50 protein-coding genes and 1 pseudogene (2 of these 51 running past the window's edge) are annotated in these 57,671 nt (G+C 61.0%); 25 read left to right on the top strand and 26 right to left on the bottom strand.

Going from position 1 to position 57,671, the window contains the following annotated elements:
- Both ACM530_RS23840 and ACM530_RS23835 read left to right on the top strand, forming a co-directional pair.
- On the top strand, positions 1-1,140 hold the end of the coding sequence (locus ACM530_RS23840; protein ID WP_416363312.1) for an AAA family ATPase. Its footprint begins 2,499 nt before the window's first position; the window shows 1,140 of its 3,639 coding nt (coding positions 2,500-3,639); its start codon lies off the left edge, out of view; its stop codon occupies positions 1,138-1,140.
- Entirely contained in the window at positions 1,137-1,730 is a 594-nt protein-coding gene (locus ACM530_RS23835; protein ID WP_416363311.1) for a glutathione S-transferase, read from the top strand. Before ACM530_RS23840 ends, ACM530_RS23835 begins: the two co-directional genes overlap by 4 nt.
- Positions 1,731-1,856: 126 nt before the next feature.
- Here ACM530_RS23835 and ACM530_RS23830 read toward each other — a convergent pair whose 3' ends face one another.
- From ACM530_RS23830 to ACM530_RS23820, 3 genes are all read right to left on the bottom strand, one after another.
- The gene (locus ACM530_RS23830; RefSeq protein WP_145166200.1) at positions 1,857-2,036 is read right to left on the bottom strand and encodes a hypothetical protein; all 180 of its coding nucleotides are present in this window, start codon (positions 2,034-2,036) and stop codon (positions 1,857-1,859) included.
- A gap of 156 nt (positions 2,037-2,192) precedes the next feature.
- The gene (locus tag ACM530_RS23825) at positions 2,193-3,368 is read right to left on the bottom strand and encodes a lactonase family protein (RefSeq protein ID WP_145166201.1); all 1,176 of its coding nucleotides are present in this window, start codon (positions 3,366-3,368) and stop codon (positions 2,193-2,195) included.
- The gene (locus tag ACM530_RS23820) at positions 3,355-3,642 is read right to left on the bottom strand and encodes a DUF5629 family protein (RefSeq protein ID WP_119735885.1); all 288 of its coding nucleotides are present in this window, start codon (positions 3,640-3,642) and stop codon (positions 3,355-3,357) included. The genes ACM530_RS23825 and ACM530_RS23820 overlap by 14 nt, the downstream gene beginning before the upstream one ends.
- Before the next feature lie 141 nt (positions 3,643-3,783).
- On the opposite strand from ACM530_RS23820, the gene ACM530_RS23815 reads away from it, so the two are divergent.
- Positions 3,784-8,694 (top strand): hypothetical protein, encoded by a 4,911-nt coding sequence (locus ACM530_RS23815; protein WP_416363310.1) that lies wholly within the window; start codon positions 3,784-3,786, stop codon positions 8,692-8,694.
- Positions 8,695-8,796: 102 nt separating this feature from the next.
- Here the strand turns inward: ACM530_RS23815 and ACM530_RS23810 are convergent, their stop codons facing one another.
- Positions 8,797-11,172 carry an efflux RND transporter permease subunit gene (locus tag ACM530_RS23810; protein ID WP_106580502.1) on the bottom strand — a complete coding sequence of 792 codons (2,376 nt, stop codon included), beginning with the start codon at positions 11,170-11,172 and terminating at the stop codon, positions 8,797-8,799.
- 18 nt (positions 11,173-11,190) lie between these two features.
- Positions 11,191-12,222, bottom strand: a complete 1,032-nt coding sequence (locus tag ACM530_RS23805; RefSeq protein WP_262206144.1) for a WD40/YVTN/BNR-like repeat-containing protein — start codon at positions 12,220-12,222, stop codon at positions 11,191-11,193.
- A gap of 300 nt (positions 12,223-12,522) precedes the next feature.
- Between ACM530_RS23805 and ACM530_RS23800 the strand changes: the two genes are divergently transcribed.
- Entirely contained in the window at positions 12,523-13,638 is a 1,116-nt protein-coding gene (locus ACM530_RS23800; RefSeq protein ID WP_416363309.1) for a Gfo/Idh/MocA family protein, read from the top strand.
- Between the two features lie 457 nt (positions 13,639-14,095).
- Here ACM530_RS23800 and ACM530_RS23795 read toward each other — a convergent pair whose 3' ends face one another.
- Positions 14,096-15,721 carry a methyl-accepting chemotaxis protein gene (locus tag ACM530_RS23795; RefSeq protein ID WP_416363308.1) on the bottom strand — a complete coding sequence of 542 codons (1,626 nt, stop codon included), beginning with the start codon at positions 15,719-15,721 and terminating at the stop codon, positions 14,096-14,098.
- Between the two features lie 232 nt (positions 15,722-15,953).
- On the opposite strand from ACM530_RS23795, the gene ACM530_RS23790 reads away from it, so the two are divergent.
- From ACM530_RS23790 to ACM530_RS23780, 3 genes are read left to right on the top strand one after another with little or no spacing between them, the layout of a single operon-like run.
- Positions 15,954-17,381, top strand: coding sequence for a nucleobase:cation symporter-2 family protein (locus ACM530_RS23790; protein ID WP_416363307.1), 1,428 nt, complete (start codon positions 15,954-15,956; stop codon positions 17,379-17,381).
- A gap of 12 nt (positions 17,382-17,393) precedes the next feature.
- A complete protein-coding gene (locus tag ACM530_RS23785; protein WP_145165691.1) occupies positions 17,394-17,855 on the top strand; it encodes an LEA type 2 family protein in 462 nt (153 codons plus the stop codon).
- On the top strand, positions 17,855-18,412 hold the full coding sequence (locus ACM530_RS23780) for a GNAT family N-acetyltransferase (RefSeq protein WP_416363306.1): 558 nt from the start codon (positions 17,855-17,857) through the stop codon (positions 18,410-18,412). The genes ACM530_RS23785 and ACM530_RS23780 overlap by 1 nt, the downstream gene beginning before the upstream one ends.
- 36 nt (positions 18,413-18,448) lie before the next feature.
- On the opposite strand, the gene ACM530_RS23775 is transcribed toward ACM530_RS23780, so the two are convergent.
- A complete protein-coding gene (locus ACM530_RS23775) occupies positions 18,449-19,375 on the bottom strand; it encodes a carbon-nitrogen hydrolase family protein (protein WP_145165693.1) in 927 nt (308 codons plus the stop codon).
- A gap of 82 nt (positions 19,376-19,457) precedes the next feature.
- Here ACM530_RS23775 and ACM530_RS23770 point away from each other — a divergent pair, with 82 nt between their 5' ends.
- The gene (locus tag ACM530_RS23770) at positions 19,458-20,387 is read left to right on the top strand and encodes a LysR substrate-binding domain-containing protein (RefSeq protein WP_416363305.1); all 930 of its coding nucleotides are present in this window, start codon (positions 19,458-19,460) and stop codon (positions 20,385-20,387) included.
- On the opposite strand, the gene ACM530_RS23765 is transcribed toward ACM530_RS23770, so the two are convergent.
- On the bottom strand, positions 20,359-20,613 hold the full coding sequence (locus ACM530_RS23765) for a hypothetical protein (RefSeq protein ID WP_003190904.1): 255 nt from the start codon (positions 20,611-20,613) through the stop codon (positions 20,359-20,361). The two genes, ACM530_RS23770 and ACM530_RS23765, sit on opposite strands and share 29 nt — an antisense overlap.
- Positions 20,614-20,776: 163 nt before the next feature.
- On the opposite strand from ACM530_RS23765, the gene ACM530_RS23760 reads away from it, so the two are divergent.
- Positions 20,777-21,097, top strand: a complete 321-nt coding sequence (locus ACM530_RS23760) for a DUF883 family protein (RefSeq protein WP_106579758.1) — start codon at positions 20,777-20,779, stop codon at positions 21,095-21,097.
- 50 nt (positions 21,098-21,147) lie between these two features.
- Here ACM530_RS23760 and ACM530_RS23755 read toward each other — a convergent pair whose 3' ends face one another.
- Positions 21,148-22,185, bottom strand: a complete 1,038-nt coding sequence (locus tag ACM530_RS23755; protein ID WP_404483098.1) for an Ldh family oxidoreductase — start codon at positions 22,183-22,185, stop codon at positions 21,148-21,150.
- A 169-nt stretch (positions 22,186-22,354) separates the two neighbouring features.
- Here ACM530_RS23755 and ACM530_RS23750 point away from each other — a divergent pair, with 169 nt between their 5' ends.
- On the top strand, positions 22,355-27,511 hold the full coding sequence (locus ACM530_RS23750) for a dermonecrotic toxin domain-containing protein (protein WP_416363304.1): 5,157 nt from the start codon (positions 22,355-22,357) through the stop codon (positions 27,509-27,511).
- A 19-nt stretch (positions 27,512-27,530) separates the two neighbouring features.
- Here ACM530_RS23750 and ACM530_RS23745 read toward each other — a convergent pair whose 3' ends face one another.
- Entirely contained in the window at positions 27,531-27,800 is a 270-nt protein-coding gene (locus tag ACM530_RS23745; RefSeq protein ID WP_106579755.1) for a PepSY domain-containing protein, read from the bottom strand.
- 154 nt (positions 27,801-27,954) lie between these two features.
- Here ACM530_RS23745 and ACM530_RS23740 point away from each other — a divergent pair, with 154 nt between their 5' ends.
- The 7 genes from ACM530_RS23740 (at position 27,955) to ACM530_RS23710 (ending at position 33,927) form a co-directional block, all read left to right on the top strand.
- Complete coding sequence (locus ACM530_RS23740; protein ID WP_242198330.1) at positions 27,955-28,950, top strand: FecR family protein; 996 nt, start codon at positions 27,955-27,957, stop codon at positions 28,948-28,950.
- A 315-nt stretch (positions 28,951-29,265) separates the two neighbouring features.
- Positions 29,266-29,718, top strand: coding sequence for a hypothetical protein (locus ACM530_RS23735; RefSeq protein ID WP_416363303.1), 453 nt, complete (start codon positions 29,266-29,268; stop codon positions 29,716-29,718).
- Complete coding sequence (locus ACM530_RS23730; RefSeq protein WP_404483101.1) at positions 29,715-30,278, top strand: adhesin; 564 nt, start codon at positions 29,715-29,717, stop codon at positions 30,276-30,278. Before ACM530_RS23735 ends, ACM530_RS23730 begins: the two co-directional genes overlap by 4 nt.
- A 66-nt stretch (positions 30,279-30,344) precedes the next feature.
- Entirely contained in the window at positions 30,345-31,040 is a 696-nt protein-coding gene (locus tag ACM530_RS23725) for a heme utilization protein (protein ID WP_145165700.1), read from the top strand.
- A gap of 62 nt (positions 31,041-31,102) precedes the next feature.
- The gene (locus ACM530_RS23720; protein WP_416363302.1) at positions 31,103-31,780 is read left to right on the top strand and encodes a C39 family peptidase; all 678 of its coding nucleotides are present in this window, start codon (positions 31,103-31,105) and stop codon (positions 31,778-31,780) included.
- A gap of 37 nt (positions 31,781-31,817) precedes the next feature.
- Positions 31,818-32,567, top strand: coding sequence for a hypothetical protein (locus ACM530_RS23715; RefSeq protein WP_242198334.1), 750 nt, complete (start codon positions 31,818-31,820; stop codon positions 32,565-32,567).
- A gap of 49 nt (positions 32,568-32,616) precedes the next feature.
- Complete coding sequence (locus ACM530_RS23710; protein ID WP_416363301.1) at positions 32,617-33,927, top strand: hypothetical protein; 1,311 nt, start codon at positions 32,617-32,619, stop codon at positions 33,925-33,927.
- Between the two features lie 61 nt (positions 33,928-33,988).
- On the opposite strand, the gene ACM530_RS23705 is transcribed toward ACM530_RS23710, so the two are convergent.
- Both ACM530_RS23705 and ACM530_RS23700 read right to left on the bottom strand, forming a co-directional pair.
- Positions 33,989-35,314: a sigma-54 dependent transcriptional regulator gene (locus ACM530_RS23705; RefSeq protein WP_145165704.1), complete on the bottom strand. Its 1,326-nt coding sequence runs from the start codon at positions 35,312-35,314 to the stop codon at positions 33,989-33,991.
- Positions 35,315-35,316: 2 nt separating this feature from the next.
- Positions 35,317-35,556, bottom strand: coding sequence for a hypothetical protein (locus tag ACM530_RS23700; RefSeq protein WP_416363300.1), 240 nt, complete (start codon positions 35,554-35,556; stop codon positions 35,317-35,319).
- A 101-nt stretch (positions 35,557-35,657) separates the two neighbouring features.
- On the opposite strand from ACM530_RS23700, the gene ACM530_RS23695 reads away from it, so the two are divergent.
- Positions 35,658-35,918, top strand: a complete 261-nt coding sequence (locus tag ACM530_RS23695) for a hypothetical protein (RefSeq protein ID WP_416363299.1) — start codon at positions 35,658-35,660, stop codon at positions 35,916-35,918.
- A gap of 85 nt (positions 35,919-36,003) precedes the next feature.
- Here ACM530_RS23695 and ACM530_RS23690 read toward each other — a convergent pair whose 3' ends face one another.
- Genes ACM530_RS23690 through gnd form a run of 3 tightly spaced genes read right to left on the bottom strand, consistent with a single transcriptional unit; the run spans position 36,004 to position 39,328 of the window.
- On the bottom strand, positions 36,004-36,828 hold the full coding sequence (locus tag ACM530_RS23690; RefSeq protein WP_262206108.1) for an HAD family hydrolase: 825 nt from the start codon (positions 36,826-36,828) through the stop codon (positions 36,004-36,006).
- Entirely contained in the window at positions 36,825-38,348 is a 1,524-nt protein-coding gene (gene zwf, locus ACM530_RS23685; protein ID WP_416363298.1) for a glucose-6-phosphate dehydrogenase, read from the bottom strand. Before zwf ends, ACM530_RS23690 begins: the two co-directional genes overlap by 4 nt.
- A complete protein-coding gene (gnd, locus tag ACM530_RS23680; protein WP_065906492.1) occupies positions 38,345-39,328 on the bottom strand; it encodes a phosphogluconate dehydrogenase (NAD(+)-dependent, decarboxylating) in 984 nt (327 codons plus the stop codon). The genes zwf and gnd overlap by 4 nt, the downstream gene beginning before the upstream one ends.
- Before the next feature lie 268 nt (positions 39,329-39,596).
- Between gnd and ACM530_RS23675 the strand changes: the two genes are divergently transcribed.
- The 4 genes from ACM530_RS23675 (at position 39,597) to ACM530_RS23660 (ending at position 44,397) form a co-directional block, all read left to right on the top strand.
- The gene (locus ACM530_RS23675) at positions 39,597-39,773 is read left to right on the top strand and encodes a DUF6026 family protein (RefSeq protein ID WP_404483104.1); all 177 of its coding nucleotides are present in this window, start codon (positions 39,597-39,599) and stop codon (positions 39,771-39,773) included.
- 151 nt (positions 39,774-39,924) lie between these two features.
- On the top strand, positions 39,925-41,667 hold the full coding sequence (locus ACM530_RS23670; protein ID WP_124417718.1) for a phosphoethanolamine transferase CptA: 1,743 nt from the start codon (positions 39,925-39,927) through the stop codon (positions 41,665-41,667).
- Between the two features lie 127 nt (positions 41,668-41,794).
- A complete protein-coding gene (locus ACM530_RS23665) occupies positions 41,795-44,032 on the top strand; it encodes a TonB-dependent siderophore receptor (protein WP_416363297.1) in 2,238 nt (745 codons plus the stop codon).
- Between the two features lie 143 nt (positions 44,033-44,175).
- On the top strand, positions 44,176-44,397 hold the full coding sequence (locus tag ACM530_RS23660) for a hypothetical protein (RefSeq protein WP_145165709.1): 222 nt from the start codon (positions 44,176-44,178) through the stop codon (positions 44,395-44,397).
- A gap of 101 nt (positions 44,398-44,498) precedes the next feature.
- Here ACM530_RS23660 and ACM530_RS23655 read toward each other — a convergent pair.
- The 4 genes and pseudogenes from ACM530_RS23655 to ACM530_RS23640 form a co-directional block, all read right to left on the bottom strand.
- A pseudogene (locus tag ACM530_RS23655) lies at positions 44,499-44,695 on the bottom strand (GNAT family N-acetyltransferase); the annotation flags it as partial.
- 93 nt (positions 44,696-44,788) lie between these two features.
- The gene (zapE, locus tag ACM530_RS23650; protein WP_416363296.1) at positions 44,789-45,895 is read right to left on the bottom strand and encodes a cell division protein ZapE; all 1,107 of its coding nucleotides are present in this window, start codon (positions 45,893-45,895) and stop codon (positions 44,789-44,791) included.
- Positions 45,896-45,910: 15 nt separating this feature from the next.
- A complete protein-coding gene (locus ACM530_RS23645) occupies positions 45,911-46,246 on the bottom strand; it encodes a nuclear transport factor 2 family protein (RefSeq protein WP_404483108.1) in 336 nt (111 codons plus the stop codon).
- A gap of 51 nt (positions 46,247-46,297) precedes the next feature.
- A complete protein-coding gene (locus ACM530_RS23640) occupies positions 46,298-47,014 on the bottom strand; it encodes a helix-turn-helix transcriptional regulator (protein WP_145165712.1) in 717 nt (238 codons plus the stop codon).
- A gap of 158 nt (positions 47,015-47,172) precedes the next feature.
- Here ACM530_RS23640 and ACM530_RS23635 point away from each other — a divergent pair, with 158 nt between their 5' ends.
- Positions 47,173-48,219 carry an aldo/keto reductase gene (locus tag ACM530_RS23635; RefSeq protein WP_416363295.1) on the top strand — a complete coding sequence of 349 codons (1,047 nt, stop codon included), beginning with the start codon at positions 47,173-47,175 and terminating at the stop codon, positions 48,217-48,219.
- A 49-nt stretch (positions 48,220-48,268) separates the two neighbouring features.
- On the opposite strand, the gene pepN is transcribed toward ACM530_RS23635, so the two are convergent.
- From pepN to ACM530_RS23605, 6 genes are read right to left on the bottom strand one after another with little or no spacing between them, the layout of a single operon-like run.
- Positions 48,269-50,926 carry an aminopeptidase N gene (pepN, locus tag ACM530_RS23630; RefSeq protein ID WP_416363294.1) on the bottom strand — a complete coding sequence of 886 codons (2,658 nt, stop codon included), beginning with the start codon at positions 50,924-50,926 and terminating at the stop codon, positions 48,269-48,271.
- Positions 50,927-50,939: 13 nt separating this feature from the next.
- Positions 50,940-51,770, bottom strand: coding sequence for a DUF2797 domain-containing protein (locus ACM530_RS23625; RefSeq protein WP_416363293.1), 831 nt, complete (start codon positions 51,768-51,770; stop codon positions 50,940-50,942).
- A complete protein-coding gene (locus ACM530_RS23620; RefSeq protein WP_017138108.1) occupies positions 51,767-52,027 on the bottom strand; it encodes a YeaC family protein in 261 nt (86 codons plus the stop codon). The genes ACM530_RS23625 and ACM530_RS23620 overlap by 4 nt, the downstream gene beginning before the upstream one ends.
- Positions 52,028-52,041: 14 nt before the next feature.
- Complete coding sequence (locus ACM530_RS23615) at positions 52,042-52,911, bottom strand: rhomboid family intramembrane serine protease (RefSeq protein WP_145165716.1); 870 nt, start codon at positions 52,909-52,911, stop codon at positions 52,042-52,044.
- Positions 52,908-53,882, bottom strand: a complete 975-nt coding sequence (locus tag ACM530_RS23610) for a metallophosphoesterase (protein ID WP_404488435.1) — start codon at positions 53,880-53,882, stop codon at positions 52,908-52,910. Before ACM530_RS23610 ends, ACM530_RS23615 begins: the two co-directional genes overlap by 4 nt.
- On the bottom strand, positions 53,879-54,769 hold the full coding sequence (locus ACM530_RS23605) for an NAD(+) kinase (protein WP_010210870.1): 891 nt from the start codon (positions 54,767-54,769) through the stop codon (positions 53,879-53,881). The genes ACM530_RS23610 and ACM530_RS23605 overlap by 4 nt, the downstream gene beginning before the upstream one ends.
- 145 nt (positions 54,770-54,914) lie before the next feature.
- On the opposite strand from ACM530_RS23605, the gene ACM530_RS23600 reads away from it, so the two are divergent.
- Positions 54,915-55,862 (top strand): DUF1853 family protein, encoded by a 948-nt coding sequence (locus ACM530_RS23600; protein ID WP_145165718.1) that lies wholly within the window; start codon positions 54,915-54,917, stop codon positions 55,860-55,862.
- On the opposite strand, the gene ACM530_RS23595 is transcribed toward ACM530_RS23600, so the two are convergent.
- Positions 55,855-57,474 carry a PvdJ/PvdD/PvdP-like protein gene (locus ACM530_RS23595; RefSeq protein ID WP_242198366.1) on the bottom strand — a complete coding sequence of 540 codons (1,620 nt, stop codon included), beginning with the start codon at positions 57,472-57,474 and terminating at the stop codon, positions 55,855-55,857. The two genes, ACM530_RS23600 and ACM530_RS23595, sit on opposite strands and share 8 nt — an antisense overlap.
- Before the next feature lie 142 nt (positions 57,475-57,616).
- Between ACM530_RS23595 and pvdM the strand changes: the two genes are divergently transcribed.
- Positions 57,617-57,671: the 5' end (the start) of a pyoverdine-tailoring dipeptidase-like protein PvdM gene (gene pvdM / locus ACM530_RS23590; RefSeq protein ID WP_242198368.1), read on the top strand. Its footprint extends 1,295 nt past the window's final position; 55 of the gene's 1,350 nt are visible here — the first part of the coding sequence; it begins with the start codon at positions 57,617-57,619; its stop codon lies beyond the right edge, outside the window.

The following is a 57,671-nucleotide window of genomic DNA, read 5'->3' as shown; positions in this document are numbered from 1 at the left end:
CAGCAGCAACTGGACGTCTTGCATCAGCACGTCACCGAGTTGTCCGCGCAGCGACAGGCCGCGCAGGAGCAACTCACGGCGCTGCTGGGCGATCACGCCAGCGCTGAACAGTGGCAGCAGCAACTGGACCAGGCGGTGGCGCAGGCACGTCAGCGCGAAACCGACGCCAATCAACAGCTGCAAGACCTGCGTAATGCGCTTATTCAACTGGCTGCCGACCTCAAGGCGCAGCAGGAACGCCAACAGGCACTGACTGCTGAGCAGCACAGCCTCGACGAGCGCCTGGGCGAATGGCGGGCGCTGCACCCCGAGCTGGATGACGCCGGGCTCGCGCGCTTGCTGGCGTTCGATGACAGCCAGATCAGCGCGCTGCGCCAGCAGGTGCAACACAGCGAAAAAGCCGTCGAACAAGCCAAGGTGCTGTTGCACGAACGCGAGCAACGCCTCGCCGAGCATCAGGCCTTGCACAACGGCAACCTGGACGCCGAGCAACTCGATGGCAGCCTGGCCACGCTCAACCAGCAATTGGCCGAGGGCGAAAAACACTGCGCCGAGTTGCGCGCGCGCCAGGCCGAAGACCAGCGCCGCCAGGACGCCAACCACGCGCTGGCCGAACAGATCACCCAGGCTTATGAAGAATGGCAACGCTGGGCGCGCCTGAATGCGCTGATCGGTTCGGCCACCGGCGACACGTTCCGCAAGATCGCCCAGGCCTACAACCTGGACTTGCTCGTGCATCACGCCAACGTGCAATTGCGCCAACTGGTGCGCCGCTACCGCCTCAAACGCGGTGGCAGCATGCTCGGGCTGTTGGTGATGGACACGGAAATGGGTGATGAACTGCGCTCGGTGCACTCGTTGTCCGGGGGCGAAACCTTCCTGGTGTCGCTGGCGCTGGCGTTGGGCCTGGCGTCGATGGCGTCCAGCACGTTGAAGATCGAGTCGCTGTTTATCGACGAAGGTTTTGGCAGCCTTGATCCGGAGTCGCTGCAATTGGCGATGGACGCCCTGGACGGTCTGCAGGCCCAGGGCCGCAAGGTGGCGGTGATTTCCCACGTACAGGAAATGCACGAGCGCATCCCGGTGCAGATCCAGGTCAAGCGTCAGGGCAATGGCTTGAGCACGCTGGAGGTCAAGTGAGCGAGGCGCTGCTGTATTCGTTCCGGCGCTGCCCGTATGCGATGCGCGCGCGCATGGCGTTGCGCTACGCGGGCGTGCCCGTGCAGATCGTCGAGGTGAGTCTGAAAGCCAAGCCGGCCGACATGCTCGCGCTGTCGCCCAAGGGCACGGTGCCGGTGCTGAGTGTGGACGGCCGGGTGATTGAGGAAAGCCTGGAGATCATGCATTGGGCCCTGGCGCAGCACGACCCTGATGACTGGTTGCTCAACGGCGACCCGCGGGTGCTGGCACTGATCGCCGAGAACGACCAGGCCTTCAAACATCACTTGAATCGATACAAGTACGCCGAGCGCTATCCGGAGCAGCCGATGGAACATTATCGGGCCGAGGGTGAGGTGTTTTTGCACAAGCTGGAAGGTTTGCTGGCGGGGAATGAATACTTGTTGGCCGACCATTTGAGCCTGGCCGATGTGGCACTGGCGCCGTTTGTGCGTCAGTTCGCGCATGTGGATCGCGAGTGGTTTGCCGGCACCGAGTATCACCGGTTGCAGGCCTGGCTACAGCGTTTTCTGGAATCACCGCTGTTTGCAGCGGTAATGGCAAAACCCTGAACCCAACACAATCACCTGTGGGCGCTGGCTTGCCTGCGATACCGACAACTCGGTGCAACTGATACACCGAGTTGCTTTCATCGCAGGCAAGCCAGCGCCCACAGGTGACCGTCGCTCAGCTCACGCTCAGTGCTGGGTCTTGTGATCCAGTGCGGCGTAGAAGTTGGCGCTTTGCTGCAGGTATTTCTGGGTGTAGGCGCTGGTGCTGGATTTTTTGCCGGAAACTTCCACGCTGGCGGCGGCAGGCAATGCCACGGTGGCGGAAACAGCGGAAGCGGCGATGATGGAGAAGAGGTTCAAGTTCATGTCGGTAACCCTTGTGTTCGTTGGTTTAGGTGGCCGGTAGAGGCCTTGGAACCCAACTTACGCCCGAGGGCTGAACCTTGGTAATGTTTTGAAACAGTAGCCGCTATTAATAGAATTAATACACCGAGTCAGGCCCCGCATGGCGGGGCCTGTGGCTTATTGACGCACCAGAAACTTCAGGTCACTGGGCGCATCGATCGGCAATTTCTGCACGGTTTTACCCAGCAGGCCGGTCTTGGGGTCGCGTTCGACGACCACGATTTCGTTGCTTTTCTGGTTGGCGATCAGCAAAAACTTGCCGCTCGGGTCCAGGCTGAACTCGCGCGGGTGGTCGCCTTCCACAGAGCGGCGCTGCAGTTCCTTGAGGTGCGCGGTGGCCGGGTCGATGCTGAACACCAGCATCTGGTTGGCGGTGCCGCGGTTGCTCACGTACAGGAATTTGCCGTCGCTGGAGGCGTGCAGCGCCGCGCCGGCCTTGTCGGCCACCGGCTGCCCGCCAGCAAAGTCCACCAGTTGAGTCTGGCTGAGCTTGCCGTCGTTGTAATCGAACACGGCAACCTGGGCGCTCATCTCGGTGGTCAGCCAGGCATGCTTGCCATCCGCGCTGAACAGCAAGTGACGCGGGCCGCTGCCCGGTGGCATTGGCACGGCGGCAGGGTTGGCCGGGGTCAGCGGCAGTTCAGGGTTGGCCTTGGGGTCGTAGTGGTAGGCAAACACCTTGTCGGCCCCCAGGTCCTGAACAAACACGTATTTGCCGTCCGGCGATGACACCACCGAATGCACATGGTTGGAGGCCTGACGCTCCGGGTTTACCCGGCTGGACGGATGCCCGCTCAGTTGCACCGGCGCCGACAGCTTGCCAGCGGCGTCAACCGGTAGCACCGCGAGGCTGCCACCCGGATCTTCGAGTACCGAATAGTTGGCAACGAACAGGTAACGTCCATCAGCGGCGAGGCTGGAATGGGTGGGTTCATTGCCCAGGCTCTGCACCTGGTTGATCAGGGTCAACTGATGGTTCTGCGGGTCAATGCTGTAGCTGCTGACGCGGCCAACCGGGTCTTTCTGGCCCGGGCCGTTCTCGTTGACCACGAACAAATGCTTCTGGTCTTTGGAGATCGTCAGCCACGACGGGTTGGCTGCCTTCGCGGCCAGTACCGGCTTGCCGCTGAATTGGCCGGTACGGCTGTCAAACTGCAGGCGGTAGATACCCTCGCTGGTACCGGCGGTATAGCTGCCCACCAGCAGTTCATAGGTGTCTGCCGGTGCGGCTTGCACCGACATGGCACCGACACTGCCCGCCATCAGCAGGGGCCAGAATTTACGCATCATCATCCGCTTCATCCTCGTCGTTATTGTTGCCGGTGAAAGCGCTCATGCAGATCAGGCGGTGCTCGCCCGAATCACCGGTAAGGGTCCAGCTTTGCAAGGTGTCATCGAAGGTGGCGGCCTGTACCTGCTCCAGGCTGAAACGCCAGCGTTTTTCAGCACGGCCGTCCATGGCGGTGATCAGCAAGGCCTGTTCATCAAAGGTGAAATCAAAGGCATGCAGCCCGTCGATTTCAAGCATGTCGGAAGTCTTCAGGACGGCAGGCAAATTATCGGTCATCACAGTCTTTCATCAGGTTCAAAGCGCTAATGATAGGCCAGTTTGCTGCCCGCACCTAAAGCCATAACGGGCTACGGCCTCCGGGCGACGCAGCGCATTACTTTGCAAGGGCGCGTTTTGCTCCCCTGTAAAGGAATACCCATGACAGACCCGAACACCGTCCCTGCTGCACACCCGGCCCGACAAGCGGTTGAAGCCCGGTTTCTCACTCGCCCGACACTGCGCTCCGTCACCGCGCAGTTGCTGGCCGACCATTTGAAGGAAAAATACCCGCCGCTGAGCTATCCGCTTGCGGACCTGCGCCTGGCCATACCCCGTGACGGCGGCGGACGCAGCCTGTTCCCGCTGCTGGAGGTGGCGCTCAGTCACCTGGCCGATGGCAGCTTTCCCGATGTGTCCATGCGCTACGGCCTGGACTGTTACCTGGGCGACGCCACGGGTACCCGGCTGACCTTTGAGGCCAATGGCCGGCACGACTACGATCTGGCAGTGATCGAAGCCGTTATCAGAGAATTGCCGCTGATTCTGAGCATCGCCTTTCAAGACGCCCTGGCTGCCTACTGGAGCCAGGACACGGATGCCGGCGGCAGCCGCTGGCAGTGGCTGGCCCACGTGCTGCAAGGCGCGCTGCTCGACTCGGCCATTCGCCAGCCAGGGAACCTGGCACGACAGCTCGATACGCTCGTCACACTGGCCCGATACCCCGACCGCCGTACGCGCGCCCAGCGCCCTTGGCCGCAGAAGGCCGTGCGTGCCTATACCCTGGAAACCGTTCTGGAGCAGGCAGGCAGCCGACTCACCCTGCAAGCCAGCGATGTGCTGGTGGTCGCCCCTGCGCAGGTGTTGCTGTGCCGCGTATCGGGGCAGATCGAGGCGTACGCCGACCTCGATGCCTTCGGCCAGGCCTGGGGAATACACCTGCAGCAGCGTTTTCGCGCGCAGCGGATGACCTGGAAGCAGTACGAGCCCGACGGCAATATTTTCGAGGTACAAGCCGCGCTCATACTCGAGGGGCAACTGGACACTCTCGCGGCCATTGAGCTCCCGGCCGGGTCCAGCGTGCAGGCCCTGGAGCTGCGGTTTGCTGGCGCTACAAACCCGGCGCAGGTCTTCAGCCCCTCGACTACCACACCGCTGGCGACCCTGAATTCGATTCGCGCAGCGCTGCCCGCCTGGCTGCAGCACGCTGGCGCGGCCGAGCGCCTTGCCTACCGTGAGTGCCTGCTTGAACAGGCCGCAATCCGCCGCTTGACCCTTGGCGATTCAGATTTCGACAGCCTGGAAACCCTGCGCAGCTATGCAACCGAACATTTGAATCAGCAACTGTGCCTGGATCGCAGCGTCGCCCTGGGTGGCCGACGCGCCTGCGACGATGCCGCTCGGTCGAGCGGCTACCACGCCGACGATTTGCAACTGACCTTTCACGTGGCGGTGGGCACTCTGGCCGGCGGTTATGTCGAACCGGTGACCCTGAGCCTGGTCGATCTGGCCCTGAAAAACCTCTCGGGCGCGCCCAAAGGCCGCATGACACTCAGCCACCGCACCGGCCGGGTAATCGAACCCTGGCTGACAGCCGACGGCCTTCGCCAACTGGTCCAGCGTGTCGACATCGGCAACAATTACCCTCATTACCTGCGCCAGGCGCTGCTCAGCGATACCGAGGCCGCACAAAAACGCACACGACTGTTCGAACAGCAACGGCCGGTGCAGCTGAAAACCCAAGCGCTGGAGCACAAGCTAAAAGGCGAAGCAGGCCTGACATCGCGCGGCGTTCAGTGGGTGGAGGCCGTGCTGAACCCAGCCCCCACGGGGCGCCAGGTCGGCGGCGAAAGCCTCGTCATGCGGGTGCTGGCCTTGGTGCGCAAGCCCGGCGCCACGGCGGACGTGGTGCAAAACATGTTCATCATCGAGCCCCTCGATACGCAACGAGGCCCGCACCTGCTGTATCGGCCGGCCTATCGCGACTCGCTGCTGGAGTTTGCCAGTCGCGACAGCCTGCTGGCCGCCCTCGTACGGCCCGGCGCGTTGCAGGACAGCGTCTTGACCTGGTTGCCGGACTCGGCCAGGGCCATCTACAGCAACGGTGGGTTTACCCAGCCCCACTACGTGCGGGTCGGCCTGGGCTCGGAATTCGACCCGCTGCCACGCGTGCCTGAACCGGCGCAGTTAGCCGCCGCGGGCGACCAGAGCAGCGACGAAATCCTCCAGGCCCTGAACAATGGCAGCCTCATGGAGTACCTGTTTGGCTGCGAAACTCAGCAACTGCTGGCGCAGGCTGAGCGCGAGTCCACGTCCAATAGCGAGAGCCGCTGGGCGTTGATCCTGGAAGGTATGCAGCTGGGCTTCAACACCCTGCTGATGGCCGTGCGCGGACCACTGGCGGCAATCGGCTGGCTGATGCAACTGGTGCAGGGCCTCACGCACGATGTGCCAGCGCTGGAAAGTGACGACCCTCAGACGCGGGCGCTGGCGTGGGTCGATCTGCTGCAAAACATCGCCCTCCTGCTGGTGCATCAGGGCTCGCTGACGGCGGCGCCGGTACACCCTGCACGTGAGGAAGCCTTGCCCACGCAGCCGGCGTTGCGGCGAGCAGTTTTCGGCCCGGCAAACAGCCCGCCGGCGATCATTGAACGTGGCACGGTCGGCCTGCCTTCCGAACCGCCCGGCGGTGGCCGCACGCTACTGGATTTCGATCATTCGCTGGCCAGCGACGCTGCATCGGCAGCGCTGCTGGAAAAACTGCGGGCATTCAGCGTGCCCTGGCCGCAGCCCGCACCTGCACAGGTCCGCCTCGGGCGTCACCTGGGTTTGTACAACCTCAACGGGGTCTGGCATGCCTCGGTCGGTGGGTTGCTGTTCAGGGCCAGCATCGTTCCCGGTTTTGGCGACGTGTATATCGTGCACCCCGAAAAAATCGACCACCCCGGCATCAAGCTTTGCACCGATGGAAAAGGCCATTGGACACTGGACCGCGGCCTTAAGCTGGTGGGCGGTGGCCCCAAGCGGATGGCGGCCTTGCGCGAGGAAAACCAGCGTAGAAAAAACGAGCTGCTCGCACGCGCGCAGGCACTCGATACGCAAATAACCCCCTTGATGGCGCCCTTCCTGGCATCGATGGAGCGCATGTGGTCCGCCGCCACCGCCTTGAAAAACCAACGCAAAACCGTGCAATTGGTCTGGAATCTTCTGCAAAAAGCGCCGCCCGAGCGGCGGCCCGCCCTGGCGGTGCGGCATCAGCAGGAGACCCTGAACCACCAGCAACGACGCACCGAGTTTCAGATTCTGCTGCAGAACCTCGAAGACCAATTTGCCCAGTCCCTGCCCCCACGCCTGGAAATGGTCAAGGTGGGCCAGGAACTGGAAAAGGTCGGCGGCGCCGGCGTGCACGTGCTTGATCGGGCAAAAATCCTGGGGACCATCTGGAACCAGCAGTCGGCCATCCAGACGTTGTTGGTGGACCGGTTGAACGCCATGCGTTTTTCCAGCACGGGCGAGCCCATGGGGCAGATGGCGCGCAGGATGTTTGTCGACAACCTGCTGGGAGACACCGCCGTCTACAACGAATACATCCGCAACACGGTTGAATCGGCCAATATCCGCGAGCACATGGCCGAGGTCGCGGCGGCCATGGAGCATACGCTCGAACAACTGGAAGATGACTCGGTGGCGGGCCGTGTGATCCGCCAGGAATGCCTGACGTTGATCCAATACCCGCAGAATTTTTTCGCCAACAACCTGAGGCTCAGTGCGCTCAATTACCTCGCCGCCGCCACCCTGGCGACGGCCGACCGACGACTGCCACCCCTGGAGGAGTTTTACCTCAACCGCCTCGAACAGAGCGACCTGGCCCAAGCCCTGCAGTCTCATGTGGAAGTGCGCAGCGGTGCCGAGTACCCGCTGGCCGAGCAACGTAATGTGTATGAGACGGTCCTTGACCGGTACCGCCGTCATGAGGATGCGATTCGCGCCCTCAAAGCCCTTAACCCTGGACGCCTGCGCCCGGAGGCCGAACGCCTGCTGACTGGCCTTGAGTTTGCCCAGGCGCTTGCGCAAAGCGAACTTGAAGCGGTGGTACGCAAACAGGAAGAGCTGGACGTCGAGCTGCCCTTATCGAAAACCCTGCGTCCCAAAAACCCGGCCAAGCGCGTGTTCAAAACCCGCAAAAAAGCGTACTTCATCGGTGAGCTCAAGCCTGCCGATGCCCAGAACAGCCAGGAGCAGCTCACCCTCACCGACGCCTTGACCGGCGAAACCATTGCCTCGTTCAGCCGCCACGAAGACGGTTGGGCCAACACCGCCAAGGACCCAGTGGCTGCCCCGGCAGGCACAGCCCAAGGTCGCTCACTGGCAACCCTCAAAGGCCTGGCCCAGGCGCTGATCGAACAACGCAAAGGCATTGAACAGCTGATCACGGCCGAGCAGCAAAAACTCGACGCGCCGCTGACCCGTCAACATGTCGACCCGAGTGGCTGGAATGAATTGCTGATGGGCCACGCCGGAAAGCTCACGGCCTTGGCCGATGAGTTGGCACGCGACCATTTGGCGCAAAAGACCGCGGTGCAACGCCTGATCGATGAATACCGGGCACACGCCCGGGACATCGGCCGGCTGGCGCAGCGCGTGTGCAGTGAGGCGTACAAACGGCAATGGCCGACCCAGGAGAGCCTCAATTACCTGTGGGAACAAAAACAGATCGACATCAACCTGACCAGCCTGGCCGACCCGCAACGCCCGACCCTCAGCGGCGACTTCTTCACTGAGTACGCGGTGTACGACAAGGCCAAAAAACCGCCGGTGGTGTTGTGGTATGCGCACTTTCATTACGCCAATGCCGACGCCCTGCCCGCCGACTACACGCGGGCCCACCTGAAGCTGCCGGAACAGCGCAAGTACACACAGAAGGACCTGCTCAAGCAACATGTCCAGGCCGACCTTCATACCCGCACGGAACCCGGCGGCGAACCGCTGACCCACATTCTGTATGTGCTGATTACGCCGCCCGTGGATCAGTTGTTCCTGGCGATCGCGCCAATGCCACGGGCCCTGCGCTGACGCCGTGCCCTGAGCATTGCGCTGGGCCACTTCACAACCTGAGATGCCGTGTGGCAAGGGCGTTGCACCCTTGCCGCACGGCACTGCACGACGGTGTCGGGCTCAGTGTGCAAACAGCGAGTTGCCCTTCTGCCCCGCGAGTTTTTCAGGCTTGATCAGGAACCGTGCCAGCGCCGGCAGCAGCCACAGCGCACCGAACATGTTCCACAGCAGCATGAAGGTCAGCATCAGGCCCATGTCGGCCTGGAACTTGATGGCCGAGAAAATCCAGGTGCACACCCCGATAGCCAGGCACAAGCCGGTGAACAGCACGGCTTTGCCGGTCGACTTGAGGGTTTGGTAGTAGGCCTCTTGCAGTGGCAGGCCGGCGCGCAGGAAGCTTTCCAGACGGCTGTAGATGTAAATGCCGTAGTCCACGCCGATGCCCACGCCCAGCGCCACCACCGGCAGGGTCGCGACCTTGACGCCGATACCCATGAACGCCATCAACGCGTTGCCCAGCACCGAGGTCAGCACCAGCGGCAGCACGATGCACAGGGTGGCGGCCCACGAGCGGAAGGTGATCATGCACATGGTCGCCACGCACAGGTACACCAGGATGAGGATGGTCAGTTCCGACTCTTTGATCACCTCGTTGGTCGCCGCTTCGATCCCGGCGTTGCCGGCGGCGAGGATGAATTCCAGGCCGTCCTTGTTGTTTTCCTTGGCGAAGTCCTGCACCGCATGCACCGCGCGGTCGAGGGTTTCGGCCTTGTGGTCGTTGAGGAACACCAGCACCGGCGCGAGCGAGCAATTGTTGTTGTACAGGCCGTCGGCGCGGGCGATGGAGTTGTTCAGCACGTCGGGGTTGCGCGACAGGGTTTCCCATTTCAGGTTGCCCTCGTTCATGCCCTTGATCATCTGCTTGGACACGGTCACCAACGAGATCGCCGACTGCACGCCTTCGGTGTTCTGCATTTTCCACATCAACTGGTCGATGGGCGCCATGGCTTCATAGCGCGAGCAGCCTTCGGCACGGGTCTTGACCATTACCACCAGCACGTCGGAGCTGGTGGAGTAGTTGTTGATGATGAAGTTGTTGTCCTTGTTGTAGCGCGAGTCAGGGCGCAGTTCCGGTGCGCCCTGGTCGAGGTCGCCGATTTTCAGGTTCTGGCTGTACCAGAGGCCGCCACCGAAGGCGATCAGCGCCAGCAGGATGGACACCGGCGCGACTTTGGCGCTGGCGAATTTGGACAGCAGGCGCCAGAACGGGTGTTCGCGGTGCGCGTCCTTTTTGCTCTTGGCGATGGCGCGTTTACTGATGCCTACGTAGGAGATCGCCACCGGCAGCAGGATCAGGTTGGTGAACACGATCACCGCCACGCCAATGGAGGCGCCGATGGCCAGCTCGCGTATCACGCCGATGTCGATGATCAGCAAGGTGATAAAGCCCACCGCGTCGGCGAGAATCGCGATCATCCCCGGCAAAAACAATTGCCGGAACGTGCGTCGGGCGGCGGTCAGCGCGTTGTCCGCCTCACTGGATTGCAAGGCAATGCCGTTGATCTTCTGCACGCCGTGGGAAATACCGATGGCGAAGATCAGGAACGGCACCAGCATCGAATACGGGTCGAGGCCGAAACCGAAGAAGTGCATCAGGCCGAGCTGCCAGACCACCGCCACCAGCGTGGTGCTCAACACCGCGACGGTGCTGCGCAAGCAGTTGGTGAACCACAGCAGCAGAATCAGGGTGATGACGAATGCGATGCCGAAGAACATCACCACCATGACCAGGCCGTCGATCAGGTCGCCGACCTTCTTGGCAAACCCGACGATGTGAATCTTGACGTTGGGGTTTTGCGCTTCGAACTTGTCGCGGATCTTGTCTTCAAGTTCGTGGGAAAACTTGCGGTAGTCCAGGGCCAGCAACTTGCCCTGGTCCTGCGGGTCCGGGTAGGACTCCAGCAGCGGAATGTCGACAATGCTCGACTTGAAGTCGTTGGCCACCAGGCGCCCCACCTGGCCGGACTTGAGCACGTTGTTGCGCAACTGGTCGAGGCTTTCCGGCGAGCCGTTGTAGCTCTGCGGGATCACTTCGCCGCCGGCAAAACCTTCCTCGGTGACCTCGGTCCAGCGCACGCTGGGGCTCCACAGCGACTTGAGGCCCGAGCGGTCAACGCCGGAGATGTAGAACACCTCGTCGTTGATCTGGCGCAGGGTCTCCATGTACTCCTTCGTGAAGATGTCACCGTCCTTGGCCTCCACGGAGATGCGCACCGTATTGCCCAGGTTGGCCAGGTCGTTGCGGTGCTCCATCATCTTTTCGATGAAGGGGTGTTTGAGCGGGATCATCTTTTCAAAACTGGTGGAGGGGCGAATCAACGTCGCCTGCCAGAACAGAAAAATGCTCACCAGCAGGCAGATGACGATCACTGCCGGGCGATTGTTGAAGATCAGGCGCTCAAGAAAGGTCGCTTTATCGTTGTGATGACTGCTCATTGAAACCCCGCCTTCTTATTATTTTGAGAGCTCTGCACCGGCGGCGGAGGCCACACGCACGCCACCCTGCCCGACCAGAATCAAGTTGCCGTTGCCCGCCGCGGTGACCGCCGAGAGTGAAATGCGGTCCGGGCGATTGAACACCCTGAAGGTCTGCCCGTCGTCATGGCTGATCACCACGCTGCCACCGTTGCCGACCACCACCAGCGAACCGTCGTCGAGCAACGTGGCGCCGGACAAGCCGAATTCCAGGGCACCCCGCGCCGCGTTCAGCTCAACCTGTTCCCAGGTGCTGCCAAAATCTGTGGAGCGGTAGAGATTGCCGCGCAGGCCATAGGCCAACAGGGTGTGGGGTTGAGCGGTACTGATCACGCCAAACAGCGAGCCCTGATACGGGCCTTCGAGCTTTTCCCAGGTCTGGCCGTCGTCACTGGAGCGGAACATGCTGCCCTGCTCGCCGACGATAAACAGCCCGGCGTCCTTGATAGAGGCGATGGCGTTGAGGTGGAACTGGTCTTCGTTGTCGAGGCGGTCGCTGACGTCTTCCCAGGTTTTGCCGCCGTCGGTGGTTTCGATCAACGCACCGTAGGCGCCCACGGCCAGGCCGTGCTCGGCATCCTTGAACCAGATGTCGAGCAAGGGGGCTTCGCGTTTGAGGTCTTGGTATTGCTGGGTCCAGGTGGCGCCGCCATCGGCGCTTGCAAGAATCTGTGCGTCGTGGCCGACAGCCCAGCCGTGTTTTTCATCGATGAAAAACACCGCCGTGAGCAGTTGCCGAGTCGGCACTTGGGCTTGGGTCCAGGTGCTGCCCTGGTCATCGGAATAGAGGATGTGCCCGCGATCACCGACTGCCACCAGGCGGGAGCCGGCGTGCACCACGTCGATCATCAGGCCTTTGGCGGCCTTGGGGGATTGAATCGCAAATGCCGGCGGTGCGCCGGTTTCATCGGCTGCCAGCACGGGTGTCGACAACACCCCCAGCAGCGAGAGCGCTGTAGCCAGCATCGCAACCTTGCGTGCGACGCGCGGGCGGCAAACAACCCAACCCATGACAGGCTCACTCATAGACCTTTCTCCCGATTTATTATTGTTAGGTCGTCTTGCCTTGCCGGCCTCTGAAACCTGCAATCTAGAGCGCCTGAAGGAAGCAGGGGCCATCCTATCGGGCTTTCGAATCGTCTGACAATCGGCGCTACGTTATCTTTTGTTAACTGGCGGGCGATGACGATGGGCTGAATATGAGTGCATTAGCCAGGCTGATTAATGAATATTTATTCCATCTATTGAATTTAGAGAATATTTATTCCATTAATACACATCCTGAAAACAATAATCCAAAGGACCACCGCTATGCGTGAACTCGGAATCGGCCTGATCGGCACGGGCTTCATGGGGCGCGCCCATGCCTTGGCGTTCAACAATGCCCGCGCGGTATTCGAACTGCCGGTACACCTCAACCTGGCCGCCCTGGCCGATGCCGACACCGAACGCGCACAGCGTTGCGCGACCGCCTGGGGGTTTGCCCAGGCCCACGGCGACTGGCAGGCGCTGATCAATGACCCCAAGGTCGATGTCGTGGCCATCACCACGCCCAATCACTTGCATTACCCCATGGCCATTGCAGCGATTGCAGCGGGCAAGGCGGTGTATTGCGAAAAACCGCTGGCCGTCAGCCTGCCGCAGGCCGAGGCCATGCGCCGCGCCGCCAGTGAGGCCGGCGTGGTCACGCGGGTGGGCTACAACTACCAGCACAACCCGATGATCAGCCTGGCGCGGCAGATGATTGCCGATGGCGAGCTGGGCGAGATCATCAGTTTCCAGGGCGAGTTCAGCGAAGATTTCATGGCCGACCCGGCCTCACCGTGGTCGTGGCGCTGTGACGTGGCCCATGCCGGCGGCGCCCTGGCGGATTTGGGCAGTCATTTGCTGTCGATGGCGCGCCATCTGGTGGGTGAGGTGCACAGCGTGTGCGCCGACACCCAGACCGTCCATGCCCAACGCCCGCTCGTCCACGGCAGCAGTGACTGTAAACCCATCGCGGTGGACGATCAGGTGCACGCACTCTTGCGTTTTGCCAATGGCGCGCGCGGCACGGTGAGCAGCAGCTGGCTCAAACATGGTTACAAGAACCACCTGAGTTTTGAAATCAGCGGTACGCGAGGCACGCTGGCGTTCGATCAGGAGCGCTTGAATGAACTGCGGGTGTGTCGGCTCGGCCAGGACGGATTCCAACGGTTGCTGGCCGGCCCTGCCCTGCCCGGCTATGCCGCGTTCAGCCCGGCGGCCGGGCATCAACTGGGGTACAACGAGTTGAAGACGCTGGAAGTGCACGAATTGATCATGGCGCTGGCGGGGCAAGGCGCGGCGGGCACTGACTTTGAAGCGGCATGGGCGGTTGAGCAGTTGGCAACGGCGATTCGTGTGGCGGCCCGTGAAGAGCGTTGGGTTGTGGTGGGTGAGGTGTGAGCGCGGGGGCTTGGTTTGGCCGGGGGGTGTATATCAAGATCAAAAGCAGAGCACGGCGGCCTAGTAGCCGACCTGAGTGGTAGAAGCAAAAGCAAAGCCGAGGCGGCCTGACCTTGAAGGCTGAACTCAATCAAAGGTGGGAGCTGGCTTGCCTGCGATGGCATCAACTGGTTGTGCCTGATACACCGAGGTGCCTGCATCGCAGGCAAGCCAGCTCCCACAGAAAAGCAAAGCACTGCGGTACTGGCAGCTGAACTCGGTCAACTTGTGGGAGCTGGCTTGCCTGCGATGCCATCAACCCGGTGGGCCTGGTACACCGCGGTGCCTGCATCGCAGGCAAGCCCGCTCCCACCATAAAGCCGCTCTGCTTGTGCTTGCCCCCCTCAAGTCGGCGCCTGGGCGTTGGCAAAAACTGAGCGAAAACAGGGAGCAACGCACACCCAACATGCCTCGATCATCAGATCACGAACCGCGCCACCATCGCGTTCAAATCCACCGCCAGGCGCGACAGCTCGTGGCTGGCGGCGCTGGTCTGGTTGGCGCCGGCTGCCGACTGAGTCGCCAGGTCGCGGATGTTGATCAGGTTGCGGTCCACCTCGCGGGACACTTGGGCCTGCTCTTCAGAAGCACTGGCGATGACCAGGTTGCGCTCGTTGATCAAACTGATCGACTGCGTAATCTGCTCCAGCGCCACACCGGCGGCTCGGGCCATTTCCAGGGTGCTTTGGGTGCGCTGATTGCTTTGTTGCATCGACTGCACCGCTTCGCCGGTACCCGTCTGAATGCCGGCGACCATTTTCTCGATTTCCTGAGTCGACTGCGCGGTGCGATGCGCCAGCGCCCGCACTTCATCGGCCACCACCGCAAAGCCACGCCCGGCTTCACCGGCGCGTGCCGCCTCAATCGCTGCGTTGAGCGCCAGCAGGTTGGTCTGTTCGGCAATCGCGCGGATCACGTCCAGCACCTTGCCGATGTCACGGCCCTGCGTCGCCAGGCCTTCGATCATCACCGAGGTGGTTTGTACGTCCTGGGTCATGGTCTGAATCGCGCCGACCGTCTCCACCACACGGTCACGGCCTTCGCGCGCCGCCTGGTTGGACTGGCTGGACGCTTCAGAGGTGGACACCGCATTGCGCGCCACCTCCTCCACGGCGGCGGTCATTTCGTTGACGGCGGTAGCGGCCTGGTCGATTTCGTTGTTTTGTTGTTGCAGGCCTCTGGAGGCTTCCTCGGTGATGGCGCTCAATTCTTCGGCAGCAGAGGCCAGTTGCGTGGCCGAACCGGCAATGTGCTGGATGGTCTGGCGCAGGTTGATCTGCATCGCGGACAAAGCGCCAAGCAGGCGGGCCGGTTCATCCTTGCCAGCATCTTCGACGAGCGTGGTCAGGTTGCCGCTGGCGATGGTTTCGGCCACTTGCACCGCTTTGCGCAGCGGCGCAACGATACTGCGGGTCAGCAGCCAGGCGAGTAACACCGTCATCAACGCCGCCACCACCGAAACGATGATGATGCCGCTGACGGCCTGTTGGTAGCTGCCTTCAGCGTCCCGGCCGGCCTGGTCGGCATCGACGCTGTTGATGGCGATCAGTTTGTTCAGCTGCTCGCCCATCAGATCCGTACCGTCCTTGATCCGCGTATTGATGAGGCTGCGCATTTCCTCGACTTTGTTCTGCTGGGACAGCGACATCATCTCGGCCTGCGCCGCGAAGTAATTGTCGAGGGTCGCGGCGAAGGCTTTGTAAAGAGCCGCCTCTTCCGGGCCTGCCGGCATGACCGCGTAAGCACGCTGGGCCTGCTTGACCTTGTCGACCAACACCGCTACGCGGGTCTTGGCCTCCTCAAGGGCCGCAGGCTCACGGTTGATCAATATCCGGAACGACAGGATGCGCAAGCGCAGGACGTTTTCCGTCATGTTGCCGAGAAATTTCATGCTGGGTAATTGGATGGTCCCCATGTCCAGGGAAGACTGGCGAATCTGTGTCATGCGGTTAACGGCAAATACGCCGAGGATCACGACCAGCAACGCAATGAACGCAAAACCGAGGAACGCGCGCGGGGCAATATTCAGATTACGTAGGGACATAGGGCTGCTCTCGAGAAAGAGTGGGCGAGCGTCCCTGCCGCGACACGATCAGTGGGCGTCAACGCACCGCTCTGATCTTTGGGCACCACTGTTGTAAGAGTTGTGTGGGCTTGAATACGGTATCGGCAGGTGCCGGGATCTAATGCAGGGTGTTTCGAAAAATTTTTACACACTTCTGACGGCCGGCGCTTTCTGGCATCCTGCGCCCCCCTTTCCCTACCGGGCCTGTATTGTGTCTGACGCTCAACCCCCTCGCCCCCGCTATAAATCCGACCTGATCTACGGCCTGGAAGATCGCCCGCACTTCACCGCGGCAATTTTTGCCGCACTGCAGCATGTGCTCGCCAGTTTCGTCGGCATCATCACCCCCACCTTGATCGTCGGCGGCGTGCTGGGCCTTGAAAGCGAGGTGCCGTACCTGGTGAGCATGGCGCTGTTCGTGTCCGGGCTCGGCACGTTTGTGCAGGCGCGCACATTCGGCCCGGTCGGTTCGGGTCTGTTGTGCCTGCAGGGCACCAGCTTTTCGTTTATCAGCGTGATTCTCAGCGCCGGTTTTATGGTCAAGGCCCGGGGCGGCGGCACCGATGAAATTCTCTCGACGCTCTTTGGTATCTGCTTTTTCGCAGCCTTTATCGAAGTGGTGCTCAGCCAGTTCATCGGCAAGCTGCGCAAGCTGATCACCCCGGTGGTGACCGGCACCATCATTACCTTGATGGGCTTGTCGCTGATCAAAGTGGCGGTCACCGATATGGCCGGCGGTTATGGCGCCAGCGATTTGGGCGCGGCCGGCAACATGGGCCTGGCGGCGCTGGTGCTGCTGACCATTGTGGTCCTCAACCGCTTCAGCAACCCGTTCCTGCGCCTGGGTTCAATCGTGATCGGCCTGACGCTGGGTTTTGTAGTGGCCTGGTGCATGGGCCGGGTCGATCTGGCAGCACTGCCTCACGTGCCGCTGATCAGCGTGCCGGTGCCGTTCAAGTACGGGTTCTCGTTTGATTGGGTGGCGTTTATCCCGGTGGCGGTGATCTTCCTGATTTCGCCTTTGGAAGCCGCTGGCGACCTGACTGCCAACTCGATGATTTCGCAACAACCGGTCAAAGGCCCGCTGTATATCAAACGCATCAAGTCGGGCCTGCTGGCCGACGGCCTCAACTCGGCCATGGCCGCCACGTTCAACAGCCTGCCGATGGTGACCTTCGCGCAGAATAACGGGGTGATCCAGTTGACCGGCGTGGCCAGCCGCTATGTGGCGTACTTCATCGCCGGCCTGCTGGTGCTGCTGGGGTTGTTCCCGATGATCGGCGCGATGCTGCAACTGATGCCCAAGCCGGTGCTCGGCGGCGCCACCCTGATCATGTTCGGCACGGTGGCCGTGGCCGGGATCAAGATCCTCGCCGAAGCCGGGCTGCACCGACGCAATGTGCTGATCGTGGCGATTTCCCTGGGCATGGGCCTGGGCGTGGCCGCCGTACCGGAAGTGCTGCGCGACCTGCCCAAGGCGCTGCACAACATCTTCGAGTCGCCGATCACGGTGGGCGCGTTCTGTGCAATCCTGCTGAACATTTTCCTGCCCGAAGAGTTCATAGAGCTGGAAGAAGATGAATTTGATCCGGAGTCCTCTACCCTCAAGGTCATGCAGGACCCGGACGTCACGAAATAGGAGCACCTTTTTATGCGCAAGCTCATGGTTCTATCGTTACTGCTGCTGACCTTGAGCGCCTGCGCGCTGTTCCCCAATCGCGACCCGGTCAACATCAGCGTGGTCGGCATCGAGCCGCTGCAAAGCCAGGACCTGGAAGTACGATTCGCCGTTAAACTGCGCGTGCAAAACCCCAATGACACGGCGATCGACTACAGCGGCGTAGCCCTGGACCTGGACGTCAATGGCCGGCCGTTGGCGTCGGGGGTCAGTGACCAGTCGGGCTCGATCCCACGGTTTTCTGAAACCGTGCTGATGGTGCCGGTGAGTGTTTCGGCGTTTTCCGTGTTGCGCCAGACCCTGGGCCTGAGCCAGACCCAGAGCTTGAACAACCTGCCTTATGTGCTGCGCGGCAAACTGGCGGGTGGCCTGTTTGGCACCCTGCGTTTTGTCGAGCGCGGCACGCTGGACCTGCCGAACACGGCGACCTGGTGATGGCCCGCCAACCGGTACTGTTTACCCAACGACTGATCCTGCGCCCGCTGGTGCTCGCGGATGCCGAGGCTATCCAGCAGCAGTTCGCGCATTGGGACGTGGTGCGCTACCTCAACGCCGACGTGCCTTGGCCCTACCCGGCCGATGGCGCGCGTTGCTACCTGGAACAGGTCGCCTTGCCGGCGATGGCACGGGGCGAGCAGTGGCATTGGTCAATCCGCCTCAAAAGTGCGCCGGAGCAGTTGATCGGCAATATCAGCCTGATGGACGAAGAGGACGATAACCGCGGCTTCTGGCTGGGCCCGCAATGGCAAGGCCAGGGCTTGATGACCGAAGCCAGCGCGGCGGTGACCGAGTATTGGTTCGAGGTACTCAAGCGCCCGGTGCTGCGTGTGCCCAAGGCCGCGCCCAATATAGGCTCGCGGCGGATATCCGAGCTCACCGGCATGCGCTTGATCAGGTCGCAGGAAGGTCGGTTTGTCGAGGGCACCTTCGCGCGGGATATTTGGGAAATAACCCGCGAAGAGTGGCTCAACACGCTACCTGCCACGCGGTAGGCGCCGGTCTTGCCGACACCTGCGCCTTGGCCGGCTTCAGTCGGTGAGGGTGCGCACGCCCGGTTTGGCGCGCTCATCCACGACCAGCTCAAACACATCCGGGCGTGCGTAATGCCCCACCACGTCATAGTCATAACGTGCCCGGACGAGGTCATCGGTATTGATCTGCGCGGTCAATAACCCGGCCTCTCCCACCAACGGCCCGGCCAGAACATCGCCCATCGGCCCGATAATCACACTGCCGCCCGCGATCAACGCACGGTCTGACGGCCAATTGGCCACCTGCACGCCAAGCGCCGCAGGCGAGGCCTGCACCTGGCAGGCGCTGACCACAAAGCAACGCCCTTCATGGGCAACATGGCGCATGCTCACCTGCCACATTTCGCGCTCATCCACGGTCGGCGCGCACCATACCTCCACGCCCTTGGCATACATCGCGGTGCGCAGCAGCGGCATCATGTTTTCCCAGCACACCGCACCACCGATGCGGCCTACGGCGGTATCGATCACCGGCAAGGTCGAACCATCGCCCGTGCCCCAGATCAACCGCTCGGTCCCGGTGGGCATCAGCTTGCGGTGTTTGGCAACCAGCCCGCCGTTGGGCTCGAAATACAGCACCGTGCAATACAACGTGCTGCCACTGCGCTCGATCACGCCGAGTACCAGGCTGGCACCGGTGCGGGCAGACAACCCGGCCAGCGCTTGCGTCTCGACGCCCGGCACGTCGATCGCATTGGCAAAATAGCGTGCAAAGGCTTCGCGCCCCTCCGGCAGGCGATACCCCAGCTGTGTGCCGAAGCTCTCGCCCTTGGGATAGCCGCCCAGCAAGGCTTCAGGCATCACCACCAATTGCGCACCGCTGCGCTTAATCTCGTGTTCATAGCTCAGGATTTGCGCCAGGGTTTGCGCTTTGCCTTCCGGCAAGGCACCGATTTGCAAGGCAGCCACGGTAGAAACGGGCATCACGATCACTCCAGATAAGGGGGGTTGCCCATTCTCCGGGCAGCCGCGATCATGAATAAAGCCCACTTCAGTGCTGAATGATATGAGCCAAACGAATATCGCCCAGGTTGACTTGAACCTGCTGAAAACCTTCGAAGCCCTGCACGACGAGTCGAGCGCCAGCCGCGCCGCCTTGCGCCTGGGCGTTACCCAGTCGGCGATCAGCGCAGGCCTGCGGCGTTTGCGCGACGTGTATGGCGACCAATTGTTTGTGCGCACCGGCCGTGGCCTGGCGCCGACGTTGCGCGCCAATCAGCTCAAACCGGTGATCAGCGAAGCGCTGAACCGCTGCCGACAAAGCCTGGCCATGGTCCACCCGGACAACCATGACTATCACGGGCGTTCAGTGGTCCTGGGTTTATCCGATGACTTCGAGATTGCCTACGCCCGCCGGCTGATGGAGGCCATCGCCGGCTGTGCGCCCAAGCTGCGGGTGATCTTCCGCCAGACCCACAGCCAGATCGTCGCCGCGGCCCTGCTCGACCGCAGCCTGGATCTGGCCATCACCGCAGGCGGGTTTGCCGAGCGCAGGCTGAGTCGACAGGTCGTGGGCGAAGGGGATTACCGCTGCCTGGTCGACCCGGACAGCCTGGCGCCCAGCCAGCACGCTATCAGCCTGGATGAGTTCGTCGCGCGCGAACATGTGCTGGTGTCGTCGGGCGGGTTTATCGGGATCACCGATGAAGGGTTGGCGGCGCAAGGGTTGAGCCGCCAGGTGTGCGCGTCCACCAGCCACTTTGCCGCGCTGCCGTTTCTGCTCAAGGGCAGCACGGCGGTGGCGACGATACCCGGGCATGCGGCCCAGGCCATTGCGCACATGACCGGCTTGCGGGTACTGCCCTGCCCGTTGGCGCTGCCGTTTTACCCGGTAGAACTGGGCTGGCGCACCCAGGCGCAGCTTGATCCGCTGTTGCTCAAGGTCCGCGAGGCGATTGTGACGTGCTTTATTTCGCCGCGGCCATCAGCTTGTTGACTTCGCTGCGCACCATGTTGGAAAACTCCGGCGGCGACATGCCGTCGAGTTCTGCCCGCACCCATTCAGCCCACTTGCCCTTGCGCTTGGCGCGCTCGCCGAACAAACGCGCCGCTTCGCCCTTGGCCTTACCCAGGTTGGTCTGCCACAGGTCGTAGAGGCGTGACTTTTCATCTTCCAGCTCGGCGCGTTCGGCGAGGGTTTTATTGGCGAGATTGAAGCTCATGTGGAATTACCTGCTGCATAAATAGGCGACATCTTACACTGTAGGTCGAAATTTCCTGATTCGGATTTTGCCCAAAAACAGGCCCCGGCAAAAAAACTGCAACTTTTGCTGCCGCCCAACACTCCATTGTTCACTGTCACATTCACCTGCAAGGAGTCACACAATGGCCCGCAAATCTGCCGCCCAAGCTGTCGAAGATCAAATCAAGGATCAAGCTTTCAGTGAACTGACGGCGTTGATCGAAGAGTCGGACAAACTGCTCAAGAGCAGCGCCTCCCTGGTAGGCGAAGAAGGCGAAACCCTGCGCGAACAGGTCGCCATCAAACTCAAGCAAGCGCTGGAGTCGGTCTCCAACGTGCGCGAGCGCAGCAAGCCGGTGGTCGATGCAACCGAAACCTACATCGGTGGCCATCCATGGCAGACCGTGGCCATCTCCGCAGGTTTCGGCCTGGTGGTGGGGTTGTTGCTGGGTCGCCGTAACTGATACACCGTACCTGATGCATGGGGGGCTGCGCCGTTGGCGCAGCCCCTTTTTTACGTCTCCAGCAAGGCCTGCAAGCGCGCCAGCTCTTGCGCGTCCAGTTCAATACCTTGTTGCTGCGATTTCGCCCGTGTGCGGTGACGTCGATCCCCCGGTAAGCGCCGCAACCCCGCCGCATGCATCTGCCGCACCAGTTCCTGGCTGCGTTCGGCGAAGTTTTGCCCGGCCGTCTTGCTCGGGTCGATGACGATCAGCAATTGCCCGGTCCAGGGTGTACGCGCGCCCGGATGATCGGCCCAGTTGAATTCAAACGAGAAATTGCCTCCCGTCAACGCCGCCGCCAGCAACTCGACCATCATCGACAAGGCCGAGCCCTTGTGCCCGCCAAAGGGCAACAGCGCGCCGCCTTCAAGCACGGCTTTGGGGTCCTGGGTCGGCTGGCCGAGGCTGTCAACGCCCATGCCCGGCGGCAAGCGTTCGCCCTTGCGCGCGGCAATCTGCACGTCGCCGTGGGCGATGGCGCTGGTGGCCAGGTCGAAGACGATGGGCGAGCCGTCGGCGCGCGGCGCGGCGAAGGCGATGGGGTTGGTGCCGAACAGCGGCCGGTCGGCGCCGTGGGGCACCACGCAGGTCATGCTGTTGACCACGCTCAACGCCACCAGCCCTTCTTCGGCGAAGGGCTCGACATCCGGCCACAGCGCAGCAAAGTGATGTGAGTTGTGAATCGCCAGCAGTGCGATGCCGGCGCTGCGAGCTTTGTCTACCAACAGCGCGCGCGCCGCTTCAAGGGCCGGCTGGGCGAACCCGTTGCCGGCATCCACGCGCACGAAGCCGGACGCCACATCCGTGACCACGGGCGTGGCCTTGCCGTCGACCCACCCGCTGGCCAGCGTGCTGAGGTAACCGGGGATGCGGAAAATGCCGTGGCTGTGCGCACCGTCGCGCTCGGCGCTGGCGCAATTGCGCGCCAGGATCGAGGCGACCTGCGGCGAAGTGCCGTGCTTGACGAATATCGCCTGCAGCAATCCCACCAGGTCATTGAAACCGATGAATGCTGCAGGACTGTCAACGAGCGGGGACTGGGCAGACATCTGTAGCTCCGATTTTATAATTGGAAGAGACAACAAGAATCCAGACCGCCGATTAAACAACGCCTCCTGTGCCTGCTGTCAACGGGCGCTTGCGTTATCTACCGCCAAGCGTGCTGCACGACCTCCTACTTTGGTCCTTGATGACCGCCGCGTAGAAGGAGAGCACCCCATGACGCACGTGACACCGCCGTACTTTTTCGATGAGTTCCTACAGACCGTCAAACGCAAAGCCCCGACTGCGCGAGAGCGCGCGCTGGGGTTTTCGGTCAAGGACCTCGATTGGCTGCACACGCTCTACTACGCCACTGATGCAGCGCGCCAGAATGAGGCGCTGCACGGCTACCCGATGAAGGTGGAAAGGCTGCTGGCCACCGCTGAGGGCAAGCCCGCCATCGTGCTGGCCGGGGCGTTTATGATGAGCCCCACACCCGATGCCAGTAAGGCCGTGCTCTACAGCCCCTATGGCGGCCTGGAGCTGTTCGACAGCCGCGCCGACCTGCTCATGGACGTGCAGGAGCGCCTGGCACATCCGGCCAAGCGCGAAGAGTGGCTGCAGTTTGTGGCCATCGGCGAGCGTGATGCACTGCCGGTCAATCTGCACCTGGCGGTGAGCACCGCCGTCATTCCGGGCGCGGTCATGGAAGACCAGGAGCAGGCCATCCTGGCAGGCCAACAAAAAAATGTGGCCGCGATGCTCGAGCAGTTGCGCAAGCTCCCCAGCCTGTACTGGATGCTCGACACATTGCTCACCATCATGGCCCGGACCTGTTTTCCCGGCCTCAACCAGAGCGATACGCGGGTTAATTTTTTCAGCCAGGCCTCGACGGCAGCAGACCGTCGCTGGGTCGCCTCGATGCCACTGCGCGATGCGCTGCTGCAGTTTTACGTCAAGCAAGCCTGGCCTTCTGGGCAGACCCACACGTTCTTCAACATCGGCCATGACACCCGCGCGTTTACCGAGGCGCAACTGGCCGAGGACCAGCAACGCTGGGACAGCCTCGTCGAACAAACCGGCAGCCTCCTTTCGAGCCTGTTGCACAGCCTGCTCCAGACCTACTGGAACGAAGACTTCGACGGCGGGCAATCACGCCTGCGGTTTTTTGCCCGGGTGATGAGTGACAAGTTTCGCGCCGACCTGTTGTTCAAACACCAGAATACGATCCTGAGCACTGAAGAAAGCCAGGCGCTGCGCGCCCTGTTTCTCTCGAACCAGGCTGCCCGCGCCACCTACGCCAGTAGCCTGAGCGTGGAAAAAGTGCGCGTTCACGCGCCCTATCATCAGACGGTGGAGCTGGCCAGCACCTTGCTGATCAGCTACACCCACGCCTATCTCTACACTCAGTCGCGCGGTCTGCAGGTACTCAAGGACATGAATGCCCTTAACGACACGCTGCGGGTCATGCTCAGGACCGCCGGGCATGAAGATGAGCTGCTTAACTTCGTCTCGCTGGATGAGCGCAGTCTGTTTGTCGGCACGGACCCGTTGCACGTCACGGGCCATCCTGTGGTCGGCAATGTCTTCGAGGAGATGATCGAAGACATCGCGGCCAAACAGTTCAACAACCTGGAACATGCGTTGGGCGTGTATCGGCGCGGCGCGGGCAGTATCGACCTGGCCGCTCTGCTCGACAGTGCGCTGGACGTGCGCACCCTGCTCGACAGCCGTTTGATGGAGCAGGAAACCGAAGGGCGCTGGAGCGTCCACCCCATCACCACGGGCAGTGGCCAGCCCAGCACGGTCATCGCGGAAAAGGCCAAGGCGCACTTGCAGCGGCTGCATGCGGTCAATGCGGCGCTGGTGCTCGAACGCAGCAAACACAGGCCCCTTCGCGCGCTGGCAGCCCACGCCCTGGAGGCAGAGTTGGCCAGCAGGCACCTGGCGCTGAGTGCCGACACTATTGAGATCAACACCTACGCCACGACAGCACTGGAGCGCGAAGAGCGCCCACCGCAGACCTCGTTGAACATGGTTGAACACTTCATCGCGCGGCTCGCCCGGCAGGCCAACGCCTTGACCGGCTCCAGCCGGAGCGGGTTTTACCAGCGGCGCAAAGGCGTCGCCTACCAGGTGCCGAGTTTGACCGTGGCCACGTTCAACGCGGTCATCGAGCGGGTCTTGAGCTCGTTTACGCAAGGCTTGCGCGCGCTGCCGCACCTGCTGGTGGACACTCACCCTGTGCATCTTGGCCAGGCGATGTTTCAGGGCCTCAGTGGCGAAGCTGAGCTGAGGCGCTTGTCCAAGACCTTGCCGCCGGCTCATCTCGGGCTGCTGGGCAGCGTGCTCAATGCCGATAGCATGGACAGGCTGACGCGCCACGGCCTGAACGGCTTTATACCGGATGCCTATGGCCTGACCTTGAAGGTCGGTACGCAGACCGCGCTGCAGCCCCTGGCCAATTGTTTTGTGCTGTCGGAACGCGGCGGTCTGGACGTTCTTCATTCCGGTGCGGCGCTGCTATGGACGGTGAGTCGCGGCTATGAGGCGTTTGATTCGATCCAGGCCTTGCGCGATGAATTGGGGCAACGCTTGCAGGATGAGCAGGCGCGCCTGCCCCTTGTCGAAAACTTGCCGGCGTCGAGGCGTGTGCCTCATCAACGCCTTCAATTGGGCCCGATGCAACGCATCGACGATCATTTGCTCAACAACCGTCAACAGTCCTACAACCAGTTCCTGTCGGGGGAGGTTGATCACCTGCTGTCGATGCCAGTGAGCGTACAACGCTTTCAGGACTGCATGGACGCGCTGATCCGGCGGGCGCCGCCGTCCAACCTGCAAAGGGCTGTCACGCTTACCCGCGCCCTGGTCAACCAGCAGGCGCTGCCGGTATGGCTGGGCATGGCGCAGCCGTCAGAGCAGATCCTGCATGCCGAACTGCTTGAACAATATCGCCTCAGTGCGCCGGACGAGCGTGACTATCTGCACAGCATCACGCCCTTGCGCGAACAGGTCATGAGCACGCTTTCAACCCTGCTCAATGCGCGCTTTCCCGGGCAGGTGGTCAACCCGGACAACATACTGATTCCTGCGCGTATCGAACGCGAAGGCACCATTCAAACGCTGACGGACTTCGCCCTGCGGCATCTGCCCGCGTTGCGCGCCGAGCAGATCCGCCCGATTTCACGTACTGCCACGCCGCTGCCGTCCACGCTGGACGGTAATGCCGTGGTGCAACTGGTTCGACAGCTGGACTTGAAAAGCCTCTACCAAGCATTGCTGACCAGTCACTTGGGCGGTCAAACCGAAGACACACGCCAGCGCCGTCACCTGTTCTGTCGGCAGTTGCCCTGGCAACTGCTGCAATACGCCCATGAACAAAAACTGGATGGGCGGCTGTCCGGCTCGGCCTGGAGTTTTATCCGGCAGGTGTTGGATATGCCCGACGCCGTGGCTCGCGCCGCCGTGCGCGGCGTGACGGCAACCATTCGCCCGCTGGAACTGATAGCCACCGAGGGTGCAGCCCTGGTCAAGGCCTTGGGTTGCTACCTGATCGGCCCGCACGCCGACGCCTCCGCCCCAGTGGTTTTGTACGCGCCCTACAGCCCCCAACATGTGTTGAGGGAATACGCGAATGAAGCCGCCCTGCTCGATGAATTCAGTACGCCCGGGGCTTTGCAGGAGTGGGTCGTGGGTCAGCTGGAAACGGCCCATCAGGCGACTTACCGCCATCTGCTGCAGCCGCATGGGCGTCAGCAGAACGCGGAGATTCGTCTGGGCTCATCACCCATCAGCGGTAACCTGCTCAACCGTCTGTTTGCCGACAACAGCGAGATGCTGAACCGGATGCTGAGCTGCCAGTTCACGCTTGCGGGCAAAACACAGTGGGAGGCGATCACCCGCCTGCTGACCAGCAAAATCCCCAAGACCCTGCAGTTGATGGCGGGCAAACTCACATACCCGCTGGTGGTGTGGCGCAGCTACAAACTGTTCAAAGTGTCTGCCGAAGACTTGCAGCAACACCGCTGGGCGCACGCCTTGAAAACTTTCGCGCTAGGCGTGGCCGAAATGGCCACCTTGCGCAAAAGCCTGGAGAGGGTTTTGCCCGATGCGCCAACCCCCGCGGAGCAACCGACGCTGGAGCAATGGCTCAAGGCCCCTGCCCCCACCGCGACCAGCCTGGCCGAGCAGGACCTGACAGCGCCGCTGCGTACGCACCTGCAAACCTTTGAACACCACGACACTGCCCTGGCCGACCTGACAAAAAGCGCCTACAGCCACGTGTACCACGATGACATCGGCGCCCTCAGCCTGGTGCCGCTGGCGGGCAAAGTCTACCCCGTGAAAAAAGCCGGTGAGCACTGGCGCATCAGCAACGGTGCACAGCAAGGCCCTTATTTGCAGCGCAACGCCCTGGGCGAGTGGGTGCTGGACCTTGACCGGCATCACCCGCGCTTTGGAAAAACCTTGAGCCGCTACGCAGGCAGGCTTTCCACCCGTGCAGCCGAGCGGGAAGCCATCAATATCGAGGCCGTGGGTTTGCGGGAAATCGCCGCGCTGTCCAGCTGGAAGGCGCACTGTATCGACGAAGCGCTCAACGTTGCGACCTACTATGCGGTCACCTGCAAGCGCAACATCGTCAATTTTGCCGTGCTGAGAGCCCCGAACAGTCGGGTCGGACGTTTTTTAAGTGAGCTGTTCGGCGTCATCACGATGACCGCTGAACAAATGCACAGGGTTGAACGGCGAGTCGACGAAGTGCTCGATGAACTGGTCAACCCCACCCTGACCGCCCCCGACTCGATGCGTTTTGTCAGCGGTATCCACCGGTACAGCCCACACGACACCTTCGCCTTCGTCTTGCCCAACGACGCCGAAAAGAAGATCTACCTGCTGGACCGCTTCTTCGACCCACGCATGGACATCTATCAGAACCGCTTGATCGTCCCGTTCGACATTTCGGCGCACGCACGTGCGACGACGCTGATCCACGAGATAACGCACTTGATCTCCGCAACCGAAGACCTGGCCTATCTGGACACCATGCGACCGTTTACAGACCTGATCAATGTACACGTCAGCGGCGCGCCGTTGATGTTGATGGACCTTGCTCACCTGCGCGACACAGCGCTGTCAACCTTGACGCCGGCGACGATGCTGTTCAAGACCTGGGATGTGTTCAGCGAGCAATGGGAGGATTTTGGTGACCGTCCCTGGACCCGAGCCTTGAAAAATAAAGTGTTGAACACCACCGGAGCGCGGACGCTCAACGACGCCCGGGCGATCTTCATGAGCGATCCGGACAAACGCATCGACACCATTCTGGCGAATGCCGACTCGGTGACTTACTTGATCTGCCAACTGGGCCGAGCGCTGGATGCGGGAGCCTGAGCAGGCTCCCGGCAGGACGTCAGTCTTTCTGGTCACGCAGGATATTGCCCGAAGCGCCATCAATGCGCGCTTCATAGACGACGCCATCGGACTTGCGCCCTTTGACTTCCCAGTAGCCTTTGTCATCGGCTTCGGCGCTGTAGACTTCGACATACCCGGCCTTGGCCTTGGCGGTTTCAATGGCCTTCTCGATGGTGATCCAGCCCGCGCCCGGTTTATCCGCCAGGGCTGCGCCAGCGCTGAGCAGCGCGGTGGTTGCACACAGGGCGACTAAGGTTTTCTTCAGCATTTTCGTACTCCATTGGGGGGAATGACGGACTCATGTCCTCTGTTTTTCTGATGTTTTCAAACGAGAATAAGTTCCAATTGATGTGCAATCGCCATGATGGCTGTTCTCGCCATCCGCCTCGGGAGGTTAGAATGTGCGAAATCAGGATGAGTTAATGAGCGAAAAGTCCCTTTCAGAAGCCGAATATGACGCCATCACCGACGCCGCCGCGCATTGGTGCATGCGCCTGCATGCCGATGACTGCACGGCGGGCGAACGTCAGGCTTTCGCAGATTGGCACGACGCCCATCCCCTGCACGCCTTCGAATACGCGGCCATGCTGGAAATCTGGGACGTGGCCGATCACCTCCCACGCAGCGAGCCGGCGCCGGCGGTGCTGGCGTTCAAGCCGCGCAGGCGGCTGCGCGCCTACGCCGTTGCCGCAGCCGTGTGCCTGGCGGCCTTGCCGCTTGCCGCCCTCACGGGCTGGGAAGCGGGCTGGTTGCCCAGCTCGTATGAACACTTCGAAGCCACCCAGGGCCTGCGCAAGATCACCCTCGGCGATGGCAGCCAGGTGGAGCTGAACCTGGGCACCGAGTTGGTCTACAGCCATTACAAGGACGAGCGTCGGGCGACCTTGAAAAAGGGCGAGGCGTTTTTCAAGGTCGCTCACGACAGCCATCACCCTTTCATCGTGCGGGCTGGCGACGGCCAGGTGCGCGTCACGGGCACGCAATTCAACGTCTGGAAATACGAGGACCAGGTGCGGGTAATGCTGCTTGAGGGCTCGGTACAGATTTCCAGCGACGCCGTGCATGGCAGCGTGCCGCTGACTCCGGGCATGCAGGCGAGCTACCACACAGGCGATGCCACGCCGCAAATCGCTGCGATCAGCCCCAATGACGCCGCGCTTGCCTGGCGCCAGGGCAAACTGGTGCTCGACAACCTGGCGCTGGCCGATGCATTGCCACTGATCAACCGCTACCTGAATAAACCCGTGATGCTGGCAGACACCACCACCGGGACCATTCGCATCGGCGGCATCTACAACATCAACGAGGTCAATAACCTCGTCCCCTCCCTGCCCAAGGTTTTGCCGGTCTACCTGACCCAGAACCAGGACGGCAACCCCGTGCTCAATTCGATTCCACGTAAAGCCCCCAAAGGCTGATGCCCTTTGCGTCAACGGGACCGCTTGCGCCCTGAGTGTCCATTTTTGAAACACATGTGTGCCCTGAACCGCCCGTGCTGAGCGGATTCATCGTTCTGTCACACCGACTGTTTCAGCCATGAGACAGCCTTGAGGCGGGGCCGCCTATGCGCGGCCACGGGGGCACTGTCTCAACGCTGATACAGCACGGCCATCACTTCGCCTTGCTTTGATCCCAACCCTCTGAATTTCAAAAACAAATAAAAAGCGGCACGCGTTCTGCTCTCTCCCTTACAGCGCTGTTTAGGGTCAGCGCTAAGAATAAGGAACACTGCCGTGGACACACAGACTTCAGGCTCACTGAGCCTCCTGCTGATCAGCTGCGTATTGAGTGCCGGCGCAAGCCTTCCAGTGCTCGCGGCAGGTGATGGCGTGATCGTGATTGAGCGCCAGGTTCAACCGTATGTCATCGGCCGCTCACGCGGCGTCGACCCCTACCCCAACACCGTCAATGCCAACCCGTCAGCGCAAGTGCTGCGCGCCTCCACCAATGAACTCAGCGACAACGACATTGGGCGCATCAGCAGCGGCTCAAGCATTACTCGCAGCATCATGCCCAACGGCGACATCACTGGTTTGAACACGATCGGCAGCGGTCCAGGCCTGGGCGCCAGCAGCGCGGCCGGCCACAGTGGCGGCGGCATTTCGGGCACGGTCAACGGTGCGATATCCAGCGGCCTCGCCCCGCTGAACAACATCAGCGGCATGGTCGGGGGGGCGATGAAATGAATCGCACCTGGATGCTACTGGCGGCGCTCGGTTGCACAGCGGCGATGGCCGACAGCAACAACAACGCCAACATCGATAACTCGGGCACGCAGTACAACGGCGTGGTCTCGATCAACCAGGCTGCGGGCGATCAGCAACAGTTGAGCAACAACGTCGCGATCGCTGTGGGCCACAACGCCCAGGCAACGGTGACCGTCACGCAAAAAATCAGCGGCGCTGCGGCCGACCGCGCGCTGAACGCCAGGACGACGATCCAGGGCAACGCTTTCAGCAATGGCAACGGTGCACTGAGCGTCAATCAGTCGGCCGGGGCCCAGAACCAGATGATCAATGCCGTGCGAATCAGCGTCAGCGCTGGCCCGCAGAGCATCGACGACAGCGTCATGTCGCAACAGAACGTTGCGCTTGCAACCGACTCAGGATTGACCTCTACCACTGGCAGCCGCCAGGTCGTGACCAGCGACCAGGCCTTCACCGGCAGCCGTGGAGTGGTTCAGGTCAACCAGAGCGCCGGGGTGGGGAACCGAGTGGCTAACACCCTGAATTTACGACTCAACTGATGGAGCTGAGTCGCTAGCTGGAACGTACCAACACTTAACCAACTAATAGAAGCAAGGAGATACACCATGAAAACTACAATGGCCCTCAAACCACTGGCTTTCGCTCTCGCTGCGCTCATGGCTGTTGCTGCTCAAGCGGGTCAACCCAACCATCATCCACAGTCTGCGCCAACGACCGCAGCGGCGACCACCCAAGACGGTCAAAGCAACCACGGCAACGTGGTGCTCAATGACAAAACCAAGAACAACGCTTCGGCAAATGACTCCTACAACAACATCAGCGGCGTGGCCAACGGCAACGTGCTGAGCGGCGACAACAACCAAGGCAAAAACGATGTCGCCATCGTATCCGGCGACGCCGACTTCGTATTCGCCAGCACCGGCACCGCACAGTCGAACACCGGCAACCTGGTGATCAACAGCGGCACCAAAAACAACGCATCCCTCAACGACAGCGGTAACCACGCTTCGGGCGTGATTCAACTGAACGCCGCATCGGGCACCTCCAACCAGGGCAGCAGCAGTGTTGCAATCGCCTCGGGTAATGGCGACAGCGGCGCCGCAACCGTCGCCGGCGTGCAGGACGTGTCGGGTAACCTGACCCAGAACCTGAGCAGCGGCCACGGCTGGAGCAGCAAACCGGTGGTCAACAACGCCAGCGTGAACAACTCGATGAACTTCAGCTCCGGCGTGTCGAACTCCAACGTTCTGTCGGGCAGCAACAACCAAGGTCAGAACAACGTCGCAATCACTCGCTTCTGATGCAGACAGGGCCTTGGCAACAAGGCCCTTTTTATTTCCAGTATCCAACAGGTCCTACGATCATGCGCTTCGGAGCACTCCTTCTGCTGCTGGCACTCACCGGCCCGACCTGGGCGGCGCAAATGGCCGTGGTCATGCCTAACGGCGCGGTGGTCTACAAGAAGGTCGAGAGCATCCGCGAGCGTAAGTTCGCCAACCTGGTGGAACAGAAAACCGACTTCAGCTGCGGCGCGGCCGCACTGGCGACTATCCTGCGCCAAGCCTATTGGATGGACGTGGATGAAGACCACGTCATCAAGGGCATGCTGGTCAACGCCGACCAGAACCTGGTGCGCACCCAGGGCTTTTCGATGCTGGACATGAAGCGCTACCTGGAAAGCATCCACATGCGCGCCAAGGGCTACCGGATCACCCCGCAAGTACTGATCACCGTGAAAGTGCCGGTGGTGGTGTTGCTGGATATTCGTGGCTACAAGCATTTCGTGGTGTTGCAACGGGCCGACAACGACTGGGTGTACGTCGGCGACCCCGTGCTGGGTAACAAGCGCTATGCCAAAGACGATTTCGTCAAAGGCTGGAACGGCATTGTGTTCGCGGTTATCGGCGAGGGCTACGACAAGGCCAACGCCCTGCTCACGCCGCCCAACCCACTGACCGCCAAGAGCCAACTGAACGAATTCAGCCCCGTACGCGACAGTGAATTGATGGACTTCGGTTTTATCCAGAGCGACTTCTTCTAGAAGCGCAATAAGGAGCAGGATGCTCCAGGAGCACACGATGAACACTCGAAGCTGGCTGACGGTCATGTGCCTGGCAGCCTCAGTACCTGCCTATGCTTCCTCGGCGTTCAAGCCGATCGAACTCAAGGACTCGGAAATGGCCGAGCTGCGTGGGCGTTATGTCATGCCGGGGCGGATTATCAGCTTCGGGATCGTCATGAGCAGCACCTGGACCAATGCCGCCGGTGCAACCGTTACCGGCACGGCCAATATGCAGGTCAGCTCAGCCACAGTGACCCCTCAGTTTTATGTGCAGGTGACCGGCAATGACGGCACCGGCATCACCCAGCAACCACAAGGCACTGGCACGGTCATCGGCGGCGCAGGCCTGGGCACCGGCCAGGGCGTGACGCAAAGCGTGCGCGCAGCGGGCGACGGCAACACCGCCAGCAACGGCGTGGACATCAACGTCACCCAAAACGGCCTGGCGCCTGCCAACTACGTGCAATCAGGGCAGGCGCTGATGGCTGGCCAGCCGATCACCGGCGGCACCGCTGCCGGCCAGGTGACGGTCACGGCCAATAACGGCGGGCTGCAAATGGCGCTTCAGGCCAGTAACAACCAGGGCAATGCGGTGCAGCAAATTGGCGGCGGCAACGTCCTGCAAGGCACGGTCATTCAAGGCAACAGCAACTTTGTGAACAACATGACCCAACTCAATGTGGTGCTGGGCAACAACGGTCTGAACAACCTCACGCAAAACCTGAATCTTGATCAACTCAAAGGCCTACGCCCCTCCGGATATTGAACTACGCTGAGCCACGACACTTACGCATTAGAAAGGGACGGCTTATTTCATGCATCGATCGTTATCGTTACGTGCCGTGGTTTGCTTGAGTACGCTCTTGCCTGCATCAATGCTATACGCCGCGCCGGATGCCGACATTGAGACCTTGAAGCAGGAACTGCTGGAACTCAAACAACGCTATGAAGTGCAGCAAAAAGCACTGGCCGTACTGGAACAACGCGTACGGCAGGTAGAAGACCAACCCGCAACTCCCGCTCCCAAACGCTTGGCCAAATCCCCCGCCGACTTCCAGAAAGGCGGCACCACCGTGGCCGGTCATACGCCTGGCGCAGGTGCGGCGGCCGCCTCGGGTGGCGCCGGCGGCGGCAGTTCCTACGGGCAAAGCCTCAAGGACGACTCGGCCCCGGCACAAAGCGTGAGCAACCTGTACAACGAAGCCAGCGGCTTTTTCGGTAACGGCAAGTTCAGCTTCGAAACCGGCCTTACCTATGCCCGCTACGATGCTCGCCAGCTTTCCCTCAACGGCTTTTTGGCCCTGGACTCCATCTTCCTGGGCAACATTAACCTGGACCGAATCAAATCCGACAGTTGGACCCTGGACCTGACCGGGCGCTACAACCTGGACAATCGCTGGCAGTTCGACTTGAACGTGCCGGTGGTGTACCGCGAGTCGACTTATCAGTCGGGCGGTGCCAACGGCGACTCCAATGCCACGTCCGAAGCGTCGGTGACCCGAGACCCGACCATCGGCGATGTCAACTTCGGCATTGCTTACAAGTTCCTGGATGAAAGCGCCAACCTGCCGGATGCAGTGGTGTCAGTGCGCGTCAAAGCCCCGACCGGCCAGGAGCCCTACGGCATCAAGCTGATCGAGCAAGCCAATAACAATAACCTTGCCGTGCCGGAAAGCCTGCCGACGGGCAACGGTGTGTGGTCGGTAACGCCAGGCATCTCTCTGGTGAAAACCTTCGATCCGGCGGTGCTGTTCGGCTCGCTGTCGTATACGCATAACTTCGAAGAGTCATTCGGCGATATCAGCCCTAACGTCAACCAGAAAGTCCCCGGCAAAATCAGCCTGGGCGACAGCTTCCAACTTGGCCTGGGGGTCGCCTTCGCCCTCAACGAGAAAATGAGCATGTCGTTTTCCGTGTCGGACCTGGTGCAGCGCAAAAGCAAGATCAAGCAAAACGGCCAGGACTGGCAGTCGGTGGTGTCCAGCGATGCCAACGCCGGTTATTTCAACGTGGGCATGACCATTGCCGCCTCGGAAAACCTGACCATCGTGCCGAACCTGTCGATCGGGATGACGGACGATGCGCCGGACTTTACCTTCAGCTTGAAATTCCCGTACTACTTTTAAGCCGCGCAAGGAAAAGCCCCGCAACGATAAGGGTCGTTGCGGGGCTTTCGTTTTACCCGCCCTAGCGGATCTGGTGTTTGTGCAGCAATCGGTAGAACGTCGGCCGGGAAACCCCCAGCACACGGGCTGCGACACTCAGGTTGTCGCTGTGCCGATTAAGCACATCGCACAGCGCCTGGCGTTCGGCGCGGTGCTTGTAATCTTCCAGTGTAGCCATCGGTGGCGCAATTGCCTGCTCGCCCAGCAAACCCAGGTCCGCCGCTTCGATCTGTCGTCCTTCGGCCAGCACCAGACCGCGGCGCACGCGATTGGCCAACTCGCGCACGTTGCCCGGCCAAGGGTGTTGCCCCATCGCTACCAGTGCATCCTCGCTGAAGCTGCGCGGGCGGCGCCCGGTTTCCTGACTGTAGAAGCGTGAAAAGTGGTTGGCCAGCATCGCTACATCGCCGTGGCGCTCACGCAAGGGCGCGGTGACCACCTGCAGCACATTCAGGCGGTAATACAGGTCTTCACGAAAGGTGCCCTTCTCAACCGCGGTTTCCAGGTCAACGTGGGTTGCCGCCAATACCCTTACATCCACGGGGATGGGTTGGCTGCCACCGACACGTTCGATTTGCTTCTCTTGCAAAAAGCGCAAGAGGTTGGCTTGCAGCTCCATCGGCAAATCACCGATTTCATCCAGAAACAACGTGCCACCGTGAGCCGCCTCAATGCGTCCGACCTTGCGCTGATGCGCGCCGGTAAACGCACCTTTTTCATGGCCGAACAGCTCGGACTGAATCAGGTGTTCGGGAATTGCACCGCAGTTGATGGCCACAAACGGCTTGGCGTGACGCTGGGATTTGCGGTGCAAGGTCTTGGCCACCAGCTCTTTACCGGTGCCGCTGTCACCGCGAATCAACACCGGCGATTCCGTAGGTGCCAGCTTGGCCAAAAGCTTGCGCAGTTCACGGATCGGCCGGCTGTCACCCAGCAATTCATGCTCGGGCTCATCGATCAGCGTCTGGCCTTTACCACGCAGGCGGGCCATGCCGAACGCACGCCCCAGCGTGACCTGCACGCGCGCCACGTCAAACGGCAAGGTGTGGAAGTCGAAAAACCACTCGCAGACGAAATCTCCGACATTTTGCAGGCGCAAAACGTCCTGGCTAAGCACCGCGATCCACTCGGTACCGCTGCGGCTGATCAACTCCTTGACCGCTTCCGGGCGCTCAAGGTGATAGGGCTGCAAGCGCAGCAGGCCAACGTCGCAAGACCGATCGCCGACGGTTCCAAGGGCGCAGCTGTCCACTTCCCATCCGGCGGCGCGCAGACCGGGCAGCAGTCCGTGGCAGTCATCACACGGATCGACCACAAGCAGACGACGCTGGACAGGTGTAACAACCATGACTATTCCTTGGCGCCAATATTCTTAAAGTTATTTAGAAACAAAGGTTTGTGAGGCCTGGCGCTAACACTAGCAAGGTATTGACGCGCGCCTTGTACCATTTCGCTATAAGTGTTGGCAGAAAGCCACTGCTGGAGGTTTCCAAGTAAAAAATCGCCGCGCACAGAAATGTTCATTGAGCTTTCAAAACAGCCGCTTACCTGACGTTGATCACGGAAAGTTAAAATTTCTTGCTCTAGCATGTGACCCGTACCCCGCCGTCGAGCATCAGTACAAGTAACTCGCCGTCTGGCTCGCCCAACCGACGGCACTCACTTGAATGGGCATTAGAGAGAAGACTCACATGAACGCCCCGCTCCGCATCAACGAAGCTCTTTTGATCGCAGACCGTGCTTTTCAGCCCTTTCAGTGCGTGGCCTGGCACGATGGCAATGGCGCCCTCAGCCTGAGCGTCATCGACCGCACCAACACGCGTATTGGCAGCAAACAGCTGTCCTCGAGCGCCTACACCGACCCGGCTCAGTTGGAAGATTTGTTGTTGAAGGCTCGCGCCGAACTCGACAAGGATGGTTATAAGTTGCAATCCTGGGCAATGCCCAAGTAAGACAACACAGCAACTTCCGATCATTGCCCTGGTGTAAAAACAATGATCGGAAGTTCAGTGCATCCGCGTTGGCCAGTGACGGCGCTTATCGCGCCGCCAGAATAAACCGCTCTAACGCTTGTGCAGCACCATCCTCGACATTGCTGCCGGTGACGACGCTGGCCTGACGTTTAACGGCCTCTTCTGCCTGGCCCATGGCAATCGACAAACCGGCCACATGAAACATCGCCGGGTCGTTGCCGCCGTCGCCAATGGCGGCTGTCTGCTCAAGCGGTACACCCAGGTGCGCAGCCAGGGCTTTCAAGGCATCCCCCTTGTTGGCCTGCATCGCCGTTACGTCCAGATAAATCGGTTGCGAACGCGACACATGGGCCAGCCCCTGAACCTTGGGCTGCAACTGCGCTTCAAGCTCGATCAGCAACTCAGCGTTGCGACTGGCCGCGACAATCTTGTCGACCCGATCCAGGTACGGCTCAAAACTCTCCACGACCAGTGGCCCATACCCCAGGCCAGCGGCTTCAACCGCCACCATCGGCCCGGGCGGGTCGCGCCGCAGCCATTCGCCGTCAGCAAACAGCCAGACTTCGACGCCCGGCTGCCCGGAGAACAGCGCCAACGTGACCAGCGCCGCTTCCGCCGGCAGATGATGGGCCAGCAGCACGCTGCCATCGGGATTGATCAACGTGCCGCCGTTAAAGCCTGCCACCGGCACGTCGATGCCGAACGTTTCGATCATCTGCATCATGGCCTTGGGCGGCCGCCCGCTGGCCAGGCTGAAAAACACGCCGGCGTCGCGCATGGCGCGCACCGTATCAATGGTGCGTTGACTGGGCGTGTGGTCGGGACGCAACAGCGTCCCGTCCATATCGCTCAGGACAAATCGGATAGGATGGATCGCGGCATCATTCATCCCAGGCTATGCCAGGTACGGCCATCGCGGGCCAGCAAGGCATCGGCCGCTGCCGGACCATCTTCACCGGCCTTATAGGCCTGGATGCCATCGTCCTCTTTCCAGGCGTCAAGGAACGGCTGCACCGCACGCCAGCCGTTTTCGATGTTGTCAGCGCGCTGGAACAGGGTCTGGTCACCGGTCATGCAGTCGTAGATCAGGGTTTCGTAACCCGTCGACGGCTGCATCTCGAAAAAGTCCTTGTAGTCAAAACCCAATTCGATATTGGCCATCTCCAGGGTTGGCCCAGGCTTTTTGGCCAGCAGGTCGAACCACATGCCTTCATTGGGCTGGATCTGGATTTTAAGGTAGGTGGGCTTGAGCTCATCCACTTCGGTATCGCGGAACTGCGCATACGGCGCGTGCTTGAAGCAGATCACGATTTCGGTGTCGCGAATGCTCATGCGCTTGCCGGTGCGCAAGTAGAACGGCACACCGACCCAGCGCCAGTTGTCGATCATCACCTTGAGGGCAACGAACGTCTCGGTGCTGCTGTCGGGCGCGACGTTGGCTTCTTCGCGGTAGCCGGGAAGCGTCTTGCCGGCGATCTCGCCAGCGGTGTACTGGCCGCGTACCGAGTTGGCCCGCGCATCTTCCAACGACCAGGGCCGGATGGCGCCGACGACTTTGGCCTTTTCACCACGTACCGCATCGGCACCAAACGCCGCCGGCGGCTCCATGGCTACCATTGCGAGCAACTGGAACAGGTGATTGGGCACCATGTCGCGCAGGGTGCCGGTTTTTTCAAAGAAATTTCCGCGGGTTTCCACGCCGACGGTCTCGGCCGCAGTGATTTGCACGTGGTCGATGTAATGATTGTTCCAGAACGCTTCAAACAACACGTTGGAGAAACGGCTGATCAGAATGTTCTGCACCGTTTCCTTGCCCAGGTAATGGTCGATGCGGTAGATCTGCTTCTCGCTCATTACCTTGAGCAGGCACGCGTTCAGCGCTTCGGCGGTGGCAAGGTCGGAACCGAAAGGTTTTTCGATCACGACACGACGGAAGCCCTCGTCGGTTTCGTTGAGCAAGCCGGCACTGCCCAGGCGCTGCACCACTTCACTGAAAAAGCGCGGCGCAGTCGCCAGGTAGAACACCGCATTACCGGTGCCGCTGTCGGCGATCTTCTTGCCGATGTCGGCGTAAGTGCTGTCGTCGAGGAAGTCGCCCTCGACGTAGCTGATGCCCTTGGCCAACTGTGCCCACAATTCAGGGTCGAGAGCGTTGTCGGCATTGCCCTTGACCTTGCTTGCGGCCTCGGTGCGGATGAAGTCTTCGAGTTTCTTGGCGAAGTCGGCATCACTGATGGCGTTGTGATCAACGCCCACAATGCGCAAACCTTCGCCCAGCAGCCCATCACGACTGAGGTTGTACAGCGCCGGCATGAGCAGGCGCTTGACCAGGTCGCCATGGGCGCCAAACAGAAAGAGTGTGGTGGGCGGAGCAGGTTCGGCTTTGGGTTTCTTGCCGTTGACGGTCATTTTTTGGAAGTCTCCACATGGCCGCCGAAGCCGAAGCGCATGGCAGACAGCATTTTGTCACCGTAGGTGCTCTGCTGACGGGAACGGAAGCGAGCGAACAGCGAGGTGGACAGCACCGGTACCGGCACCGCTTGCTCCATGGCCGCTTCGATGGTCCAGCGGCCTTCGCCACTGTCGGCCACGGAACCTGAGTAGCCGTCGAGCTTTGGATCGGTGGCCAGGGCGTCGGCGGTCAGGTCCAGCAACCAGGACGAGACCACGCTGCCACGGCGCCAGACTTCGGCGATGTCGGCGACGTTGAGATCAAAGCGCTGATCTTCCGGCAGGTTTTCCGAGTTTTTGGTCTTGAGGATGTCGAAGCCTTCGGCGAAGGCCTGCATCATTCCGTACTCGATGCCGTTGTGAATCATCTTCACAAAGTGCCCGGAGCCCGCTGGACCCGCATGGATATAGCCATGCTCGGCACGGCTGTCAGCCGAGGCGGAGCGGTCCTTGGTGCGAGGGATATTGCCCAGGCCCGGGGCCAGGCTGGCGAAGATCGGGTCGAGGCGCTGTACAGTCTCGGCGTCGCCACCGATCATCATGCAGTAGCCACGCTCCAGGCCCCAGACGCCGCCGGAGGTGCCGACGTCGACATAGTGCAGGCCTTTTTCCGACAGGGCTTTAGCGCGACGTACGTCGTCTTTATAGTTGGTGTTGCCGCCGTCGATGATCACGTCACCGTCTTCAAGCAGCTCACTGAGTTCATTGATGGTGTTTTCGGTCGGGTCGCCTGCAGGCAGCATGACCCAGATGGCGCGAGGCTTTTGCAGCCCGGCTACCAAGGCCTTCAAGTCGGCAACGCCTGTGGCGCCCTCCTCGCTCAAGCCTTTGACGAATGCTTCGTTACGGTCGTATACAACGGTGGTATGCCCATTGAGCATCAGGCGCCGCGCAATGTTACCGCCCATGCGGCCTAGTCCGATAATCCCCAGTTGCATGTGCTGATGCTCCTAACTGCTAAATAAATGTGTGACATAGTTTATAGCGCAATGAGGCTAATGAGGGTTAGTCCAGAGCGGATCCTTGTAGTTTCATGACAAAAAAAGGCCATCGTTTCAGCATCACGGCCGCAAAAGTCACAGCGACCATCAAAAATAAAAAAGTTCCATTGATTCAAAAAAGAATTCAGAATCGCTGCGACTGTTGCCGAGGACCTCGATTAAGCGTTCCGGCACCGCGATCTACCGGCTATTTGCGAGGTAAGCAATGAGCACAGCACAGACGATGCGCCCGCCACAGACCCTCTATGTCACCGTCCGTCGCGACGAACTGCGCCAGTTGAAAGACGAGCGCGATCAGCTGCAGCAGGAAGTCTTGCGCCTGCGCTCACACCTTCAGGCGCAAATCAATCAAACGTCCGGGCCTCAGCCCGCACTTTGCTGAACGTGGGCTGAACGAAGCGTTCAGGAATAACTCACGAAGTTTTCACATCCTCCTCCCGATACTCCCGCCGAATAGGGCCACCCACATGCGGTAGCCCTCTGCTGCGCGTATTCCTGCGCGGCAACTGGCAATTATCGGGTTGGAGCGCTGGATGGCGATGTTCAAACGCAGCACGAAGTCTGCGAAAGGCTTTGATTGGGCCGGCCTTGGCTGGTTGTTTCTGTTTTTCTGGTATTTCTCGGGTATTACCCAACTGCTGATCCAGCTGACCGGCACTTCCGGCTTCAGCGGATTTCGCCAAGCCTTCTTCCTGAGTGCGTTCTGGCTCGCGCCCATGCTGCTGTTCCCGCGCCGTACGCGCCTGCTCGCCGCCTTGATCGGCGTTGTGCTGTGGGCCTGCTCCATGGCCAGCCTGGGTTATTTCTTCATTTACCAGCAGGAATTTTCCCAAAGCGTCATCTTCATCATGTTCGAGTCGAACATCTCTGAAGCTGGCGAATACGCCACTCAATACTTTGCCTGGTGGATCGTGCTGGCATTCATTGCCCACACTGCCCTGGCGATTTTCCTGTGGACCCGCCTGCGCCCGGTTTACCTGCCGCGCGGTCAGTCGATTCTCGCGGCCACCGCGATTGTCCTGGCGGTGGTCGGTTATCCGTTGGTGAAACAGATTGCAACCAACCCCACCATGGAACTGGCCATCGATGGCTTCGAGTCGCGGGTAGAGCCTGCCGTGCCGTGGCAGATGATCGTCGCCTATCGCCGCTACACCGAGCAGCTGAACAGCATGCAAGGCATGCTCACGAGTGCCAGCCAGATCCCGCCCTTGAAGAACCTCAAGGACAGCATGGCCGGCCAGCCGTCGACCCTGGTACTGGTAATCGGTGAGTCCACCAACCGCCAGCGCATGAGCCTTTACGGCTACCCGCGCAATACCACGCCGGAACTGGACAAGCTGCGCGACCAACTGGCGGTCTTCGATAACGTCATCACGCCGCGCCCCTATACGATTGAAGCGCTGCAACAGGTGCTGACCTTTGCCGACGAAGAAAACCCTGACCTGTACCTCAAAACGCCGTCGATTGTCAGCGTGATGAAACAGGCTGGCTACAAAACCTACTGGATCACCAACCAGCAGACGATGACCAAGCGCAACACCATGCTCACGACCTTTTCCGAACAGGCCGACGAGCAGGTGTACCTCAATAACAACCGCAACCAGAACGCCCGCCAGTACGACGGCGACGTGCTGGCACCGTTCGCCAAGGCCCTGGCCGACCCCACCGAGCGCAAGTTCATCGTGGTCCACCTGTTGGGCACCCACATGAGCTACCAGTACCGTTATCCGCCGACCTTTGACAAATTCACCGATCGTCAGGGCGTACCGCCAGGCATCAGCGACCAACAGTTGCCCACTTACAACAGCTACGACAACGCGGTGCTTTACAACGACTTCGTGGTGTCGAGCCTGATCAAGGACTACGCCAAGACCGACCCCAACGGCTTCCTGCTGTACCTGTCGGACCACGGCGAAGACGTATTCGACTCGGCCGGCCATGGCACGCTGGGGCGCAACGAAGGCAAGCCGACGGCACCGATGTACACCATTCCGTTCATGGCGTATGCCTCGCCGAAGTGGCGCGAAACCCACGACTGGAGTTTCGCCAGCGACCTGCAACGCCCTTACAGCAGCTCGCAACTGATTCACACCTGGGCGGACATGGCCGGGCTGAGCTTTGATGAATGGGACCGCAGCAAAAGCCTGGTCAATGACAGCTTCAAGGCGCGCCCGCGGATGATTGGCGACCCGTATATAGGACAGAAAAAAGGCCTTATCGATTTCAGCTTGATCAAGCCGAAGAAGGTCGATGCCGCCGAAGTGGTGGTCAAGTAGTCACCGGCTTTGTAACACAAAGATAACAATCATTCTCGTTTGAGCCTAAAGTTCCCCCGCTCCTTTCGTCTTTGAGCCATGCCTTCCCTTTCCGGGTGGCATCAAAGACGACAAGGAGTCCGCTGCGATGTTCGCGCCTTTTACCCGTTCCATGACCCTCACCTTTGGCCTGTTCGGCGCCGTTGCAAGCCCGGAGCTGATGGCTGATACCGACCCCGAACACCTGCCGGCCAAAGCCTACGAACTGGGTGCGACCAGCATCACCGCCGAAGGCCTGGGCACCACCACCGAGCACACCGGGGCTTACACCACCGGCTCGATGAGCACCGCCACCAAGCTGAACCTGTCCATCAAGGAAACTCCGCAATCCATTTCGGTGATCAGCCGCCAGCAGATGGATGACTTCAATCTCAATACCCTCACCGATGCCTTGCGCCAGACCACCGGCGTTACGGTGCAGCACCTGGATTCGGACCGGGCGAGTTACTCTTCCCGCGGCTACTCGATCAGTAACTTCCAGATCGACGGCATGCTCAATACCTTTGGCCGCATGAAGTCCGACGCCGACACCATCATCTACGACCGCATCGAGGTTGTGCGCGGCGCCACCGGCCTGACGACCGGGGCGGGCGACCCTTCTGCCACCGTGAACATGATCCGCAAGCGCCCCACCACTGAGTGGCAAGCCAAAACCGGCGTCAGCGGTGCCAGCCATGACAACTACTACAGCTATATCGATGTAGGCGGCCCACTGGCGTTTGACGGGCGACTGCGTGGCCGCACCGTGCTGGCGTACCGTGACAGCCAGTCCTTTCGCGACAGCTATGCGATGCAACGGGAAGTGGGCTACGGCATCCTCGAAGCCGACCTGACGGACAACACCGTTGTCGCCGTGGGTTTGGACTACCAGAACAAGCATGTGCAGGGCAGCTCCTGGGGCACCCTGCCCTATTGGAACAGCGATGGCAGCAAGGCTCGGCTGTCGCGTTCCGCCAACCTGGCGACCGACTGGAGCTCCTGGCCGCTTAAAGACAAAACCACCTTTGCCTCCATCGAGCATAAGCTGTCTGCAGACTGGCACCTGAAAGCTGCCTACACCCATCGCCAAAGCGACACGGACGGCAAGGTGTATTACGGCGGCGCCGGCTTTCCCAATCCGGATGGCAGCGGCATGACGGCCTGGACCAACCAGATGGTCGGCACATCGAAAATGGACGTGGTGGATTTGAATATCGCCGGTTCTTATTCAATGCTGGGGCGCGAGCATGAATTGATGGTTGGGTACGGCGAATCCGAACAGCGCGATACGGCGCCTTTTCAGCGCGTCAATAATCAGCAGGGCTACACGGACATCAAAGATTGGCGACACATGAGTGGCATCGCCAAGTTCCCGGACCGCACCACTGGCCTCAAGGGCGAGCACAGCAACCGAAAACAGAAGGCGGGTTACCTCGCCACACGCCTGAGCCTGACCGACCGGCTGCATGCCGTATTGGGCAGCCGCTATGGCAGTTGGGAAATCGAAAGCGTCTCACCTGAATACAACACCGATAACCAACTGACCCAATCCACTAAAACCCGTCAGACCCACAACGACATGTGGACGCCTTACGCTGGCCTGCTTTACGACCTCACACCCGAATACACCGTGTACGCCAGCTACACCGATATTTTCAACCCGCAAACCGCGCGGGATTCCAGCAAGAAGTATTTGGAGCCGGTGGTGGGCAGCAACTATGAAATAGGCCTCAAAGGCAGCCTGTTGAACGAACGCCTGAACCTGGCGACGGCGTATTTCTGGAGCACCCAGGATAACGTGGCCGAACTGGACAACAACGCCGCGCCGGACCCGGTCAGCAGCGAGCAGTTCTACACCGCCAGCGGCAAAGGCAACAAGGTGCAGGGCTTTGAAGTTGAGGTGTCAGGTGAAGTCATGCCGGACTGGAATCTGTCTGCGGGCTATACCTATACCCACTCGACGAATGGTGACAAGCAGCGCAACAACACCAATCTGCCGCTCAATCTGCTGAAAGTCTCGACGGCCTATCGCCTGCCGGGTGAGTGGCGCGGGTTGACGGTGGGCGGCGCGGTAAATTGGCAGAGCGATTTTTACGATTTCGCTGACCGACCAACAGGCGGCCGCGACGAGAACGGCTACCTGAACACCGAGAGCACCAAAATCACCCAACAGGCCTACACCGTGGTCAACCTGATGTCGCGCTACCAATTTGACGAACATGTTTCAGCGTCGCTTAACATTAACAATCTATTTGATAAAAAGTATTACGAACGTGTCGGCTTTTATAATGGTGTGTATTGGGGCGACCCGCGATCCGTCACGCTTGCGCTGGACTGGAAGCTTTAAATCGCTGACCCGAAGTTAACAAAATCGTTAACTTCGGGGCCCCAAGCCGTTAATTCCCACTTAATAAGATCGCCCCACAATCGCCCCATGAATCTGATCACGGACGAGGCGGATACCGATCACACTTAATGGGGATACCTCTTATGAAACTTTCGACCTTGATGCTTGCCAGCCTGATGACCCTGACTTCCGTAGCCGCCTTCGCAGAAGGCGGTTCAGAGCGCTCGAAGGAGTTCTATAACAACTTCACCTTCATGCAACAGAAGACTCATGGCACCACTGACCAAACAGCGATTGCCGATGGCAAGAATGTAAAGACCCACACGGTTGAACAATCCAGTGAAGAGCCGCAACCCAATAGCTGATTTAATACTTAGTTAATCCGCATTGCCCTGTGCCATCCCGCTCCGTTGGCAAAGGTTAACTTGGCGCCATTTAATGGCGCCTTTTTTTTGCACGTTATTTATCAAAGTGCTTTGTTCCACAACGGCCTGCGCCCCTGTGCCGGATCAAAGATCCGATTCATCAAAACCAAACTTGCGATACGCGGCCTGTGCCACGTCATTACCCTCGAGCACTTCAAGGGTGATCTTGCAGCAACCACGCTGCCGGGCGATTTTCCCTAACCTTTTGCAGCATTTTCTGACTCAGGCCCAGGCGTCGGCGTGCACCGCATTGGTGTAGCTGGCTTGCAGCACCAGCGTGTCTGGGATGTCCATTTGCTTCCTCGATGACGCGCCGTGCGCGAAAAGACTCCTAGGTCCCGAAGCGCTGCAGTTGCATCTCCTGCAAGCGACTGAGCGTGCGGCGGAACGGAAACTCCAGGTAGCCTTCGGTGTAGAGGCTTTCCAGCGGCACCTGGGCTTCGATATACAAGGGCACCTTGCGGTCATAGCACTCGTCCACCAGGGCGATAAAACGTCGCACACTGTCATCGTGCACCGACAACTGCGGCAGCTCGCGGTCACCGGCCACCACACGTTGGGCTGCGTCTTCGGTGCCACGGGCGATTCGGGCCGGGCGTTGTTGCGCGCTCAAGCAGGGGACGTCACCCAACAGGATGGCCGTGAAGCGATCACACAGCAGCATGAAGTCCATGGCGGCCAGCGGCCGCTCGCACAGCTCGGCGTAACGACACCAGAGCACCGTGTCGCAGGATTGCACCGCCACAATCGAGCGCAAGCCGACACTGATTGGCCCGCTGCGCACCGCCTGCCCTGCGCTCAATTGCTTGAACAGCGTCGCGAGCGCATCCGGCTGGTTCACCCAGTAGCGCTGCAGCCCCACGCCGGGATGCAAACGATGATCTTCGCCACCGTCTACCGCCACCACCTGCATATGCTGTTTGATCGCCTCGATGCCTGGCACAAACCGCTCGCGGTTGAAGCCGTCGGCGTAGAGCTGATCGGGCGGCTGATTGGACGTGCTGACCATCACCACGCCCTGATCAAACATGACCTGGAACAAACGGCCGAGAATGATCGCATCGCCAATGTCATTGACGAACAGTTCGTCAAAACACAGCACGCGCACTTGCTGACTCAGCTCGCGGGCCAACGCCTGCAGAGGGTCTTGGATACCCGTGAGTTGAAACAGACGCTGATGCACCCACCCCATGAAATGATGAAAATGCTGACGGCGTGCTGGCACCCGCAAGCTTTGATAGAACTGGTCCATCAACCAGGTCTTGCCCCGCCCCACCGGCCCCCATAGGTACACACCGGACACTGGCGAAAGGCCCTGGTGCAGGGCTTCGTGGCAGTGTTGCAGGGCTTCAACCGCCCGGCGCTGGGCCTCGTCTGGCACGAAACCGGGCTGGGTAGTGGCGTATTGATAAGCGGCGAGAGGCGAGTCGAAAGTCATGCGCGCCAGTATGACTTACACAGAGATATCCAGCCGCGAAATCTTGCCCTGCTCGTTCAGTCGAAAGGTGTAGCGCAGCTCCAGCGGGCTGCCGGGGAAATTACCGGAAACCACATTGCTGACCAACACTTTGCCGGTGCGATGCTGCACGTTCAGCACTTCAACCCGAGGCTGATAACGACGCCCGGTGTCTTCCATCCAGCGCGCAATCGCGGCGGTGCCGACTTGATGCTCACCCTCATCAAACACATTGGCATCGTCGGCAAAACACTCGGCAATGGTTGAGGTGTTGCGAGTATTGGTCGCGGCGATGTAGGCCACAATCGCGGGTGCCAACTCAGGAATGGACATGGCGCAGCTCCTTTTTAATGATTTATGACGCCATGCTAAGCCAGGGTTGTGTCAGTTTTTGTCAGGAGTAAACGGCGCGGACTCGTTCTGCTCCATCAGCTTGCGCCAGGCTCGCAACAGGTCACTGCGTCGGCCAGGGTAGCGATCACCCTGAGCTTCGGCCGCGGCCACTCGGTCAGTGCGAAAGGTGCGATAAGCGCCGCGCAACTCGCACCAGGCCACAATCACGCGCACGTCATTGAGAAAACCCAGGGCCAGCGGCCAGATCAGGCGCTGGCTCTGGGTTTGGCTGGCGTCGGCGTAATCGATTTGCAGCTTGGCCTGGTTGCGGATCGCCTCGCGAAACACATTCAGCGGCACGCGATTTTCCGGGTAACCGAACCCCGGAGGGCCGGGCAACAGCGTGGGGTTGCGCAATGCTTCCTGGGCGGCGGGATCAAGCACATCGGCGATTTTCGCCAACGCATTGGCCGCGGCGCGGCTCAGCACATCGTCGCCACGTTGGTCGACATAACGCAGGCCCAGCACGATCGCTTCGGTTTCCTCGGCGTTCAGCATTAATGGCGGCAGAAACAGCCCGCTGCGCAACACGTACCCTACTCCGGCCTCGCCAAAAATCGGTGCCCCCAGCGCTGTCAATTCAGCGATATCGCGATACAGCGTGCGCTCGGACACCTCCAGTTGCGCCGCCAGTACGGCGGCCGTCACCGGGCGTTTCTTGCCCCGCAGGGCCTGCAACAAGGTCAGCAATCGTGTGGTACGCGACACGTCAAACCCACCGAGAAAGGAACAAGTACCGAAGCTTAACAGAGCCTCCTGTCAGAAAACGTCAGCAGTAAAAAAGCCCCTTGACCGAATAAATTACGAGGATCATATTAAATACATGTTTCAAGACATGTAAAAAATCACCCCACAGGAGTCTTTGTATGCGCAGTAAAGTTTTTGGTCGCCGCAGCGGCCTGCAGGTATCGGAACTGGCCCTGGGCACCGGTAATTTCGGCACAGGTTGGGGCCATGGCGCCGAGCGCGAAGAAGCCAGGCAGATCTTCGATGGCTACCTCGAAGCAGGAGGCAACTTCCTGGATACCGCCAACGGCTACCAGTTCGGCCAGGCCGAAAAGCTGCTGGGGGAATTTATCGCCGCCGAGCGCGATAACCTGGTGGTCGCCACCAAATACAGCCTGCGCACCCAGCCGTCCGATGACGGCACGCTCAAGCTCGGTAACAACCGCAAAAACATGGTGCGTGCCGTCGAGGAGAGTCTCAAGCGCTTGAACACCGACCGCATCGACCTGCTCTGGGCGCACATGAGCGATAACGTCACGCCGATGGAAGAGATCCTGCGCGGCTTCGATGACTTGGTGCGTGCCGGCAAGATCCACTACGCCGGCCTCTCCAACTTTCCCGCCTGGCGTATCGCCCGCGCGGATCTGTTGGCCGAAGTGCGCAGCTTTGCGCCGATCATCGGCGTCCAGGTGGAATACAGCCTGGCCGAGCGCAGCGCCGACCGCGAGTTGCTGCCGATGGCCGAAGCGTTGGGCCTGGGCGCCACGCTGTGGTCGCCGTTGGGCGGTGGTTTCCTCACCGGCAAATACCGTGAAACGCAGGACGACAACCGCGCCAACAAACTGGGCATGCTGATCCACTCGGAAAAGAGCGCCCGCGAAACCGCCGTACTCGACACCCTGCTGGCAGTCGCCGGCGAACTCGACGCCAGCCCCACCCACGTCGCCATTGCCTGGCTGCGCGAAAAAGCCCGCCGCTCGACCACCGCGCTGATCCCGATCCTCGGCTCTCGCACCCGCGCGCAGCTCGATGCAACCCTGGGTGCGCTGAACGTGCAACTGTCGGCCGAACAAGTGACCCGCCTGGATGGCGCCAGCGCCCTGCCGCTGGGCGTTCCGCACGCAATCATAGCCGAGCGTTTCCCTACCGACACCGGCTTGGACGCCCCTCGCCCACCCGTTATCTAAGGCGAAAAAAAAACGGCCTGAGCAGGCCGTTTTTTTTCAATCGCAGACCTTACGCAAGGCTCTTGCTGACCACCTCGAATACGTCGCTGGACAGCTCACCGGAGGCACGAATGCGCTCCAGTTCCGCCTTCATCAGCGCCTGGCGCGCGCTGTCGTATTTGCGCCAGCGCGTCAACGGCGCCAACTGGCGCGAAGCGATCTGCGGGTTGAACCCGTTCAACTGGATCACCAAATCGGCCAGGAAACGATAGCCCGAGCCATCGGCAGCGTGGAAGTTGATCAGGTTCTGCCCGGCAAACGCGCCGACCAGCGCCCGCACCTTGTTCGGGTTCTTGATGTTGAACGCCGGGTGCTCCATCAATGCCCTGACGCGCGCCAGGCCGCCCGGCAAGGTACTGCCGGCCTGCACGCTGAACCATTGGTCCATGACCAGCGGGTTGTCCTTGAAGTTCTCGGCAAACACCGCCAACGCCTGCGCCTTTTCCGCCTCAAACGGCGAGTTGACCAACACGGCCAGCGCCGTCAGGCGCTCCGTCATGTTGTCGCTGGTGTCGAACTGGTCCAGCGTCGCCGCCAGCACTTCCTGCTTGCCGCTGAGCATCAGGTACGACAGCGCAATGTTCTGCAGGGCGCGACGGGCAAAGTGCTCGGCCGCGGCCACGTAAGGTGTCTGCTTGGACAACTCGCGGTTCGCCTGGTAGCGCAGCCACAGCGATTCGTAGAGGTTGTCGGCCAGCTGCTTGCGCGCATACTCACGGGCGGCGTGAATAGCGTCCACATCCGCCACTTCACTGATTTCAGTCAGGTAGGCCTCGCTTGGCAGCGAGAGCATCTCGGCGACCATCGCCTGGTCCAGGCTTTCATCGCTCAACACCGTGCGCAGCGCGTCGATCAGCCGTTGATCCAGCTTCAGCGGCTGACCCGCTTGATGCTGTCCGATCAGCTCCTGCAACACTTGCACCGACAGTTGCTGGCCGGCATCCCAGCGATTGAACCCGTCGCTGTCGTGCTGCATCAGGAACATCAGCTGGTCGCGGTTGTACGGGAAGCTCAGTTTCACCGGCGCCGAGAAGCCGCGCAGCAACGACGGCAGCGGCTGTTCGGCGATATTGACGAAGGTGAAGGTCTGCTCGGCTTCGGTCACCGAAATCACTCGGGACGTAGCGCCAGCGCTGGCCTCACCGGCCAGGCGCAAGGCAATACCGGCGCCCTTGGCGTCCAGCAGGCCCAGCGCCACAGGGATCACGAACGGCAGTTTTTCAACCTTGTCCGGGGTTTGCGGGCAGCTTTGACGGAAGGTCAGGCTGTAGGTCTTGGCAGCGGCGTCGTAGGACTCGCTCACCGCCAGACGCGGTGTACCGGCCTGGCTGTACCAGCGTTTGAACTGGCTCAGGTCCGCGCCGTTGGCGTCTTCCATGGCCTTGATGAAGTCGTCGCACGTCACGGCCTGGCCGTCGTGGCGCTCGAAATAGAGGTCACTGCCCTTACGGAAGCCTTCAGCGCCGAGCAAGGTGTGGATCATGCCGACCACTTCCGAGCCCTTTTCGTACACGGTCAGGGTGTAGAAGTTGGAGATCTCGATGAAGCTGTCCGGGCGCACGGCGTGGGCCATGGGGCCTGCGTCTTCAGCGAACTGGTGAGTGCGCAGGTACGCCACGTCCTGGATGCGCTTGACCGTGGCCGAGTTCATGTCGGCGGAGAAGCCGGAATCACGGAACACCGTGAAGCCTTCCTTCAACGACAGCTGGAACCAGTCGCGGCAGGTCACGCGGTTACCCGACCAGTTGTGGAAGTATTCGTGGGCCACGATCGCCTCAACCCGCTGGTGCGCGGCGTCAGTGGCGGTTTCGGCGCGCGCCAGCACGGCGCTGGAGTTGAAGATATTGAGGCCCTTGTTCTCCATGGCGCCCATGTTGAAGTCGTTGACCGCCACGATCATGAAAATGTCGAGATCGTACTCGCGGCCGTAGGTCTCTTCGTCCCAGCGCATGGATTTTTTCAGGCTGTTCATGGCGTGCTGGCATTTGTCGATGTTTTCCGGCTCGACGTAGATGCGCAGCGCCACTTCACGATTGGTCATGGTGGTGAAGGTGTCTTCGACGCACCACAAATCACCGGCCACCAGCGCGAACAGGTAGGCCGGTTTCTTGAACGGGTCTTCCCAGGTCGCCCAGTGGCGCCCGTCTTCACCCGGGCCGCTGGCAATCGGGTTGCCGTTCGACAGCAGCACCGGGTAGCTGTGTTGCTCGGCGATCACCGTGGTGGTGAAGGTGCTCATCACGTCCGGGCGGTCGAGGTAGTAAGTGATCTTGCGGAAGCCTTCGGCCTCGCACTGGGTGCAGAACATGCCGCTGGATTTGTACAGGCCTTCCAGCGCGGTGTTGGTTTCCGGGTGGATGCGCACGCTGGTGTCGACCGTGAAGGTCTCGCTGGTCGGGTGCAGGGTCAGGTGGCTGTCGGTCAACTGGTAGTCGGCTTCGCTCAGCTCACGGTCGCCCAGGTTGACGGTCAGCAGTTCAAGCTGCTGGCCATCGAGCACCAGCGGCGGCAGGCCCGCACCACGCTCGGGGTTGCGGCGCATCACCAGCTGCGCGTGGACCAGGCTGTGGTCCTCGAACAACTCGAAGGTCAGGTGCGTCTCTTCGATCAGGTAGTCCGGCGCCTGATAGTCCTTCAGGTAAATCATCTTCGGTTGTTCGGTGCGCATGGGTGGCATCCTTTTACTGATGCACGGCGAGCTGGTAGGCCGTGTACTTACGAATGTTGATAACGCCGGTGTCGAAGATCAGGTATTGGCCCTTGATCCCCAACAGCGTGCCTTCGGCAATCGGGTTCTTGTCCAGGTTGAAGCTGACGATCTTGGTCGGATACTGCTCGACCGGGTAGCGGATTTCGATCGGTTCAATGTCGGCAATCGTTTGGATGGCCTGCAGGCCAAAGCGTTCCTGCAAACTCAGCAGGCCTTCGGCGCACGAGGCGAACAGCGCATCGCGCACTTCGGTCAGGTCCACCGCCACCGCATCGCCCTTGAGCAGTGCGCGCCAGTTGGTCTTGTCGGCCACCTGGCTGCGGAACAGGTCTTCGACGAAGCCCGATTGCTGGCGGGTTGCCACGCGCATGATCGGCAGCGCCTGGCTGGCGCCCTGGTCCAGCCAGCGTGTCGGCAGCTGGGTGGCGCGGGTGATGCCGACTTTGATGCCTGACGAATTGGCCAGGTAAACCACGTGGTCGGTCATGCAGAATTGCTCGCCCCAGCCTGGATCACGGCAGGTGCCGGCGTCGTAATGGCAACGCTCGGGGCTCATGATGCACAGGTCGCACTGGGCCAGTTTGGTCATGCACGGGTAGCAATAACCCTGGCTGAAACTGGTTTTGGTCTTGCGGCCGCAATGGCTGCAATGGATGGCGCCGAGGTATTCCAGGCGCACGTGCGTGCCGATCAACGGATTGACCGGCACCTCGGTATCGCCCAGGCGAAACGCGTATTGAACGGTCGGCTCACCGAGTTGCGCCGACATTTTGCTGACTGCACCGCGACCAATTTCAATCAATGGATCGCATCCGACTTGAACAGAATGTTCGGCACCGGTGCCGATTTCGACGCGCATTCCTGCGGGCCCATGTAGCCGGTGCGCTGCTCTTCGGGCAGGTTCTGGATTTCCCAGGCGATCACCGCTTGCAGCGACAGCTCCCGCTGCTCGGCGGTGAGCTTGCGGCCGTCGGACCACTTGCCGATTTCCACGGCGAGCTTGAGGCTCTCGTAGATGTCCGGGGTGATGTTTTCGATCATTTCAGCAAAAGAGGACATAAGGCTCTTCCTTATCAAATGGAGGCTTTGCGGCGGTTGTACAACCCACCCAGCAAGCCCGTCAGGCAACCGATGACCAAGCCGCTCAGATGAGCCGCGTTGGCGATTTCGCCGAAACCGATCATCGAGATCAGCCCCGACATGCAGAGCACCAGCCATATCAGCATCATCGCCAGCACCCCGCGAGGCAGGCGATAAGCCGGGTTGGGCGACAGCAACTGGAAAATCCAGCAATGCCCGAGCAAGCCATACAACACGCCGGACAGGCCGCCAAACAGGCTCGGGCCGCCATAGGCGTATTGCGCGTAATTGGAAACCAGGCTGAACAGCAGGGTCAGGCCCAGCAGGTTGATACTGCCCTGGCGCACTTCAATGCGCCGGCCGAGTTCCCAGTACCACATGCCGTTCATGGCCAAATGCAGGATGCCGAAGTGGATCAGCATCGGCGTGACCAACCGCCACCATTGCCCCGACGCCATAGTCTGGGCAAAGGGCGTGAACTGAAGGTACTCGCCCGTCACATGGAACGGCAGAAACGTCAGCCAGCTCATGGTTTGCAGGTTTTCACCCAGCAACGTCACCGCGCCAACAATGATGCTCGCCAGCAGCACCAGCGCCGTCACCGGGCTGTGGCGTACCTGCTGCACAAAGCTGGGACGCGTAACGGGCGCCCGCTCGGGGATGTCCAGTTGCTGGTCCGGGTCACCGTCGGGAAAGCGTTGGTACAACACGCGCACGTCGTCGCTGATGGTTTCTGGCACCCACAGCACCTGCTCGCCGGCCTCTTCGCTGACACGATGGGGCACTTGCATGCGTTGCAGCAACTTGACGAAACCCGCCAGGTCGACACTCAGCGGCAAGCGCAAAACAGCTACGGTACTCATGAAATAACCTCAGGGCGCTCAACGTCGACCCAGACAAATTTACGCGGATCCAGCTGGGTTTCCTGGTCCAGCCGATACGCCACCAGCTTGCCGTACAGCACAGCGCTGTAATCCAGGCAGGCCAGGTTCGGGCGGATCGGCGCGGGTTTGCCGCTGCGCCAGTAATGGCCGACGAACAGCAACGGCTCGTCGACGCCATAACGCAGCAGGGAATTTTTTTCGCTGGACGACAGCGGCGTACGCGCCACCGGCTCCGGCAGCGCATCGGGCTGGAACACGATGTCGCCATAGGTTTTCGGGTCGTCTTCCCAGAATTTGGTGCGAAAGAACGAGCGCGTCAGCCCATCGCCACCGGTCAGCGTCAGGCCATCCGGCAGGCGCATGTCGGTGCCGCGCAGCAGGCGGTCGAAGGCGTTGCAGGCAAAACTGCCCGGTACGGCGGCGGCCTGCAGAAAGTGCTGGTCGATGCAGCCATCCGGGAACGTCGCGCGCAGCGGCTGGATAAAGCCCTCGTCCCAACACGCGTGCACCACACGGAAACGCCCGGCGTCGACAAACAGCGGCATGTCATAGAACCAGCCGAGAAAGTCATGCCAGTCGGCCGGGTGGTGCTCGAACTGGGTCAGGGTCTCGTGGATCAACCGCGCGTGCCGTGGGTTGTGTTCGCGCACAAACTGCTTGCCACTGCCCGGCGGCGCGGGTGTGCTCCAGCCCAGCGCGTTGAATTCGTGATTGCCCATGATGCACAGCGCCTGACCGGCCTCGGCCATGTCGTGGACGATGTGCAGCGCCTCGCGAATGCGTGGGCCACGGTCGATGATATCGCCGAGGAACACCGCCATTCGCGTCGGATGGCGCCAGGTGCCGCCCTGTTTCTGGTAGCCCAGCCGGTCGAGCAAGTGCTCAAGGGTATGAGCGCAACCGTGCACGTCACCAATCAGGTCGTAGCTACGCGCGGGATCGAGCATCAGTCGCCTCCACCCCCCAAGCGGCTGCCCCAGCCCAACTTGGTCCGGCACACTTCGTAATAGTTGTGGTCCAGCGGGTGGATCAACCGCAACTTCTGCGCCTTCTTGCTCACGGTGATGGTGTCACCGGGGGCGCAGGTGAAATGGTTCTGCCCGTCACAGGAGACTTGCGGGTAGATCTGCATGTCTTTGGACACCACGATTTTCAGCTCACTGTTGCCATCGACCACAATTGGCCGGCTGGACAACATATGGGGGTACATCGGCACGATCACAATGGCATCCAGCTTGGGGTGCATGATCGGACCGCCGGCCGACAGCGCGTACGCCGTGGAACCGGTCGGCGTGGCCACGATCAGGCCGTCGGCCTTCTGGCTGCACACGAACTGGCCGTCGATATACAGCTCGAACTCGATCATCCGCGTCGACTTGCCGGGGTGCAGCACCACGTCGTTGAGCGCGTCGCCCTGGCCGATGGCTTCGCCGTGGCGGCGTACTTCGGCCTGCAGCAGGAAGCGGTTTTCGACCAGGTAATGGCCATCGAGCACCTTGGCCACTTCGACTTCCAGGTCATCGGGGCGGATATCGGTCAGGAACCCCAAACTGCCGCGGTTGATCCCCAGCACCGGCACGTTATGCCGCGCCAACGCCCGGGCTGCGCCGAGCAGGCTGCCGTCACCGCCGACCACAATCACCATGTCGCAGACTTCGCCGAGCATTTTGCGCGACGAGGTTTGCAGGCCATGGCCCGGCAGGATTTCGGCGATGGTGTCTTCGAGGATCACGTGCAGGTGGCGCTCGAGCAGAAACTTTTTCAGTCGGCGGACGGTGTCCAGCACCTGGGTACTGCCCAAGCGACCGATAATGCCGATATTGCGAAATTGCTCCATGGGGCTCCTGCGGGGTTTGGGGTGTGGCGAAAAACAACGATTATGGGCGAAAGGCCGCGTCAGGCAAAATCCTTTGTCGCCGTGAACCCTTGATGACAATGGTTCTCAGCCACCTGTACAGACGTTAAACGGCTATGCTCGGACCATGACTGTGTTCCCGGATTTGCACAACCTGCCCCGCCAACTGCGCCACCCCGAAGTGCGCGATTTGGCGTGGGTGATGCTTGCCCCGCCGATGCTCGCGCAAACGCCCTGGCCGCAGCGCCACCCGCTGGCGGGCAGCGAGTGGGTGCAGGCACCGCATCTGCTGGAGCGATGGTTACGCGCGCTCGATCAAGACAGCAGCGCCTTGCAGCACTGGCTAAGCCTTGCCCGCACACGGCGCCTGGGCCTGTATTACGAGCGCCTGTGGCAATTTGCCGTGCAGCATGCGCCGGGCGTGGAATTGCTCGCCGCCAACCTGCCGATCCGCCGCGCCGGGCATACCTTGGGCGAGCTGGACATGCTGCTGCGCGACCGCGATGGCGTGCACCACCTGGAACTGGCGATCAAACTGTATCTCGGGCCGCAGGACGGCAACGGCCTGGACGCCGCGCAATGGCTGGGGCCGGGGTGCCATGATCGGCTGGACCGCAAGCTGGCACACCTCGCTCAGCATCAGTTGCCGATTTCAGCGCGTGCGGAAAGCCGCGAGGCATTGGCGGCGCTGGATATCCAGCAGTTCGATGCGCATTTGTGGCTCGGCGGGTATTTGCTCTATCCCTGGCCCGGCCAGGCCGAACCCCCTCACGGTGCCCATCCGCAGCATCTGCGGGGGCGCTGGCTGCATCAGCGCGATTGGCCGGCGCTGGTCAGTGCCAGCCCGCCGGGGCGCTGGCAACCGCTGCCGCGGCATGCCTGGCTTGCGCCGGCGCATTACCCGCAGGACGAGGTGTGGAGTGAGGAGCAAATGCACGGCTGGCTGGCGGCACTTGACCCGATGGCGCCGGCGCAGCTTCTGGTACGCATGGTTCGCAATGGCGAGGATTGGGAAGAAGCCGAACGCCTGTTCCTGGTGGCCGACCTCTGGCCCAACGTCCCAGGCGTTACTTGACCTTCAAGTGCCGTGCGTACCAGGGCCGCCTCGGCACACGCTTGAACAATGCCTGCAAGCCTTCGTCCTCAGCGGCAAAGGTAATACGCAGCGCCAGCTTCATGGTCTCCGGGTCCATCTCCATCGACCTGCCCATTTGCAAACCCGGCGTGGTGCTGCAGCCGTGAGTGTCCGGCCCCAGCCACGGATCGCCGACTTCCACCCAACGCCCCTGCGCGAACCAGTTCACGCCATTGACTTCCAGCCGGCTGACCTCACCGGGGTTGAAGCGCTCGTGGGCGCGAAACCAATCCTCGATGCGGTCATCGATCCAGCCGTGAAAATGCCAGAACACCGGGTTTACATGGGATGAAAACGGGTCACCGAGAAAGTCGTTCTCCGGCGCATACCAACGCGCGGCAAAGTCCGACGGGTCGCGGGCGAACGGCACCGGCGCGCCGTTGGACGGGTCACGCGGCACCGAGGCCCAGCGCATGTGCAGCCAGTCGTGCAGGCCTAATTCCATCTCGGAACCCAATTGCCCAAGGCTCAGCTTGGCCAGGTAACGTGGGTCGCGGTATTGGGATTCCCAGACCTGAAAGTTGCTGTGGTAAGTCTGGGCCGCCTTGATATCGCTGACCCACTGGGTGTATTCGCTGTCATCCGGCGCCGACCAACAGGGCGGCAACGCGAAGCCGTCGTGGTTATCGAAGTAACGCACAAAGCCCAGACGGTCGCGTTCCAGCGCCGGCTGCGGCTCGGGGAATTGCGGCCACGACGGCAAATCTTGCATGGAACGCGCATTGCCGAGCATATGGCGGTGCATGAAAAAGAAGTCGATACCCGAGCCGTTGCGATCTTTGCGTTTGCCACGGGCGTCGCGTTCCTGGCCGCGCGGGCCGGGCTGCCAGCCGATGCCGCGCAAGGCGTCGCGCTTTTCTTCCGAGAGCTTGTGCCACTGGTCGCGGGTGGCGTGCCAGAGTTGGTGAAACAGGCGGTGCTCCGGCGAAATCAGCCAGGCCAGCAGCGTCGGGTTCAGGCCGATGCGTTGGCGGGCTTCGGGAAACAATTGCTTGTGGGCTATAAAGCGGTTGTCACGCTCGGTCAATGCCAAGGGGCGATCGAGGTTGAGGATCTGCCCGCTGAGGGTGCTGCTGCCGGCGTTAGCGAAGTCGGCCCAGACTTCATCGAGGGTCATCTTGAATTCATAGGCCGGTGCGCCGTCGGCCGCCTCGCGGTCGATCAGGCGCCAGTAAAGCAAGGCGCCCTCGCCTGTCAGCACGTCACCGAGTACGCGGTAACGCGGCTCACCTTCGGCGCGCAGGGCTTCAGCGGTGTCCAGGTAGCCGCGCAGGCCACGGCCACGCGGGGCGATGTCCAGCAGCAGTTCCAGGCCTTGCAGTGGCAAGCCCTTTAGCCCGGCGTCGCGGCCTTCCAGGCGCAGGCTCCACACACCGCGCAAAATGTTCGCCAAATGCTGGCCTTCGGTGTCGGCCAAATCCACCGTGGCCTCGCCCGGGGTAATGGGGAATTCTTCTTCACGCGTCAGCTCGCGATGGGCATAAAAGGCCGCCGGCACGGCAGCGCCCGTCAGCGCCAGGCCTGCGATGAACCCACGTCGAGAGATCGTCATTGTCTACCTTAGGAAACGGCTTAATCAGAGCTAGAACGTTTGCAGCCTTCGCAAATTTACCGCCGCGCGAAGCGGGCCTAAATTTCCCCGGCCATGACTCGTTCTTCCCTGATAGCAAAGGCCTCAACTGACTGAGATGGCAATGACAAAACCACGTTCGAAAAAGGCGCTGTTGATCGGCCTGCCGCTGGCATTGG

It is taken from the genome of Pseudomonas sp. NFX183, assembly GCF_047943075.1.
GTDB lineage: Bacteria > Pseudomonadota > Gammaproteobacteria > Pseudomonadales > Pseudomonadaceae > Aquipseudomonas.
Note: the sequence above shows the minus strand (reverse complement) of the source record. Positions and strands in the feature narration are given on the sequence as shown.

Coding starts and splice junctions, on each gene's coding strand:
- ACM530_RS23830 (WP_145166200.1), bottom strand. CDS start 2,036: ATGAACTTGAACCTCTTCTCCATCATCGCCGCTTCCGCTGTTTCCGCC.
- ACM530_RS23825 (WP_145166201.1), bottom strand. CDS start 3,368: ATGATGATGCGTAAATTCTGGCCCCTGCTGATGGCGGGCAGTGTCGGT.
- ACM530_RS23820 (WP_119735885.1), bottom strand. CDS start 3,642: ATGACCGATAATTTGCCTGCCGTCCTGAAGACTTCCGACATGCTTGAA.
- ACM530_RS23815 (WP_416363310.1), top strand. CDS start 3,784: ATGACAGACCCGAACACCGTCCCTGCTGCACACCCGGCCCGACAAGCG.
- ACM530_RS23810 (WP_106580502.1), bottom strand. CDS start 11,172: ATGAGCAGTCATCACAACGATAAAGCGACCTTTCTTGAGCGCCTGATC.
- ACM530_RS23805 (WP_262206144.1), bottom strand. CDS start 12,222: ATGGGTTGGGTTGTTTGCCGCCCGCGCGTCGCACGCAAGGTTGCGATG.
- ACM530_RS23800 (WP_416363309.1), top strand. CDS start 12,523: ATGCGTGAACTCGGAATCGGCCTGATCGGCACGGGCTTCATGGGGCGC.
- ACM530_RS23795 (WP_416363308.1), bottom strand. CDS start 15,721: ATGTCCCTACGTAATCTGAATATTGCCCCGCGCGCGTTCCTCGGTTTT.
- ACM530_RS23785 (WP_145165691.1), top strand. CDS start 17,394: ATGCGCAAGCTCATGGTTCTATCGTTACTGCTGCTGACCTTGAGCGCC.
- ACM530_RS23780 (WP_416363306.1), top strand. CDS start 17,855: ATGGCCCGCCAACCGGTACTGTTTACCCAACGACTGATCCTGCGCCCG.
- ACM530_RS23775 (WP_145165693.1), bottom strand. CDS start 19,375: ATGCCCGTTTCTACCGTGGCTGCCTTGCAAATCGGTGCCTTGCCGGAA.
- ACM530_RS23770 (WP_416363305.1), top strand. CDS start 19,458: ATGAGCCAAACGAATATCGCCCAGGTTGACTTGAACCTGCTGAAAACC.
- ACM530_RS23765 (WP_003190904.1), bottom strand. CDS start 20,613: ATGAGCTTCAATCTCGCCAATAAAACCCTCGCCGAACGCGCCGAGCTG.
- ACM530_RS23760 (WP_106579758.1), top strand. CDS start 20,777: ATGGCCCGCAAATCTGCCGCCCAAGCTGTCGAAGATCAAATCAAGGAT.
- ACM530_RS23755 (WP_404483098.1), bottom strand. CDS start 22,185: ATGTCTGCCCAGTCCCCGCTCGTTGACAGTCCTGCAGCATTCATCGGT.
- ACM530_RS23750 (WP_416363304.1), top strand. CDS start 22,355: ATGACGCACGTGACACCGCCGTACTTTTTCGATGAGTTCCTACAGACC.
- ACM530_RS23745 (WP_106579755.1), bottom strand. CDS start 27,800: ATGCTGAAGAAAACCTTAGTCGCCCTGTGTGCAACCACCGCGCTGCTC.
- ACM530_RS23740 (WP_242198330.1), top strand. CDS start 27,955: ATGAGCGAAAAGTCCCTTTCAGAAGCCGAATATGACGCCATCACCGAC.
- ACM530_RS23730 (WP_404483101.1), top strand. CDS start 29,715: ATGAATCGCACCTGGATGCTACTGGCGGCGCTCGGTTGCACAGCGGCG.
- ACM530_RS23725 (WP_145165700.1), top strand. CDS start 30,345: ATGAAAACTACAATGGCCCTCAAACCACTGGCTTTCGCTCTCGCTGCG.
- ACM530_RS23720 (WP_416363302.1), top strand. CDS start 31,103: ATGCGCTTCGGAGCACTCCTTCTGCTGCTGGCACTCACCGGCCCGACC.
- ACM530_RS23715 (WP_242198334.1), top strand. CDS start 31,818: ATGAACACTCGAAGCTGGCTGACGGTCATGTGCCTGGCAGCCTCAGTA.
- ACM530_RS23710 (WP_416363301.1), top strand. CDS start 32,617: ATGCATCGATCGTTATCGTTACGTGCCGTGGTTTGCTTGAGTACGCTC.
- ACM530_RS23705 (WP_145165704.1), bottom strand. CDS start 35,314: ATGGTTGTTACACCTGTCCAGCGTCGTCTGCTTGTGGTCGATCCGTGT.
- ACM530_RS23700 (WP_416363300.1), bottom strand. CDS start 35,556: ATGCTAGAGCAAGAAATTTTAACTTTCCGTGATCAACGTCAGGTAAGC.
- ACM530_RS23695 (WP_416363299.1), top strand. CDS start 35,658: ATGAACGCCCCGCTCCGCATCAACGAAGCTCTTTTGATCGCAGACCGT.
- ACM530_RS23690 (WP_262206108.1), bottom strand. CDS start 36,828: ATGAATGATGCCGCGATCCATCCTATCCGATTTGTCCTGAGCGATATG.
- zwf (WP_416363298.1), bottom strand. CDS start 38,348: ATGACCGTCAACGGCAAGAAACCCAAAGCCGAACCTGCTCCGCCCACC.
- gnd (WP_065906492.1), bottom strand. CDS start 39,328: ATGCAACTGGGGATTATCGGACTAGGCCGCATGGGCGGTAACATTGCG.
- ACM530_RS23675 (WP_404483104.1), top strand. CDS start 39,597: ATGAGCACAGCACAGACGATGCGCCCGCCACAGACCCTCTATGTCACC.
- ACM530_RS23670 (WP_124417718.1), top strand. CDS start 39,925: ATGGCGATGTTCAAACGCAGCACGAAGTCTGCGAAAGGCTTTGATTGG.
- ACM530_RS23665 (WP_416363297.1), top strand. CDS start 41,795: ATGTTCGCGCCTTTTACCCGTTCCATGACCCTCACCTTTGGCCTGTTC.
- ACM530_RS23660 (WP_145165709.1), top strand. CDS start 44,176: ATGAAACTTTCGACCTTGATGCTTGCCAGCCTGATGACCCTGACTTCC.
- zapE (WP_416363296.1), bottom strand. CDS start 45,895: ATGACTTTCGACTCGCCTCTCGCCGCTTATCAATACGCCACTACCCAG.
- ACM530_RS23645 (WP_404483108.1), bottom strand. CDS start 46,246: ATGTCCATTCCTGAGTTGGCACCCGCGATTGTGGCCTACATCGCCGCG.
- ACM530_RS23635 (WP_416363295.1), top strand. CDS start 47,173: ATGCGCAGTAAAGTTTTTGGTCGCCGCAGCGGCCTGCAGGTATCGGAA.
- pepN (WP_416363294.1), bottom strand. CDS start 50,926: ATGCGCACCGAACAACCGAAGATGATTTACCTGAAGGACTATCAGGCG.
- ACM530_RS23620 (WP_017138108.1), bottom strand. CDS start 52,027: ATGTCCTCTTTTGCTGAAATGATCGAAAACATCACCCCGGACATCTAC.
- ACM530_RS23615 (WP_145165716.1), bottom strand. CDS start 52,911: ATGAGTACCGTAGCTGTTTTGCGCTTGCCGCTGAGTGTCGACCTGGCG.
- ACM530_RS23605 (WP_010210870.1), bottom strand. CDS start 54,769: ATGGAGCAATTTCGCAATATCGGCATTATCGGTCGCTTGGGCAGTACC.
- ACM530_RS23600 (WP_145165718.1), top strand. CDS start 54,915: ATGACTGTGTTCCCGGATTTGCACAACCTGCCCCGCCAACTGCGCCAC.
- ACM530_RS23595 (WP_242198366.1), bottom strand. CDS start 57,474: ATGACGATCTCTCGACGTGGGTTCATCGCAGGCCTGGCGCTGACGGGC.